This window comes from Roseibium sp. RKSG952 (genome assembly GCF_009711355.1).
In genome coordinates this window covers 17974-60419 of the sequence record NZ_SMMF01000919.1, presented here as the reverse complement: position 1 = coordinate 60419, position 42446 = coordinate 17974, and the positions used below count along the sequence as shown (strand labels likewise).

The window sequence follows — 42446 nt, the reverse complement described above, 5'->3', positions numbered from 1 at the left end:
ACACCCTGCAAGGCCACAACACCTGCACCTGCCAGAATGGCGAGGCCAAGCGCTACAATCTTTTCAACACCAAAACGCGCGATTAGGTGCCCGGTGAAGAAGCTTGGTACATACATTGCCAGAACATGACTTGTGACAACATCGGCGGCGTCATTCGCAGTATAGCCACACCCGACAACAGCCAGCGGCGTCGAAGTCATGACAAGGTTCATCAAAGCGTAAGAGACCATTGCGCAGATGATGGCAACAGCGATGCGTGGTGTTTTCAGCAGTTCCAACCGTGTTCGCCCTTTGGGCGTATCCGCTGTTGGGCGGGGTGGCGTTGGAATATCCAGGAAAAAGAATAGCGCCGATCCAATAACGTTAACGGCGATAACGGCGATATAGGTGCCGAGAAACGGAATGACATAGGACTCAGCGGTCAGTTTGACGATCTGCGGACCGATGATTGCCGCTGCCAATCCACCCGCCATGACATACGAAATCGCTTTAGGCCGGAACTCGTCCGAAGCGGTGTCGGCGGCCGCAAAACGATAGAAGCCATGGGCGCTCATGTAAATGCCGGTCAGAAGGCTTCCCAACAGGAATATCGGAAATGATCCGAGGTACAGGCCATAAGCACCTACGACACCACCACAGGCACCAGCGGTCGCACCAACTAGAAATCCGACGCGGCGACCCCAACGTTGCATGATCGCCGAAATCGGCGTCGCTGCCAGCATCGACCCAAGAACAATCAGCGAAATCGGCAGGGTTGCAAGGCAGGGGTTTGACGCCAGAGACTGCCCTGCCAGTCCACCCACGATGAAGATCATCGGCATCTGAGCGCCGAGGATAGATTGCGCAGCTACCAAAACGGCGACGTTGCGTTTGGCCTGTCTGTTGTTGGGCGGAGTGGTGGCGGTCATTGTCATGGGCATATGCGTATCGGCGAAAGCCGTTACTTACAAGCGGGTTGCATATGCGGCAAAGCCGCCTAACGTGCGGCGTGTATCTAAGATGGAGAGCTCATGGCCGTCGGTCGCATTATAGAAACGCCAGAATGCGTGGAAGAGGGGGCTGAGTGGCTGGCAACGGCCTGTCCGCGTATGGCTTATGCGATGCAAAAAACGGGGCCGTTGCCTCTGCGGCGTCGGCCAGACGGATTCTCTCAGTTACTGAGTGCGATAGTCAGTCAGCAGGTCAGTGTTGCCTCGGCCAATGCCATCTGGAAACGCCTTAAGGACGCAAAGCTGACGGGTCCGCGCAAGATCATGTGGTCAACCGATGATGATTTGCGGGCCGTGGGTTTGAGCAGGCAGAAAATCCGGTATGCCCGTGCGTTGGCCGAAGCCCGTATTGACTACACAGCGTTGAGGGATGCGTCCGATGAGGAAGTCGTTGCAGTCCTGACCGAAGTGCCCGGCATCGGTGTTTGGACCGCCGAGATTTACGCCATGTTCTCTCTGGGGCGTGCGGACGTGATCGCGCCGGGTGATTTGGCCCTGCAGGAAGCTGCACGCATCCTCTATGACCTGCAGAAACGTCCGACGGATAAGGAGTTGCGGTTGATGGCCGAAGCCTGGTCACCCTGGCGTTCGGTTGCGGCGCGGGTTTTGTGGGCCTATTACCGGGTGGCTAAAGAACGAGAAGGGATCAGATGACACGGGTTTTGAATGCGCTCCGAAAAGAGCCGGTTTCGGGCGACACACGCTCGGTCGTGGTGTTCGTACACGGCTATGGTGCCAACGGGGCCGACTTACTGGGTCTGGCCGATCCGCTGGGCGAGCATCTGCCGGACACATTGTTCGTGGCACCAGATGCCCCTGAACAAATCCCCGGTATGCCCAATGGGTACCAGTGGTTTCCGATCCCCTGGATCGATGGTTCGTCCGAGGAAGAAGCGCGCCGTGGCATGGAAATGGCGGTTGAGGATTTCAACGCTTTCCTCGATGCCTTGATGGTGGACGAGGATGTGTTGCCAGAGCAGGTGGTTCTGTTCGGATTCTCACAAGGCTCAATGATGAGCCTGCATGTTGCTCCTCGCCGGGAAGATCCGGTGGCTGGTATTGTCGCTTTCTCGGGCCGATTGCTGGAGCCCGACTTGCTGCCTGACGAGACTATCAGCCGGATGCCGGTTCTTCTGGTGCATGGTGACGCAGATGATGTTGTGCCGCCCCAGTCTTTGCCTGAAGCCGCTGAGGCATTGCAAAGCGCTGGGTTTCAGGAAGTTTACGCTCACGTCATGAAAGGCACAGGCCATGGGATTGCACCGGATGGTCTGAGCGTGGCGTTGGCCTTCATGCGCGACAAATTGAGCCTGTAACGATGATCGCCGTTCGCCCGATGATGCGAGAGGATGTGGCGGACGCCTGCCGCATTCTCAATCAGATCATCGCGATCGGCGGTACGACCGCGATTGAAATCCCATTTTCTGAGCCACTGTTCACGCAGAGCTATCTTGATGGAACAGATAAGATCTGTTGTCATGTTGCCCTTGATGATCAGGGTGAAGTTGCTGGTTTTCAATGGCTTGGGGCGAATGATGCGCTGCCTGATGACTGCGCGGATATAGCAACCTTCACGCGACGCGATCCGGTTCTGAAAGGCGCGGGTCGCGCATTGTTTTCCGAGACCTCAAAAGTGGCTTCAGCGCTAGGAATTTCCGCGATCAATGCCACTATCCGGGCCGATAATGTATCGGGCTTAAGCTACTACGATAAGATGGGTTTTCAGGATTACTCGGTCGCGTATGGTGTGCAGCTGCGCGACGGAACGCCGGTAAACCGGATTTCCAAGCGTTTCACCTTGCGTTAGTCCCAGAGATGACCTTCGGCAAACTCGACTGAATTCCCTGCAGGGTCACGAATATAAAGTGATTTCGCTCCGCCGGGCCACTCGAACTCTGCATCGACCGGGATGTTCCAGTTGAGCAGATGCTTACGCATTGCAGCAATCTCATCCCTAGTCAGAACCAGACAAACATGCCCGGCTCCACGCGCACCATGCGGAGGAACAGGCAGATCTGGGTTGCTTGGCGGTTGCTCGGTTTGCTCCGGATTGAACAATAAGAGGACAGCGCCACCGACACGGTAAAAGACGTGACGATCCTCAACACGCTGAATGCGTGTTAGCCCCAGTATCTCACCATAAAATCGTTCAGCTGCATCCAGATCATCGACATACAACGCAGCCTCCAGAATGGCGGAGGGGGTAGGTATCTCCGGCGTCACTTTCATAAAATTAGTTTAGCGGAAATAAGGGCTTCTGTCACCGGCGAGGGCGGCGATCCCTTTTGCGCTGCGGTGCCGAGTTCAATGTGGGCATGGGCAGGCTGTCCCATTGGCCGGGTTCCAACCCCTCCAAAGTCCAATCGCCGATGCGGGCACGGATCAAACGCAAGGTAGGGTGTCCAACCGCTGCCGTCATTCGACGAACCTGACGGTTTCGACCTTCGCGCAACGTCAGTTCAATCCAGCTATCCGCAACAGTCTTTCGCTCACGAATTGGCGGGGTGCGTGGCCACAGATCTTCAGGTTCATCTATCGCACGTGCCCGGGCAGGGCGTGTTGGACCTTCCTTGAGTTCAACACCGTCTCGCAACGCCTTGAGGGCGGCAGCATCTGGAACACCTTCGACCTGAACCCAATAGGTCTTGGCCATCTTGTGTTTTGGGTCTGATATCTGGGCCTGCAGACGGCCATGGTCTGTCAGCAGCATCAGACCTTCGCTATCCCGATCCAATCGACCAGCCGGATAGACGCCGGGCAGGTCGATAAAATCCGATAATGTGCTACGCGGCGATTCCGAGTTCGCACGGTCCGTGAACTGCGGCAGCACATCAAAGGGTTTGTTGAATCGGATGAACCAGGACATGCCCCGCCATAGCCCGAGCGACACACAGTGCGCAACCTGTGGATAACTGTCATGTCACTGTTACGGATTCGGCTTACCCAATCTTCGACATATTGTGGAAACTCAGGGCTTGTCAGAGTTTTAACACGATATATAGTCATAGTAAGACCGGGGCGGGTGCTCCCCGCTCTGGTGTCACAAACGGGCAGCTGAGAGCGAGGAGCGATTCTGTGATGGACGGAGACTTCAGGACCGAATTTGTCAGGGAACCCGGTGCACTAAAGCATCATCCGGCATTGGTTTTGAACGCCGATTACCGCCCCTTGTCATACTATCCGCTTTCGTTGTGGCCGTGGCAGGAGGCGATCAAAGCGGCTTGGTTGGACAGGGTTGATATCGTCGCCGAATATGACGAAGTTGTCCGCAGTCCCAGCACCGAAATACGAATACCTTCGGTCGTTGTCCTTAAAGACTATGTAAAACCCAGAAAGCGCGTGGCCTTCACGCGCTTTAATTTATTTTTGAGGGATGAATTCCGTTGCCAATACTGTGGCAGCCGTGGGGATCTGACCTTTGACCACGTTGTACCGCGTGCCGCGGGCGGGGTAACAAGCTGGCAGAATGTTGTGGCTGCGTGCAGCCCCTGCAATTTGCGCAAAGGCTCAAAATCGCTCCGGCAGGCGGGTATGACATTGCGCAAACCGCCTCGGCAACCGGATGCCGAGGCTTTACGCAATATCGGCCGTAAGTTTCCGCCAAACCACCTGCACGACAGTTGGATCGACTTCCTGTATTGGGATGCGGAACTGGACGAAATCTAAGAGTTACCGGCTACGCCACGCGGCAATCCAGACCAGTACCAGGCACGCTGATAGTACTGCGTTCCACCCGGCCATCGACAGGCCAAACAACTCCCATGGGATGTCGTCACAGCGAACCAGCGGTGCCGACATGATCTGCTCCATCAGCTCTTCCGCGGACAACCCTCCAATATCGCCCGAAGTGCAGCTTGTCGGACCTTCCCACAATCCTCGCTCGACACCTGCATGATACACCCCAATCCCGGCAGTGATCGATGCAGCGAGCGCACCCAGCAGGGGCAGGAAGCGCTGTCCGGGAAGGGCCAGCGCCACAACACCAATCAGAACGGCTGCGCCATGCGGATAGCGTTGCCAGATGCACATTTTGCATGGCGCCATGCCACCAAGATGTTGAAATCCCCACGCTGCAAGCAACAGAGCGGCTGATCCGCCGGCTGCGAGGAATATGAGTGCGCGTTGTTTCGTCATATGTATTTCACCAACAGGAATCCTCCGATCAAGAGGAAGATGAAGAGTGTAAAGACCAGCCCCAGACGTTTCTCAATGAAATCCCGGATAGGTTCGCCGAACCCCCACAGCAGACCGGCGACGATATAGAATCGCAACGCACGTGCCAGAATCGAGGTTGCGATGAAAGTCCCAAGCGGCATTCCGGTCCAGCCGGACATGATAGTGATGACCTTGTAGGGGAACGGGGTGATTCCGGCGGTCAGCACTGCCCAGAACCCGAAATCATTGAATCGCTGGTTGAATTCTTCCATGGCATGACCTTTGCCCATCGCCTCAAGGATCGGCTGGCCAAGACTCTCATAGAAGAATGCCCCGATCGCATATCCAAGCATGCCGCCAAGTACGGAAGCCACCAATGCAACGGTGGCGATCAACCAGGCGCGCGATGGGCGCGCAAGAATCATGGGAATCATCAGAACGTCGGGTGGAATCGGAAAGAACGAACTTTCGACAAATGCTACGATTGCCAGCGCCCAGAGGGCATGAGGGTGATCCGCCAGACGAATTGTCCAGTCATAAAGCGATCGCAACATTATATACTATGGTCCCAAGATCAGTTGGGGTTAGGCAAACCACGCACCTGCCAATGCGTCAACCGCTCTTGGTTGAACGAACGGGAAATTGGATGGTTTTTGCCTCTGGACCTTCCCGTTTGAGGACGCTAATCCATTGCACGTGGCCCAAGTGGCGGAATGGTAGACGCAGGGGATTCAAAATCCCCCGCCTTCACGGGCGTGAGAGTTCGAGTCTCTCCTTGGGCACCACAACCCTTACATCGATGTAGAACCAATTGTGTAAGCGTAGCAGCAGGTCTCTCCTTTGCGCTGCTCGCGACCACATGCATGCGCTTGGATATGAACAACCTATAAGTGTTACGAGATTTGCGGAGGAGTTCGTCAGGCGGGGAAACTCTCGCAAATATCGTCATATCTGAGGCTTTGCGGCCTTGATCCGGGCGCTGGCCTTGACATTCGATGTGTCTGAATGAAACGTCGAATATGTTGGGAGAGTTTGGAAAATTCAGTGAGTTGTACCCGTTGCAAGACGGGCAAGTTTGACTTATCGGCACGGTCCCCGGACGGGGGCAATGCGCCTTTTCCGTCTGCCAAACATAAAAATTGGGAGTTCATAAATGAAAAACAGCAGCAAGCTCAGCCTCGGCGCGGTCATCACCGCTGCCTTCATGGCTCCGGCCGCTTATGCCGAAGAGTTCATCACCATTGGTACTGGTGGTGTAACGGGCGTTTACTACCCGACCGGTGGCGCGATCTGCCGTCTGGTGAACAAAGGACGTAAAGAGCATGGCGTGCGCTGCTCGGTCGAATCGACCGGTGGTTCCGTCTACAACATCAACACCATCCGTGAAGGCGAGCTGGAGTTTGGTGTTGCTCAGTCCGACTGGCAGTACCATGCGTATAACGGCAGCTCGAAATTCGAAGAGGCTGGCCCCTTCGAAAACCTGCGCGCCGTATTCTCAGTACACCCTGAGCCGTTCACCGTTGTGGCCCGTGCCGATTCCGGCATCACCAACTTCGAAGACTTGAAGGGCAAGCGAGTCAACATCGGTAACCCCGGTTCTGGTCAGCGCGGCACCATGGAAGTCCTGTTGGGCGAAATGGGCTGGACCACTGACGATTTCGAACTGGCGACCGAGCTGAAAGCGGCTGAACAGTCGGCGGCTCTGTGCGACAACCAGATCGACGCAATGGTTTACACCGTTGGTCACCCATCGGGTTCGATCCAGGAAGCCACGACCGCGTGTGACTCGGTTCTGGTGAACGTAAGCGGCGACGCTGTCGACAAGCTGGTCAACGACAACTCGTTCTACCGTACCGCAACCATCCCCGGTGGCATGTATCGTGGTTCGGACGGCGACACCTCGACCTTTGGTGTTGGCGCGACTTTCGTAACCTCGGCAGACGTGTCGGATGACGCGGTTTACGCAGTTGTAAGCTCGGTCTTCGAAAACTTCGATGACTTCAAAAAGCTGCACCCCGCGTTTGCGAACCTGAAGCCCGAAGAAATGATCGCAGACGGCCTGTCGGCTCCGCTGCATCCGGGTGCTGAGAAGTACTACAAAGAAAAAGGCTGGATTCAGTAATCCACCAGTGACTTTGGAACGAGGCGCAGTTTTGCGCCTCGTTTTTACCGGCAGAACACCGGAACAAAAAAACCGCGCCGGAAACCGGCCGCAGGACGGGGAGAGATTTGATGAGCGCTGATCAACAGGGCAATCGTCCGTTATCCGAAGAAGAACTGCAGGAACTGGTCGCATCCTCGGATGCGGGTGCACGTGATCCTGCTGGAAACGTGGGTCTGTTTCTGGCAATTGTTGCCGCAATCTGGTCTATTTTTCAGGTGGTTCTGGCGTCGCCTTTATCCAATTACCTGTTGCCCGGAAGTGTCGTCAACAACGCCCGTCAGTTTCACCTTGCTTTTGCATTGTTCCTGGCTTTCGCGGCCTATCCTGCGCTGAAGTCCAGCCCGCGTAATTATATCCCGGTTCAGGATTGGATCATGGGAATCATGGGTGCGGCAATCGCGCTGTATGGATATTTCTTCTACGATAAGATCGTGAATGCGGGCGGTCTTGCGGATGATACCGACAAATGGGTCGCTCTGGCTGGATTGCTATTGCTGTTCGAGGCCGCGCGTCGCGCGCTTGGCCCGGCAATGGCGATCATCGCGACGATCTTCCTGGCTTACGTATTCTTCGGGTCTTCTGAATGGGTCCCCGAGGTTATCCGATGGAAAGGTGCAAGCCTTAAAAAGGCGATGAGCCACATGTGGATCACGTCCGAGGGCGTATTTGGCATCGCCTTGGGTGTTTCCACCAAGTTCGTCTTCCTGTTCGTCCTGTTCGGAGCTTTGCTGGATAAAGCCGGGGCAGGGAATTACTTCATCAAGATGGCGTTTGGTGCGCTAGGCCACCTGCGCGGTGGACCGGCCAAAGCGGCCGTTGTTGGTTCTGCTGCGACTGGCCTGATCTCGGGCTCTTCGATCGCCAACGTTGTGACCACTGGTACGTTTACCATTCCGCTGATGAAGCGCGTTGGCTTCTCGAGCGAACAGGCGGGATCGGTCGAGGTTGCCTCGTCGGTCAACGGTCAGATCATGCCACCGGTTATGGGGGCTGCAGCCTTCCTGATGGTCGAATATGTCGGTATTTCTTATGTCGAGGTAATTACGCACGCCTTCTTGCCTGCGGCGATTTCGTACATCGCCCTAGTCTATATCGTTCACCTCGAGGCGGTTAAGCGGAACATGCCGACACTTGGTGATCGCGATGTGCATCTGGCGCGGACGGTTGTTGGCATGTTGTCGTTCTTCCTGATCTTTGCAGGCCTTTGCTATGGCTCGCAATTCCCGGTCGATGCGGTAACGGCATGGGTGCCAACCATGGCCGGCTTGGTGCTTAGCCTTATTGTCTGCGCCGTCTATGTGGTCCTTCTGTATTTCGCAGCTCAGGTTCCGGATCTGGAGCCTGATGATCCGAACGCCAAAGAAGTCACGCTTCCGGTGATCAGTGAAATCTACAAAGCGGGTCTGCACTATCTGCTGCCGATCATCGTGCTGGTGTACTTCCTGATGATCGAGCAGAAATCACCTGGCTTGTCAGCTTTCTGGGCGACGGCATTGCTGTTCGTGATCCTGCTGACGCAAAAGCCGCTCAAGGCGATCTTCCGTGGTGAAAGCAACCTGCCGGCGTTCTTTGTCGATGGTGTCGCCGATCTGTGGCAGGGCCTGATCGACGGTGCGCGTAACATGATCGGTATCGCGCTGGCAACGGCCACAGCGGGTGTTATCGTGGGTACCGTGACGCTGACAGGTGTCGGACAGGTGATGGCTGATCTGGTGGAGTTCCTGTCGGGCGGTAACCTGATCCTGATGCTCGTGATGGTCGGCCTTCTCAGCCTGATCCTTGGCATGGGTCTGCCCACCACCGCGAACTACATTGTTGTTAGCTCACTCATGGCTGGCGTGGTTGTGGAACTGGGGGCGCAGAGCGGACTGATTGTACCGTTGATCGCGGTACACCTGTTTGTCTTCTACTTTGGCATCATGGCAGACGTCACGCCCCCGGTGGGTCTTGCAAGCTTTGCTGCAGCAGCCGTTTCAGGTGGTGATGCGATCAAGACAGGCTTCACGGCTTTCTTCTATTCGCTTCGTACCGTTGCACTGCCATTTGTGTTCATCTTCAACACGGACCTGCTGCTTATCGATGTAACATGGGTCGAAGGGATTATAGTGGCGATATTCGCGACGATAGCGATCCTGGTCTTCACAGCGGGCACCATGGGTTACTTCCTGACCCATAGCCGTATCTATGAAAGCATCGCGCTGATCTTCGTGGCGTTTGCCCTGTTCAGACCAGATTTCTTCATGGATCGCATCGCGCCTCCATTCACTTCGGTTGAGCCTGCTGCATTCGTTGAGACGATGGGTCAGACACCACCCGGAACAGATGTTCGGATGGTTATCAGTGGGCCTGATTTTGACACCGGCAAGATGGTGGACACCACGGTTGTCGTGCCAGTTGGTTCTGAAGAGGGCGGTGAAGCGCGCGTCGACGCGATGGGGCTGCTGCTGTTCGAAGAAGATGGCCTTGTCAAACTTGAGGAACCGATGTTCGGATCACCAGTTGCCGATGATCTGGCCAACTTTGACTACTACGGTGACGAGGCCGTACGCCTGAGCTCGGTCAGTCTGCCGTCCAGCCAGCCTCCGAAACAGCTGATCTATATCCCTGCGATGATCCTTCTTGGGCTGATCGCTTTCCTTCAACGCGGTCGTGCCGCAAGACAAGAGGTGCCAGCATGACAAACTCTGTTTTGTGTGCCGTCGATATCAGTAACGGCGATCTTGACGCTCAGGTTCTGAAACAAGCAGCCGAGTTGGCGGGGCATGAAGGGGCGCAGCTTGATGTCGTGACTGTGCTGCCAGACTATGGTGAGTCCTTCGTGAGCAGTTTTTTCGAGCCGCATCATCACGAGCAGGCGCTTGCGGATGCTCATGAAAAACTGACCCATCTCTGTGTTTCGGCCTTGGGCGAAGAGCGTAATGCTTCTATCCGCCATGTGGTCGCCACAGGGACAGCCTATCAGGAGATCCTGAAGACGGCAGAGAGTGCGGGCTCGGATTTGATTGTGATCGGGGCACACAAGCCTGATTTCAAAGACTATCTGCTTGGGCCGAATGCCGCGCGCGTGGTGCGGCACTCGACCGTTTCTGTCTACGTGGTCAGATAGGTCAGTTCTGGGCCTTGCTATTCAGCCAAGCCCAGAGCAAGCAAATGTTCAAAACCCGACATCACGTCGTTGCTGTCTCGCAGTTCCAGCACCAGCCGGGCCTGTGATGCGGCTTCGGCAATTGCCTCAAAGGCAGCCTGCCAGTTTATGCTTCCTTGACCCGGCGCCCAATGCCGGTCTGCATAACCGTCGGCATCTTGCAGGTGGATATGCGCCAGCCGGTCTCCTGCAGCACGGACATAGTAGTCGACCGGCGGTGCGCCCGTAGCGCCATGTGCGTAGTGCGCATGTCCAGTATCGAGGGACACGCGTACGAAGTCGGAATTGAAACTATTGGCTAGGATCACCCGATCAAAAGGGTTCTTATCCTCGATGTTCTCGATCACCAGTACGACACCGTATTCCTCAGCCCTTGCAACAACCGGTGAAAGGGTTTCGTGAACGCGCGAAATCTTCGCTTCTCGGGAAGTCAGGTCGCTGTCTAGGTTGTGGTAGTCCCACGTTGAATAAGGCGAGTGCAGGACCATTTGCGTTGCACCAAGTTTAGCTGCGATATCCAGCGCCTGTTGCATACGTTTCTGAACAATGATGCGCATTTCGGGATCATGGCAATCCAGCGGCAGATCATAGAACGGGCCATGAATACCCAATCGCCCCGAATACCCTTGCAAAGTGTTCTTAGCGGCGGTGATCAAGTCTCCAGCAGCATCGCCCAAATTGTTTGGAGAAAAGAAATCCTGAATTTCCAGATCACGCTGTCCATCTACAAGCCAATCACGATGGGTTTTGAGATCGGCCACCATCAGCGCGGCGCCCACTTTGAGTTTTGTCATTTCCAGTCCCTTTATATTTGGGACCGTCATAAAAGGCAGCTGTGACAGTCTGGCGACATTTGGGTCAGTACCCTGTCATTTCCAGATAGCCCTGACCGCTGTGACTTCCTGAAACAAAAACCGGGCCTTCCCAATAGGCAAAGCGCGTTCCCATCCAGGATTTGGGTGTAAGGGCAGACACTTCCACATCCAACTCGCGATCCGGCAGGACCACGCGCCAGTGTACCGGGACATTTCTGTCGGCAACGGTTTGGGTTTCCATAGGTGTGAATGAGACAGCGCCATCCGGCAAAGCAGTTCCAACACCGTATGCATCAATCCATGTGGCCGAGGTGTAGTCTCCGCGATCACCACGCAGGCGAAAGGCCATTAGTTTTTGTCCGTCATCAAAGCTCAGCGAAAACCAGTCCCAACCGCTTTGATCTGCCGCCAATGGTTGAGATGACCATTCCCGATCCAGCCAGCCCTGGCCTGTGACTGCGACATCTCCCTGAGGCAGGTGCAGAACACCTTCGACCTGGTAGCCGGGTTGCGAGTAGTAGTAGCTTGCCTGACCGTCGGCAGACTTGACCGAATACCCATCTTCTCCGTGAAATACCAATGGTCCTGTGGCATCCAGAGACAGGTCATAGCTGAAGTCAGCTCCATTGGCCGTCAGGCGCAGCGCATTGATGTCGGGATCAGCTTTCATCTGCCATTCGTCGATCCATGCTTCGAAAGGTTGCGCAGTCACGCCTGCCTGACCAATCCCTCCGCGCGACAGGCGTTCAACAAAGTAGTGAGCATCAGGCGTAGTGACCGCTGCATGACCCAGCCATAATTGCGGGCTTTGCCAACCATCCTCTTCTGATGGTTTCAAGGCCGAGCGAAACAGTGTCCATTGGATGCCGTAGTCTCGTCCATCCTCACCTTTGAGATTTGCGGTTAGGTACCACCATTCAATCCGATAGTCGGGATGCGGGCCGTGATCCTGTGGAAACTGAAACTGATATCCGGGCGTTGGGGCAGTGAAACCATCAGCGTTACCTCCCAAACCGGCGTAACCTTGTGCCAGTGCGGCCAAAGGGAACAGCAGGAACATCAAAAGCGCTCTAACGTTCATTGGCAAATACCCTGAGAAGATCGGCGGGTGGGATGCGCCGAAGGCGCCATGCGGGCAGGGCGGCTGCTACTGCTGCGGCCAGTAGGGTCAGCAGAAACAGCCGAATCCAATCTGCTGGAAACAGATGCATCGGCAATTGCCATCCAAAGGCCTGAACATTGATCACTGACAAGAGTATCCACGCCAAGACTAGCCCCAATGGCAACGCCAAACAGGCAGTCAGTGCCGCCAGAAGTATGCTCCGCAGCAGCTCCAACTGAGCCAATCGCGATCTGGTCATGCCGAGAGACCAGACCGGCGCAATCTGTGGCAGTCGCTGGGTCCAGAGGGTCAGCAGACTGGTGAGAATGGCGAAGCCCGCGACCCCAAGCGTCAGCACATTCAGGGCCGACGTGACAACGAATGTCTTCTCAAAGATCGCCAGAGACTGCTTTTTCATGGCGGCCTGATGCACCACGCTGGAATTTGGAAGATCAAAACGATCCCGTAAGGTCTGGGCCATTTCAGTTGCACGATCAGGGGATAGGCGAATGCCAAAGCGACGCGAAGCAGCGCCCGGGGCTATGAGATCCAGCATTGCCATAGAAACAATCGCCTGACCGGTTGGATTCCCATAATCAGAATAGACACCAGCGATTTCGAGGGTGTGACGCGGGGCAAGCATCAGAGTGTCACCCGGCCACAGGTTTTCCCGGCGCGCCAACTGTTCATTAATGAGGACAGCACCGCCATTCAGAACACTATCCCAAACATTCGGACTTGAAGCGATAAGGGGCCAATTCTGACGATAGGTATCGTCATCGATTATACCATACAGAAACAGCGGGCCTGTCTCATGAGCAAGTTCAATACTTCGAATTGGCAACACGGCGTCAACTTGGGGCGCAAGCCAGTCGATGATCTGATCCGCCTGTTCGTTATCTGAGGCGGTGACATACAATTCGGAAGTCAGGCGTTGATCAAGCCAACCGATGAACGTCAGCCTGAAGCTGGAAACCATCGTTCCAACACCGATATTGGCCGCAAGAGCCAATAGCAGGGCCATCAGTGCAAGTGACAGTCCGGGAAGCTGCGCGCGCATATCGGCCCAAACCCACTGCGTAACTGGCCCTTTTGCACGCCGCGCAAACTTCGCCAATAGCACGGATAGAATGGCAGGCAGCAACAAGGCGGTTCCGGTTAGAATGCCCGCCAGCATCACAAAACCAGCGATCAGCCCTTTGGCACTGAAGAATACAATCATGCCACCTATGATAAGTGCCAGACCCGACATCGCGCTAAGTCTTCGAGCGTTTGTTTGGCCGCCCCATGCCTGCAGACCGGGGTTCGCGAGCAAGGGCATCCGGGACAGCCGCCAAAGCGCATGGCCGCTGGCGAGCAACGTGCCGCCGATTGCCATTGCCAGCCCCGATACGATCCAAAGTGGTCTGAGAGCGAGTTGCCCGTCGACAGGGGCGCCGTACAACCCTCTCAAGGTTACGGCGACATCAGGAAGCAAAGCCGCCGCAATCAGATGGCCAATCACCAAGCCCAGAATACCTCCGATCAGGGCGAACATGATCAACTCGGCCAACGTGATCCAAACGAGCCGCCGCATCGAAACACCCAGCGCTCGCAAGGTGCGGATCATTCCACGTCGCTGGGCAAAGGCCAATCCGACCGTCCCATGCACGATGAAAAGACCAACGGCAAATGACAAAAGGCCGAATGCTGACAGGTTAAGATGAAAGCTGTCGGTCAGTTGTGCCGTATCGATTTGTGAGGTCGGGCTTTGTCTTTCCAGTTCAGGGGCGATTTCCGATAGCGGTGGCAATGACCCGGGTTGGTCAGGTAACACGACCAGTCTTGAAATTTGTCCGGACCGGTTCAGGAGCCTTTCGGCGACACCGATATCAGTCAGAATAAACTCCGGGGGCAGGGCGCTGCTGACAAGGATAGGTGGCAGATCATCGCGCCCATCGAACAGATCAATGAGATCGGGTGAAATCAACAACCGTCCCGGAGCAGTCAGTATTTCAGAGGGGTCTGGCGGCGTATCGCTCTGTTCCAACTGTGTCATGGCGGGCAGAGCGGGGTAGGCAACCATATCCACCCCCATCAAGCGAAGCGTGCGATCACCGATGCGGACTGGTCCCTCGAGCACCGCCGCTACCTGCCAGCCCGAGCGCCGCAGATCAACGTAGCGCGATAGTGGTATGTAGCCTGTTGGGTCGCGTATCTCATCCAACTGTCCAACCGAAAGCTGGGCATTGGCCCGGGCATAGCTGGAACGCGCCTCGGAATTGATAGCCTGAACCGCTGACCAAAGGCCGGTCGCCAGTGCAATGCCGATCAGCAGTGTGGCCAATTGCAGCCAGTGCCTGCGCCAGTGGGACAGCAATGCCTGAACCACTGGACCTGTCATGTGATACGACCGTTTGCCAGATGCGCGCGGCGATCCAGTCTGGCAGCGATATCCTGAGAATGTGTGACCAATAGCAACGCGGCGCCCGTATCGGCGACCAGAGATAACATCAGGTCCAGTACCACCGAACTGGCGGTTTCATCCAGGTTTCCGGTGGGTTCGTCCGCCAATAGCAGCTTTGGCTTTGCCGCCATCGCTCGACCAATCGCAACCCTTTGCTGCTGACCGCCAGACAGGCTCTCTGGATAGCGCTCCAGCAGGTCCCCAAGACCCAACCTTTGCGCCAGATGTGAAATCCACTCAGAGTCGCAATTGCCTGCCAACCGCGCATGGAATGAGAGGTTCTGGTCCACGGTTAGGGATGGGATCAGGTTAAATTGCTGAAAAACCAAGGACACTTTCTGGCGCCGTAGTTCGGCGCGTCCGGGATCATTCAGTGACGATAAGGCTTTACCATCAAGCGTAATCTCACCACCATCGAACCCATCCAGCGCAGCTGCCAAATTCAGGAGTGTGCTTTTGCCGCTGCCACTTTCTCCGGTTAGTGCAAGCGTTTCACCCATGTCGAGCGACATAGAAACGTCTTGAAGCACAGGGCGTCCTCCGGGATAGGCTTTTTGAACGCGATCTATAGTCAGCAGCATGTCATCTCACTTTCTGTAAGCCACAATGTGCAACCGTATCCCCGACTGTCCATAGCGTAGACTGTTCGGGTTCCATTCGCCGCACCCACGGACAAAGGATGGCGGGGTTGCTCATACCCGAATGAGAGGTCATTCTGAGGTCGCACTCGCGATCACAAAAAAGCAGGACCATTTCATGACGTTGTCGCAACAGATCCTTTGGGGCAGCATGTATCTTGGTCTTTGCTTCCTGGTCGAAATCGTGCTGCTGACATGGTGCACACTGGTTATTCGCCGGATTGTCGAAAAATGGGAAAGCCAGGGCAAGATATTGGCAACTGCTGGTCCAATCACCATCGCGCTGGCGTTTATTATTGCCACCCATACAATTCAGGTTTGGATATGGGCCATCATCTGGGTTTTGGGTGATGTTCTGCCTGATTGGAACTCTGCGCTCTATTTTTCGCTAGTTACATTTACCACGCTGGGCTACGGCGACATTGTGCTTGGAGAAGGCCTGAGAATTTTTGGTGCTTTCGCATCTGTCACCGGCCTGTTGGCCTTTGGATTGTCGACCGCGTACATGGTGGCTCTCATGAACCAGGTTTTTCAGGAACGTTTCCCCGACTGACTAAAGAATAGGGGCAAATAACCTCGCGATCGGTGCGCCAAAACGGATATGAGTGGGCTGTTGCGACAAAGTGCGGGTCAGCTCATAGCTGGTTTCAAAGTCCTTGCGCAGCATGTTGTCTACGGCCTCGGCTGCGCGACTGTCGAAAAACAGTGCCATTGCTTCAAAATTCAAACGGAATGACCGGTTGTCGAGATTGGTGGTGCCGACGGCAGCCAGAGTATCATCCACTACGAACGCCTTTTGATGCATGAAGCCATCGGTGTAGCGGAATACACGCACCCCGCATTTTCGGATCTCATCAAAGAACGCGAATGCGGCAAGCCACGGAAGGCGGTGATCAATGACATCCGGAAGAAGGATACGAACATCAACGCCGCGCAAAGCGGCATGCTGCAACGCAGTCATAATGTCGATGTCAGGCACAAAATAGGGTGATGCAATCCAAAGCCGTTCTTTTGCCTCTGCGATCGCGGAAAAGAACATCATCGCGCCTGTTTCGGTTTCATCTCCGGGACCGGTCGCGACGAGCAAGGCGTTCATATCCTGATCGGATTCATTGCCGGCCCAGTCGAGTTCATCGATCAGATCCTCATTCCGGGCCCAATGCCAGTCTTCCGTAAAGATTAGCTGCAACTGCCTAACGATATGGCCCTGCATTTTGATATGGGTGTCACGCCAGTGACCAAATTTCGGATCCTGACCCAGATACTCGACACCAACATTGTGACCGCCAATAAATCCGACCTCACCATCGATAATTACTGTTTTCCGATGATTGCGGTAATTGAGTTGGAAGCGAAAGTTAGGTCCGCGTTGCTCGCGCGGGTCTGCCACGTCGACCCCGGCTTTGCGCAATGTCTCAAGGTAATCCGACGCTAGCCCGTAACTGCCAACGGCGTCGGTCATGAAACGGACGTGTACTCCCCTTTGAGCCGCTGAGATGAGTTTATCCTGAAGCTCCATACCCAGTTCATCGTGCCGCACGATGTAGAATTGCACGAGGACGTAATTCTTCGCAGAATCAATTGCTTCAAAGATAGATTTGAAAGTGCTGTCGCCATCAATCAATAGCTGAGCGCCATTGCCGCGCGAGACGGGTAGATGCGCCAGAGCCTCAAATGGTCTCGGGTTGATCTTCATTTTTTCCGGGTCGGGTTTGGAATAGTCCGCAAAGGTCTTGATGCCCTCAACGACTCTTTCGCTTTCTCGGCGTGCCACGCGATATCCCCGAAAACGGTGGTGCCCGAGAAACAGATAAAGAGGAACCGCCAGCATCGGGGCTGAAAGCAGGAATACCACCCAACCCACTGCGCCCTGTGGGGTACGCGCGGTTTGGGCCGCGCGCACCGAGAAAACCACGGCTACGCAAAAGAGGGCAAATAGAAACAGGGAAACGAGCACTGTCCACATGAATTTTTGGCGTCCTGACTATTCAGTTTTTGCCAGTGTAGATGCGTGACCAATCATTCGCCATATCAACAATCACCCATCCCAAATCCGGGCCTTTGTCCAACCCATCAACCAAACGGCCGATATGACTGTCTCTGTCATACGCCCATTCCCGTTCACCATCTGTATGATGGATTAACAGACCCATCCGCGGACCAGTTCCGGCAGTCGTCCATTCCAGCATCGCAAAGTCGCCATCTGAGTTGCCAGCTGCGAAGATCGGGCGCTTTCCGATCGTGCGATCAATATTGATGGGTTTGCCTTCCTTGTCGTCGATAAAGGCTAAGCCGGGTGCTTTTACGATGGTCGGTGTGCCATCGACGATTTCGTAGGTGCTGTCGTTGTAGGTTCCAAGGATTTGCTCGGGCGGAATCCCATAAGCTTTTTCAGCGAAAACGCGCATGAAATGAATGCCGCCGCCTGAGACGATATATGTCGTGAACCCCTCGTCGCGTAGATATCTGAGAAGCTCGACCATCGGCTGGTAAGTCATTTGATCATATGGCAAATTCGTCTTTGGATGCCGCGCCGTATCCAGCCATTCAGCGACCGATGTCTGAAAGTCAGCGACACTGAGGCCGGAATGTGAGGCGTTCACGACCTCGATCAGGGCTTCTTTGCCGCCTGCGGCAATTCCTTCGACATCCCCTTTGGCTGCGGCTTCCAGTGTGGGGCTGGACAGAATGGATGGATCGCTTTCAGCCAGTTCAGCCAGTTTGTCCATGGCGAAGATCAGTTGAAAATAGACCGGTTGCTCGGCCCAGAGCGTGCCGTCATTGTCGAACACTGCAATACGATCTGCGGGCGTGACGTAATCATCGCTGTCAGGATCCGTGACTCCATCAACGAAAGCGACGATCCGGTTTCTGGCCTCGGTATCGGTCCAACTTGGTAGCGGGTCGGCAGACAGTGTGAAAGGAATGAGAGTGGCAACAACGATAGGAATGAGACGCCGCATGAGAATACCCTTTTGATTCAATCGGGAAGGGCCGCCTGTTTATTGGCAGCCCTTCGACCATTCTTAATGAACTTCGACTTAGTTGTTCGTCGGAGTGGTTAGCTTGTCCATCACCTGATCCAGGTTGAAGCTGGCAGCTTTCTGTCGCGGTGGGAATTCCTGGAAGGTCGCGAGGAAATTACCAACGTACTGCTGTGCGGGAACAAGGAAGTACGCCCGGTCCAGCAGCCAGTCATAGTAGGTGTTGGATGTGCGATAAGCCCGTTCATATGGATCGCGCCGCAGGTTGATGATCAGCGGAATCCGCAACTCGGTCCAGGGTTCGATCCACGCGCGCAGCGTTGCCCATGCCTTCTGCTCAAGGAAGATCAGCTTCCAATCGTCAAAGCGAAGGGCGGTCAGGTCACCATCGTCCGAGAAATAGAAGATCTCCCTGCGAGGGCTTTCCGCAGTTTCACCTGTCAGCAGTGGCAGGATGTTGTAGCCATCCAGATGCACTTTGTAGTCGCGGCCCATGCCCGATGACGAATATCCTTCCTTCAGCTTCTCTTTGATCTCGGGATCACCCGCAACTGCCAGATATGTCGGCAGCCAGTCCATATGGTGCACGATCTCGTTCGTGACAGAACCCGCTTCGATTTGACCCGGCCAGCGAACCATTGAAGGCACACGCCATCCGCCTTCCCAATTGGTGTTTTTCTCACCCCAGAAAGGAGTAGCGGCAGCATCAGGCCAGGTGTTGTAGTGCGGACCGTTGTCTGTTGAATAGTGCACGATGGTGTTGTCGGCGATGCCGAGTTCATCCAGCAGATCAAGCAGTTGACCAACGTGCATGTCGTGTTCGATCATGCCAGCAGTGTACTCATCAGCCACGCCACCAACGATTTCATTGGCTTGTGCACGCATGTCGTCTTTGACGTGCGTCCGGAAGTGCATGCGCGTACCGTTCCACCAGACGTAGAAGGGCTGACCTTGCTCGTGCGCGCGCTTGATGAAGTCGATTGCCGCCGCAACGGTTTCCTCATCAACGGTTTCCATACGCTTTTTGGTCAGCGGGCCGGTATCTTCTATTGTGCCATCCGCTTTCGACTTGATCACACCGCGTGGACCGTAAGCCTCGCGGAATGTGCGACCATCTGCTAGCACCGCGTCACCGGGATAGTCTTCGTTTTCCGGCTCTTCCTCAGCATTCAGGTGATAGAGGTTTCCGAAAAACTCATCAAATCCGTGGTTTGTAGGCAAATGCTCATCTTTGTCACCAAGGTGGTTTTTGCCAAATTGACCCGTCACATAACCGTGGTCTTTCAACAGGCCCGCAATGGTGGGGTCTTCGACCTGCATGCCGAGATCAGCGCCGGGCAGCCCCACTTTCGACAAACCGGTACGGAAAACCGATTGGCCCATGATGTAGGATGACCGGCCAGCAGTGCACGATTGCTCACCATAATAATCGGTGAAAATCATGCCTTCATTCGCAACACGGTCGATGTTTGGCGTTCGGTATCCCATCAAACCCATCGTATAAGCGGATATGTTTGACTGTCCGATGTCATCGCCCCAGATAACCAAGATGTTGGGCTTTTGATCCTGTGCCCAGGCTGGAACGGCCAGTGCGACAGCGATAGATGCCACAGCGAACCGGCGCAGCCTGCTGCGCCAAATATCTGCAAAAGAACGGGGTGGTGACATGATTTACTCCTGCAATGGGGGGCCAAATCGACCCGGAAGTTATAGAGTATTGGCGACGACACGTTGTGGTCTAAGGGTCATCTGCTACATCGAATTCCCTGCCTAACTAATTGAATGGGCTTTGGAATCGGACACGCTTATTCTAATCGAGCAAACGCTCTTGAAATCTATCATATGATGAGATTGAAACATACTAATGTTTGATAAATTCACTTACATGCATCTGTTTCAAAAAGACGGCTGGTTCGCAGAGCGCAGCACGTCTTTTCAGAGCGATCTGCTTGGGTGTGCAATATCGAAGACCTTCGGCGTCGGAGAAACACTTTACCATCATGGTGATCCCGCCAACGGCATCTACGCCGTTTTGAAAGGAGGCATTCAGATCACTGCGCCATCTGATGATGGGCGGGATTTTGTGGTGCATCGTGAAGGCGCAGGTTACTGGATCGGTGATCTGGCCTTGTTTTCCGGTTCGCTCAGATTGGTGAGCGTGGTGACGACGCAGGAAACGCAAACCTTGTTCTTTCCCAGTTCACGTGTCGAAAGATTGGTTTACCGCAACCCTGAGTACATCCGTGATTTCTATGCCCTGACGCATGAAAATATGCAGACTGCACTGCGTATCATGGCGAATTTAGCCGTGACCGGAACAGAAAAGAGGCTGGTGCTCAGGTTGCTGCATCTCGACGAAGGTGCATCTGAGCCCGACGGCTGGATCATCGTTTCTCAGGAAGATCTGGCTGAGATGGTCGCCGTGTCGCAACCAACGCTGCATCGTAACCTGCACCGACTGGCTGATTTGGATCTGATCGAGCTTGGTTACGGTCGTGTGCGGCTTAAGGACAGGCGCGCCCTGATCGAGAGCTGCGTGAGTTAAGATCAGGGGTTAAGCGGAGGTAACACTGCCAGAGTTCTTGGCCTTCGCGTCTTGATCGCCTTGAATGCGAGCAGAGCTTTTGTCCAATCCGCATGAGTTTTTTGACTGTCAGGCGCATATCGGCTCGCCCCGATCTGCGTCAGCGTAGCCTCCAGATCAACCAAGTCTTTTGGTTTCTGGCCTCGCGTCTTACACATCTCAAGAGCTGTGTAAGATCCTGACAAATCGTGATTTTTTAGCGATTCATGTAGTTGGTTCAATGCAAATTCATATGATGTAAGATATCTTGTCCGGCGATCGTTTCTCCAAGCCCGATAGCGAGGCCGTGTCAGATGAACCGCCCCCCAAGACAGGACTGAAAATGCACCAAGCAAAAAGACCGCGTATATAAGTGTTTCGGGTGTCGGTGGTTTCCACTTCGGCGCTGCAAGTGTCAGTTGCACAGCATCCAGCTCGGCGGTCTCTATCTCACCAGATTTCAGGTTAAACCAGTTGATCGAGATCGCGGGCAGCTGAGTTTGTCCACCTTCACGCGCCACATAAACAGTTTCGTCCACACGCTGGCCTGACAGAATGCCCCGGTCCTCGGTTTCCGTGAAGCGAGGTTCTTTCGGATAGGGTTGGAGGAGTAGGTCCGACGCCTCAGGCAACAATGCGGGGATCATGATGGGTGACGTTCCGGTTATCTTTGCAGTCAAACGGCGTGTGATCGCATCACCTGCATTCATATCGGTCTCACCCTCGATTTCTTGCGTCAGTTCAAACCCATTCGCAATGATCAGAGGATCGACACCTCGCGCTGCGTCCGGAACCGTCGCAGTCAGCGTCGTAGCAGGAAGAGGGACTGATACCTGCTTGGGTTCATTCGTTTTAGGGTCTGCATATGTGACCAGCACTTCCTGAGGACCAAAGTCGAATACACCCGACGCCAAAGGGTACAGTCGATAACTGCGCTGGACGCCTGACCACGTTTCGCCATTCACAGATTCACTGATCGGACCAGAGGCACGTTCAGGCAGACGAACCAGCAGGTTTTCCTGCTCAAGTGAAGGAAAAACAGGTGGTGAAGGCATAAAGGTTGGGACCAGTACCTTGATTCTGACAATCGCGGCTTGCCCCACAGTGGTATCATCTTCGGGGGCTTCGATTGTGACCTGCGGGGCCATCGAGTTTTCAACTTGTGCATCTTGAGCCCAAGACCAGACAGGCAGCATGATGAAGATAAGAAGCGAGAGGTACCTCATTGGTTTCGCTCCTGATTTTCCAGAACGAACCGGCTGCGGAGGAAATCCTGCATATCGGTATCTATCGCGCTAATCCATTGATCGGCGGACAATGGTGTCGCCTCACCGGTTTGGTCCTGAACGGTTGTGTTCTCACCTCGGCCAGACTCGTTATCGAAAACCACGTCATCAGCCCCGATACCCGCTTCTTCACCTGTGTCAGATTGTTCTCGTGTCGATTCAACTTCTTCTAAGATGGCGCGCGACACTTCCAGATTGTGCTGGGCTTCGGGCCAGTCAGGCCTGCGCTCCAACGCCGTTTCAAAGGCGGTAATTGCCGGGCGGTATTCCCGATTGCGAATTCGGGCCATACCTTCGGCAAAAGCAGCCTCGGGTGTGTCCAGAGCGGTGAAGATTTCTGCAGCTTCCGGGTATTGGCCTGCCTTCAGCATTGCATAACCCTTGTGATACGGATCTTCGAACAGTGTACCAGCCTCGGCAAAGTTCTTTTGGTTCATGGCAATCTGACCTTGCTGATCCGGCGTCAGGAACCAGTCCTTCCAACCTTCGGCCTGTGCTGGCCCTGCAGCGGGAAAGAGGAGGAACGCCAGAACTGCCCAGCGGATAACCCAACCCTGCCGGAACCACAGAAGGCACAGCAACGCGGCAGGCCAAGCCAGCAACCAGCCCCGATCCTGCCAGTCCAGTCGGTCATCATCGTCAAGCGCTTCGCTGTATGCAGATTGGATCTGGCGCTCCAAACGTGACACGTCCTGATCGCTGCCAGTGAAAGGAACAATCGTGGCGCTTCTTAAACCGTCCAGCTGTGGAATACTCTGACCCTCTGGTAACATAGTCAGGAAGAAGACTGGCGCTGTTGTATCTTCAAACGCGGGCAGCTGCGATGGATTGATATCATCCAGAACAAAGAGGATCGCTCCGGTTATTTCCGACCCATCCAGAATGCTCTCGGCCAGCTGCAATGCATCACCTGCCGCATCACCTTGTTCCGGCATGACTGCCGGCGTCAGACCTTCAAGCAAGGGTCGGAGAATATTAGAATCTTCGGTGAGCGGAGCCACGCGATGTGGCGTGCCCGCATAAGCAACCAAGGCTGTTGGAGCGCCTGCGCGCGCATTGATCAGGTCTGTAATCTTGAACTTCGCCCGATCAAGGCGTGAGGGGGCAAGGTCCGTCTCCTCCATACTGTCAGTGACCTTCAAAGCGATCACAAGTGGCGCTGTATCCGAAATCAGTGGATTGGGTGCCCTTGACCACGTTGGCCCGGCAACCGCGAAAGTCACAAGCATCGCTGCGATCATCAGGATGTCTATGGGGTAGAACCGGCGTTTATCCTCGTCACCCAATTGCAAGGCTTTGGCGAGATGCGGCGCTATGCCCGAGGGGAGGTTTCCATCAACCTTCGGCTTTGGTCGGATTACCCACCAGAGTGCGGCGATTGGAATGAGAAGAGCCAGCCAACCTACTCGGATAAAATGAAATTCCGACAGAGCATCAAGCATCAGGCAAGCCTCCGCCGTTGGTGAATGTGAAAACCTGCAGAGCTCAAGAGGATCAGTATGAGTGCGGCAGCAAGCGGGTAATGAGCTAGGCTTTCGCGGGGTCGGTAGCTTTGTGTCTCAACTACGCGGGGGTTTTGTTCATCGATGCTTTGATAGACATCGGTCAATGCCGTTTCGTCATCTGCAAAGAAGTATTCTCCACCAGTTCGGTCTGCGATGTCACGGAGCGCCTCCAGGTCAACCCGATCTTCGCCAGACGCATTGGGATCGCCAACACCGATGGTGTAGATGACAACGCCTTTGTCGGCCGCAATGGCCGATGCATTGACGGGTGTCATTCGGCTGGAGGTATCGGCACCGTCGCTGAGAACGATCATCAAACGCTGTTCGACCTGGCTGGATTCAAAGGTGCGAATACCCAGTCCGATGGCGTCCCCCAAAGCCGTGTTTGGTCCAGCCATGCCCACCGCAGTCTGATCGAGGAAACCATTGAGACTCTGCAGGTCTTCAGTAAAAGAGGCCTGCACGAAAGCGCGCGTTCCGAAAATGATCAATGCCATTCGGTCTCCATCGCGCTCGGCAATGAAACTGCGCAAGACGTCCTTCACGGCTTCAAGCCTCTGCTTTGGTGCGCCGTCGGCAGTCTTGAAATCGCGCTGATCCATGGAACCTGATATATCCAATGCCAACACCACATCTCGCGCTGATTTCTCTGTCACAATGGGTTCACCCAGCCGTTCGGGCCGGGCCATGGCGAATACCAACAGTATCCAGACGATGATGACGATGAATGTTTGTAGACGTGTGCGCGTCTGAGTTACCGATCCCGATCTTGGTTCTGCACCAACCGCTTTTGCAACGTGCCGAAAAAAGGGAATGCGGATTGAGCTGACCTTTTCGCGATGGGGCGGCACGAAGAAGTAAACCAGTATGGGCAGTGGCAAAATCAGAAAGACCCAAGGCGCGGCAAAGGAGAACATCAGCGATCCTTTCCGACTTTGTGTGTCAGAATCCAGTTTCTGGCCAGTTCCGTGACACTTGGGTTCGAGATACTTGTGCGATAAGGAGCTTGAATAAGCGCGTGGCCAGTTTCGACTGGAATTGGTTTATTATCAGATGTTTGTTGTAAGAAATTCAGCCAATTCTTGCCGCACAGCCCGGCAACTTCTGAACGCGGGAATGCCACCAGAGCGGTGCGTTTAAGGATCTCCGCCACTTTGGCACAATCATCGTCGCATTGCCGAAGCTCGGCCAGGGCCAGACGACGGTATGCGTTCGCCTTCCGATGTCGCCAGAACAGGTAAAGGCTGATCGCGATTAAAACTGCGACCAACATGGCAATGGCGAGCCAACCCCATGTTTGAGGCATCATTGAAATCGGAACTGGTTCCGGGGCGGGCTCTAGCATGTCCAGCAGTTCGACCAGAGATTTGCCTTCGGTATCCACACTCATCGATGGCCACCGCGATGGCCGAATAACCGAAGTAACTGGTCAAGCGCAGGTTTTTCGGTGGTCATCGGGACGACGGGAAAACCATATCGACGAGACCAGATCTGTAGCGGCTCAAGCCGCTGGTCCAGGGCATCTTTGATGCGATCAGATAGATCAGGGCTCGTACTGTCGATTTCGATCTGCTTCTCACCATCCGAAACTGCAAGCTTGATTTTGGGTAGTATGCCATGTGAACTTGGGTCGGATATATTGAATAAAATCAGATCATTGGAGCATGAAAGTCGTCGTAGAATGGTCTCTGAATCTTCATCCAACCCATCAAAGTCTGAAAAGACGCAGACCAGTGCGTTGGTATGAGCTATCTGCGCTGCCTGTTTCAGGATCTGGTTCATGGCAACGGTGGGTTCTGGCCTCAATTCCGCATGAAGGCTGCAGTTCAAGGCGCCGACGGATGACAAAAACCGGGTAAGAGCTGCAGCACGACGCTGAGGGCGATGTTCGGCGACATCTGTATCACCGAACACAATTCCACCAACCCTGTCGCCTTGTGCAAGAACGCGATGGGCAGCAATTGCTGCTGCTTCGGCGGCAATGACCGATTTCATGTAGACCTTGGTGCCAAAAAACATCGAAATGCGCTGATCAACCAGCAATAGTGCAGGGCGGTCACGCTCTTCGGTATAGACCCGGACATGGGGTTCACCGGTACGCGCCGTAACTTTCCAGTCGATGCTCCGGATGTCGTCGCCCGGCAGGTAATCACGCAGTTCTTCGAAATTCAGTCCTCGTCCACGCAGACGCGATGCGTGGCGGCCGTTCAGGATCGATCGGGCGGGCTGCCGCGGCAACAGGCTGAGCGCACGGGATTGTCTACCGAGGCCAAGCAGGTGTTTCGCGTCGGTGTGTATGCGTGGGTCGCTGGGATATGCGGCGGTCTTTGACACGCGGCTTTCCTTTGTTGCGATCAGGGCAGGGCGACGAGTTTCAGGATTTCAGTTACCACGTCGTCTGCTGTTTTTGCATTTCCTTCTGCCTCAAAGCTCAGCGTGATGCGGTGACGAAACACGTCGTGAGCGATGGCCCGAACGTCAGCCGGATCAACATAGTCACGACCATTCATCCAGGCATGTGCGCGTCCGCATTTGTCCAGCGCGAGCGAGGCACGCGGGCTTGCACCGATTTCTACCCAACTGGCCAGTTCTTCGCTTAGCGCCCCGGGTGTGCGAGTCGCTTGCACCAAGTCTGCCATATATCGGTCCATGGCGTCTGAAACGTGTATCTGTCCGATTTCAGATCGTGCTGTGAATATCGCATCCTGTGGGATGGGTTCTGGTCTTTCCTTGGCTGTGTTTCCGCCTGATGCAATCTCTTCCCCTCTCACCAAACGGATAACCTCCACTTCGTCTTCGACAGGTGGGTAGGTGATCTGAACATGCATCAGAAACCTGTCCATCTGAGCTTCGGGCAAAGGATAGGTGCCTTCCTGCTCGATCGGGTTCTGCGTCGCCATCACTATGAACAACTGCTCCATCTTATGAGTTGTACCCGAGATCGTTACCTGCCGTTCTTCCATGGCCTCCAATAGTGCAGCTTGGACCTTCGCTGGTGCTCGGTTTATTTCGTCGGCCAGAACGATGTTGGCAAAGATCGGTCCAGGTTCAAAGCGGAACTCACCACCCTTTTCGGTTTGCTGATACACCTCAGTTCCTGTCACGTCAGAAGGCAAAAGATCAGGCGTGAACTGGATGCGGCTAAAGTCCGCATCAAGGTTGCGCGCCATTGCCTTGACGGCTCTTGTCTTTGCAAGCCCGGGCAGGCCTTCGATTAGCAGATTGCCATTGGCCAACAGGCCTATAAGCAAGCGATCAATGACCTGGGTCTGCCCGATAATGGCTTGTCCCATACGTTTTTTCAGGTCGTTTATCTGGTCTATTGCCGCCATCTATTCGGTCCAATCGAGGTCAATGGTTCAAATCTTCCGGTGGGGCCTCGGTATGAGTGCAACCGGGTTTTTCCAGTAATGATGGAAGGTTAGCAGCGTTGTTGTATTTGATCCACCACCAAAACACGATCTTGGAATGCTTGGGTGCTGCTGGTTGCAAAGCCATTTATCGATTTAGGTTGTTTTTGTGCTGCGACTGTCATCTTCGCCCAGTCGGCCATCAAGAGACATCAGGATGGCAACTGGCCGCAGAGCCGGAATGTGGCTGAAAATGATCAGGATACAGACGGTGAGCGGGACGCTAAGAAATGCTCCGATTAGCCCCCAGACCGTAGTCCAGAATGTCAGCGCCAGAATGACCAGAAATGTCGACATGTTCAGCGAACGACCCAGCATTGCGGGATCCAGAAAGTTCCCGATCAGGAACTGTATCGTGCCGCATCCGAATACGATGATCAGAAAGGGGCCAACGCTGTCGAACTGAACCAAAGCGATCATGGCAGGAAAGACAACCGCGATAATGGAGCCGATCGAGGGGATAAAGTTCAGGGCAAAAGTTAATACGGCCCAGGTCTCGGCATATTCCAGACCGAGAGCCCGAAACACAGAATAGCTGATCCCGGCAGTGATCAGGCTGATGAATGTTTTGACGCCGACATAACGCTGCAGACTGTATGAGATCGCATCCAATACCGTAGCCAGCTCAGCACCTGTAAGTGGGTTTCCAGCTGCCAGTTGGATTTTTTTTCGAAATGCTAGGCGTTCGGCCATTAGAAAGGCGACGTAAAGGCTGATCAGAAAGAACTGGTTCAAAAGCGAGGTTGCGCTGCCCAGCAAGATCCGCGCGACGTAGGACATGTCGATACTGACCAGATTGTCCCGAATGAAACTGGTCACGTCGTTTCCGACCAAACCTGTTATGCGGTTAACGGCACCATCGAACTGATTTTCATAGGTTCCGATTGAACGGGCGAACTGTGTTGCCTGGCTTCCCAGCACGTACATAATCATGAACAAGCCGGCCAAAACCACTGTGACAGCGGCAATATTTGCCAACCATACAGGCGCATGGGTCAGGGAAATTACCCTGTCGCTTAGGGCGATAATCAGGACGTTGACCAGCAAAGCCATTGTTAGCGGGATCAGAAAGCTGGCCCCGGCGTAAAGACCCAGAACCACCAACGTGGCAACAATTGAGATATCCCGAACGACCGTCAGTTTCAGACGTGGGCGGGGATTTGTTTCTGGTGCGTCAGAGGTCATGCGCTGGCCCTAGGCATCGGAGCCGTGACTGGAAAATATCTAAGCTCAGTTGATGTTGCGCAGTGATCCTGCACTGGTAGGTTGGTTTATGCAATCCAGTCAGGCAGTTATGAGCGAAAATTCGACCTGACGAAGACTTTGCCGGGTTATGCGATCAGGCAAGTCAGGCTAGGCTCCGGTTATGACTCGTCCAATGATTCCTATTTTCGGCCGCTTTGTTCAAGCGCTTTGGCTGGCGATTTGCCGGTTCAACGACAAGAATGGGTTTGTCATGAGCAGCCATGTGGCGATGTCACTGATGATGGCCCTGTTTCCGTTTGTTTTGTTCACCGTGGCGTTGGCTGGCGCTCTGTCGCAAGGCTATGTGACCGAAGAACTGATAGAATTGATCTTTGGCGCTTGGCCAAAGGACGTTGCAGATCCGATCATTTCCGAATTGAGGGCTGTCTTGGAAGGTGCCGGGTCGGGGGTGATTACGTTAGGGGGCTTACTGGCGATCTACTTCTCGTCAAACGGAGTGGCGGCTGTGCGCTTTGCCATGAACCAAGCCTATCACGACAAGGATAGTTGGCCGTTCTGGAAAACCCGTTTGCTGTGTTTTGTCTTAGTCATCTTGGGCGGGGCAGCAATTTTGGCAATCGCCGCGATCGAAGTTGTTTTACCAGTTTACACGCGTTTGGTGTCGGAAAAGACAACCGTCGATGTGTCAGATTGGTTTTCCGTTGATCGGTTGCGTTGGACCTTTACCGTGGCTGTTCCGGCAGGAACCGTGTTGTTGGCGCATTTGATCCTTCCTACACGACGGCACAGCCTTTTGCAGATTTTGCCCGGGGTAATCTTAACGCTCGCCCTCTGGACTGCTGGGGGCTGGGGTTTTTCAATCTATATCGCTCAATTCGCAACCTACAGTGCAACCTACGCCGGACTTGCAGGCGCCATGGCAGCTTTGATCTTTCTCTATCTTTGCTCGGCCATGCTCATTTTGGGGGCCGAGTATAATGGCGCCCTGATGGACCTGCAAAAAGGTGGCAATGATGGTGCCATTGAATGAGGTCATTTTTGAACAAGGTCGCATGTTCCCGTTTGGGTGACATCTTCGGCTCGGCAGTTTTTCTATTTGCCGCCGGCACATTTACAGTTGCAGCTCAGGAATATGTCGGCTCGGACACTTGCATCGAATGTCATGATGAACAGGTCCAATCCTGGTCAGGGTCACACCATGCGAAGGCGTGGACCGAAACATCAGAGAATTCTGTTCGTGCCGACTTTGACGAAACTTCATTTACCCATGATGGGATGACGGTCACATTCACAAGGCCTGAGGGTGAGTATGTAGCCAACGTCACCGAAAAAGACGGCAATACAACAGGTTACGCTGTGCACTCAGTGGTCGGGATTGAGCCGCTACAGCAGTATTTGTTTGAAACCGAGCCGGGACGTCTCCAGAGCTTTGACGTGGTATGGGATACTGAAGAGAAGAGGTGGCTGCATCTCTATCCCGATCAGGATCTTCCTCCTGACGATGGGCTGCACTGGACTGGTCCCTATAAGAACTGGAACGCCCGCTGTGCGGAATGCCATGCGACTGGTTTTGAAAAGAACTATGATCCGGTTGAACGCCAATATACATCACGCCAGTCCGAGATTGGGGTGGGGTGCGAGGCCTGTCATGGCCCGGCGTCTCAGCATCTGGACTGGGTCACAGGACAAGCACCGACAGATGGGTTGGATGAGTTCGGGTTCGCGATGAGTTGGGGCAAGGGCAATGTCGAAGCTGAGATACAGCAATGTGCCGGCTGTCACTCCCGGCGAGAAGCGTTGGAGGATGGTAATCCACTGCCAGGAACGCCTTACCATGATGCCTACAATTTAGCTCTGATGAGGCCGGGTTTGTATCATCCTGACGGGCAGATACTGGACGAAGTCTATGTCTATGGCTCGTTCCTGCAGTCCAAGATGTATGATCGCGGCGTCAGTTGCATGAACTGTCACAATCCACACAGTGGTGAGCTGATTGCCGAAGGGAACGGGATTTGTACCCAATGTCATTCTTTGGCTGGAAACTCGGAGTTTCCAACCTTGAAAAAGGCCGAATATGACAGCGTTGAGCATCACCATCACCCGGTTGGTAGCGATGGGGCTCAGTGTAAGAGCTGTCATATGATTGAGCGGGTCTACATGGGCGTCGATGGTCGGCGGGATCATAGCTTCCGTGTGCCGCGACCAGATTTGGCGCTTGGCGTTGATGCCTGCACGGATTGTCATGAGGACCGGGATCAGGATTGGGCTGCATTGCAAATCGAAGAGTGGTTTCCTGACTCGACGCATCGCAGTGCGCACTACGGAACAAGCTTTAGTGCTGCATTGAACGGTCAGCCTGACAGCGCGCCAGACTTGCTTGAGATCGCCCTGAATAAGTCGCAGGCAGGTATCGTTCGTGCCACAGCCCTGTATTTGTTGCAGCCTTTTGCCAATCCTACGATTGCTGATGAAACCGCGCTACTTTTGTCTGATGCCGATCCTCTGGTCCGGGCCAACGCAGCCGCGTTGCAGCGAACCGCAACACTTCCTGACAGGATCATCCGGCTTGAGCCGCTACTGTCTGATCCGCTGCGGAATGTCCGCATCTCAGCCGCCAAGGAGTTCCTGACCATTCCGGGACAAGCTTTGACGGACGATCAGCGTGCGCTTGCGGGGCAGGGTATGGCCGAGTGGCAGCAGACCATGTCAAACCGCCTCGATTTCCCTGAAACGCATCTGGTTCTAGGTGGAATGGCGCTGAACTTGCGCAATGCCCCTGCTGCAGAGCGGGCTTTTCGCGAGGTGGTGACGCTTGATCCGCAACGGGCAGAAGCTTGGCCTATGCTGGTTCAGTTGGCGCAGATCAATCGTGGCCCGCAAGAGGCGCGGCGTGTGCTGCAGGAAGGATTGAGTATCCTGCCGGATGATCCGGCATTGCAGCAGCTCGCTCTACAGCTTAGCCCCTGAAACGGCACCGAACTGGCCGGATTGCGCCACTTTACCGGCCAAGTTCAGAGTTATGGATCAGATCACGGGGAGAACCCCGCGGTGCCAGAGGTGATCCATGTCAGATATATCGGATACGAAGGTAAAGCAGCCCTTACACGCGAAACCGGTTGGAAAACCACCGCTTGACCGGCGGATTGCAGAGCTTCGAGACCGTGCTCCGGTCTACATCAGCCATGGCGATGCCTTGTTGCTGATCGGAAATGCATCTGCGTCGCTGCGCGAGCAACGCCTGACGGATCAACAGATAGAGCTGGACTGATTTAGCCTCGAAAACCTGTTGCCACCACGAATTTCTCGGAACTGTCCGAGCGGGAGGCTGGGGGTTTTACGTTGGCTACCTTATCAAATTTCTGTTTGAGCAACTTTTGCAGATCGCCTTCGGCGCCACCAGCCAGAACCTTGGCAACAAAGGTACCGCCTTCTTCAAGAACATCAAATGCAAAATAGGCAGCTGTTTCGCACAGTGCGATAATGCGCAAATGGTCGGTTTGTTTGTGACCTGATGAAGCTGCGGCCATATCCGACATCACAACATCAGCTTTGCCGCCAAGCCAGTCTTTAACCTTTACGTCGGCATCATCTTCCATGAAATCCAACTGATGCACCTCGGCACCGGCGACGGGTTCAACCTCTTGCAGATCGACGCCCAGAACCGTTCCGATCCGCTTGCCGCTTTTTTCGCCCAGGGCATTGACCCGCTTAACGGCCACTTGCAGCCAGCCACCAGGGGCACAGCCCAGGTCCACGACCCGCGCGCCGGGAACAAGAAAACGAAACTTTTCGTCCAATTCCAGTATCTTGAACGCTGCGCGTCCGCGATAGCCTTCGACTTGTGCCCGCTTTACATATGGGTCATTCAGCTGCCTCTCGAGCCAACGGGTCGAGCTGAGCTTACGCCCGCGCGCAGTCTTGACCTTTACTTTCAGGTCGCGCTGCCCACGGCCTGAGGTGTTTTTTCCGCTCGGCGTCTTTGCCATGCGATTGATCTCCTGAAAGTTGACCGGTCCATACCTCCTTATTGGAGGAGCAACAAGGAGGGTCTAATCCCTTATTATCAGGTCTGGCCACGGAGAAGAAACGCCAAACGCCAACCAGCCCGCACCATTCAGGATCTGCGATACACAAGTGGACCGGTCCTGAGACGTGGATTCGAAGCTGAGCAACAACTCACGCGCGTCCGAAACCTGTGAAGTCGGAACAGCGATATGAATACCACCAATAGCCAATGCCCAGTGTGGGACCATATTGACCAGGTTAAATCCTGGGCAAAAAACATCATATCCTGCGGCTTCGAGGAAGCAGATCGTGGTGGCAGCTGTGCTGGTTCGATAGGCGATTGCTACTATTGTGAAGTCAGCTCTCGGCAATCAGAACGGTCCATCTTCCAGCACACCATCTGCGCTCATCTGTGCATAGAGCAGACCTTCGCGCAGGCCCCGGTCCGCTACAGAGAGACGGTCGGTGGGCCAACAGCGCAACAAGGCCTGTAGAATGGCAGAGCCGGACATGATCAGGGCCTGCCTGTCGTCACCGATACGCGGATCACGACGCCGACCCTGAGGGCCGAGTTCCAGATACCCTCGTATGACTTTGTCGATCTGATCACTGGTCATGCGCAGACCGTCCACTTTGGTGCGGTCGTAGCGTTTTAGGCCGAGATGTGAGGCTGCAACAGTGGTCACGGTGCCGCTGGTTCCGACAATCTGAAACCCTTCGCGGGCCTGTTCGTCCTTGTAAGGCGCAAAATCCGCGAGGTTTTCCTCAAAGAACCAGCTCATCAGGGCAAAACGCGCTGAGTCGTCTTCGACGTCATTGAACTGGTCGCGCAGTGTTGCCACGCCCAAGGGGACGCTGATCCAATCGACAACCTTTGCCGCAGGGAAAGGACTGTCTGCAGTATGAAACCCGTTATGCAGGCGCATGATCGCCGGTGGACGATCCCGGCGCGGTACCGACGAGATATCGATCCAGACCAATTCGGTTGAACCACCACCGATATCAACGACCAGAAGCTGCTCGGTTTTGGTGGAAACCAGCGGCGCGCAGGAAATCACTGCCAGACGGGCTTCTTCTTCGGGTTGGATAATCTCTAAAGTCAGACCGGTTTCGCGTTTGACCTGCCGGATAAAGTCGCGAGAATTCTTGGCGCGGCGGCATGCTTCGGTTGCGACCAGTCGCATGCGTCTGACTTTATTCCGCTTGAGCTTTTGCTGGCAGATTCGTAGCGCCTGAATGGTGCGCGACATCGATGACCGTGACAATCGTCCGGTCCTCTCCAGGCCAGCGCCCAATTGCACGGACTTGGAAAAACTATCTACCACATGGAACCCGCTGCCCTTGGGCTGGGCTATCAACATGCGGCAGCTATTTGTCCCCAGATCCAGTGCCGCATATAATGCATCCGGATCGGGTCTTGCCGGCGCGGGGCTTTCGACCGCCTTCGGGAACGCGCCCGCACCTTTGGGACGCTTGGGCGCCATCTTCAACGCCCTCCGATTTTCGAGTTACCCTGACCATAGGTCGCGCATTTCGATCACGCAAGACGCTCATTAAAGTCATGAGGATTTTGATGTGCGCTTTTGTAAAGCAGTCAGGTAAAAGCTCGGTATCCCGTCGTGGGCTAAAAACGTCGCTGTGAATATGTCGGGTGTCGAAATTCGACCGACTGAAGCCCACATAGAAGTTTAGAACCGGCTCATCTGGCTAGGAGGAATCAAACAGGATGCCTGACGTCACAATCGTATATTGGCGCGACATTCCCGCTCAGGTCATCGTCGGCAAAGGCCGGCGCGGGGCCAAGCGGCAATTGGAGGAACGGTTCGAGCAAGCGATCGACCGGGCTGCCATGAAGGTGAATGCCAAGGACAGTGATGCCTACCTGGCCGAATGGCGCAAGGCCGAGCCCTTTGTGGTCGATGGCGACCCGGCAGAGATTGCCGAGGCAGAAGCGGTGCGTTTGGAAACGGAGTATGATCAGGAACGTGTCAAAACCCTGATCGCCAACGACGGTTGGGCATGAGCCCAAGATCTATATGGGAGGCCGCAATGGCTTTGCTGAACTTCAAGAAACGTGATGCCGTTGAAAACGGCCCTGTGAATCCGACCGTCGAAGCCTTTTTGCAGGGCTACTCGATTGAGGTGATGCCACGCACCGTCGAAAAGGTCGAAGACTTCCGCGCGCTGCTGCCCGAAGGAACCCGCGTCTACATCGCCCATATCGAAGGCACGCCCATCGAGGACATGGTCAAGACCGCCAAGCGGATCGCGGATGAAGGTTATCCGGTCATGCCGCACTTCCCGGCGCGGATCATCAAGGACGCTGCGACCCTGGAAAACTGGATTTCCATGTATCAGGGCGAAGCGGGCGTAGATCAGGCTCTGCTGCTGGCTGGTGGCGTTGCCAAGCCGCATGGCGAGTTCGACAGCTCGATGCAGTTGCTGGAAAGTGGCCTGTTCGATAAGGCAGGATTCAAGCGTCTGCACGTAGCGGGTCACCCCGAGGGCAACAAAGACATTGACCCAGACGGCTCGACCAAGAACGTCGACGAAGCGCTGCGCTGGAAGCAGAAGTTCAACGAGACTACCGATGCGGAGATGGCTCTGGCGACTCAGTTCGCTTTCGATGCCAAACCGATCATCGAATGGGCTGATAGTCTGAAAGAAGCGGGCATCGATATTCCGGTGCATATCGGCATCGCGGGTCCGGCCAAGCTGCAGACTCTGATCAAGTTCGCCATTGCTTGCGGTGTTGGTCCGTCGCTGAAGGTTCTGCAGAAGCGCGCAATGGATGTCTCCAAGCTGTTGCTGCCGTATGAGCCGACCGACGTGATTACCGAACTGGCCAACCACAAAGCGGCCAATCCGGACTTCAACATCACCAATGTACACTTCTTCCCGCTTGGCGGCATCAAGACCAATGCCAACTGGGCAATCAACAACGGCGGCGCCTCGGCAAAGCCTGTAAACTCCTAAGGAACGGACATGACCCGTACAGTCGTAGAATCAAAAACAAAAACCGCCGTTCTGGGCTTTGATGAGCCGTTTTGCGTAATCGGTGAGCGGATCAACCCCACCGGCCGTAAAAAGCTGGCTGCAGAGCTGGAAGCGGGCGATTTCTCGACCGTTGAGAAAGACGCGCTGGCTCAGGTAGCCGCAGGCGCGACCGTTCTGGATATCAACGCAGGGGTAGTTTACAACTCGAACCCCAACCCGAACGAGACCGAGCCACCGCTGATGACCAAGATCGTCGAGCTGGTTCAGGGTCTTGTCGATGTGCCGCTGTGCATCGACTCGTCGGTTCCGGGTGCGCTGGAGGCCGGTCTGGCTGCTGCAGAGGGCCGTCCGCTGCTGAACTCGGTCACCGGTGAAGAAGAACGCCTTGAGATGGTTCTTCCACTGGTCAAGAAATACAACGTACCGGTTGTGGCGATCTCGAACGACGACACCGGCATCTCGGAAGACCCGGATGTGCGTTTTGCAGTTGCGAAAACTATCGTTGAGCGTGCCGCTGATTACGGTATTCCGGCCCATGACATCGTGGTTGACCCGTTGGTCATGCCAATCGGCGCAATGGCAACTGCTGGCCAGCAGGTGTTTGCGCTGGTCCGTCGTCTGCGGGAAGAGCTGGGTGTAAACACCACTTGTGGTGCCTCCAACATCTCGTTCGGTCTGCCCAACCGTCATGGCATCAACAACGCCTTCCTGCCGATGGCAATGGGCGCTGGCATGACGTCTGCGATCATGAACCCGGTCGCATTGCCGACCACTCAGAAGAAGATCGCCGAGAAGAAAGAGGCCGTTGCTGCAGCGGGTATCATCCTGCCCGAAGGCATGGACGACGAAACCTTCGTTCAGATGTTTGGCCTGGGTTCAACCAAGCCGCGTGCGGGTAAGGAAATGGAGGCCATTCGCGCCGCCAACCTGCTGACCAACAACGACCCGCATGGCGGTGAGTGGATCCGGTTCAACAAAGCGCCTGAAGCGGCTGGTGCCGAAGGTGAGGGTGCACGTGGACGCCGTGGTGGCGGACGTCGCCGTCGCGCCTGATAATTTTGAACTAAATCACACAAAAGGCCGGATCAATGATCCGGCCTTTTTTTGTTTCCATGGGTGGGTCACAAAGTTTGAAAGCTCTTGCTCACGTTCTGAGAGTGATGATATTCAGTCCGGCGCGGCGGGTATGATGTAATGGTAGCCTGTCAGCTTCCCAAGCTGAACGCGCGGGTTCGATTCCCGCTACCCGCTCCAACTTGACCAGGTTGATCTGCGCGCCTGAAACAAGTTGATCACAGCAGGTATTTTCAGATCCTGCCCATTTTCAAAGGAACTGAACGCGTCTGCAACGCCTTCCTGAATGGCATGCACATCTGCTGACGTTCCATCAAAGTGCGAGATAACCCGCGCTGCGGGACCAACGCGTGTACAAAGAATGGCCGAATCCCGAACCGAGCCAATGCCCCTCAATCCAAGTGGCACGGCGTCTGCCTGAACATCGGAAAGTCCAGCTTCGGTCATCATGCCCGTTACGTGATCGATATCGTGAAACGCCAGAGGGCCGGGGGCAAAACGGTCAACTTTAGGCGGGTGTCCGAGGCGAGAGGTTGCCGCGATATGTGGAATCTTGAACCACGGATTGTCTGCCAGGGGTCCCCAAGCCGCGAATGTCATCTGGCCACCGGGCTTCAACGCGCGGGCCATGTTTGAAAAGGCGGCTACGGAGTCTTCAAAGAACATGACACCAAAGCGTGAAATTGCAGCATCCCGATTGCCTTCAGCAAAATCATGCGTTTGCGCATCAGCATACTGGAATGTGATATTGTTCAATTCCTGATCTGACGCACGGGTTCGGGCGCGATCAAGAAATGGCTCGGATATATCTGCGGCCAGCACATGTCCGCTTTCGCCGACCTGTTTTGCTGCAGCAATCGAGCTAACGCCAGTACCGCAGCCGACATCGAGCACACGCATGCCCGTTTGCAGACCGGCACGATCAAGCACCAGTTCAAGTACGGGGGACATCAGGTGATCAAGCTGATCTTCGTAGGTCAGCCATTTTGCGCCTGATGCCGACTTGCCCCAGTATTCGGCTTGTTCTTCGTTCACTGTCTGCATACGGGCCTCCTGTGGTTGGCCCGACTATGACCTTCTGCGACGGCGACGGCCAGAATTTTCCTGATCTCCGCCCGTGTTAAAGCTCGGATTTGGCAAAGTAACCACCTGCGCCAGTTCCGGAAACGGATCGGTTTTGTGCGGGATAGCGTTGGCGGCCACGAAATGATCCTGGAACTTAGGCTCGATTGCGGTTTCAACTTTGGTGATTTCCCGAACGACACGCTCGATTTCAGCGCGAGCTGAGATGTTGCAGAGCGCGATCCGCGCACCCGTTCCCGCCGCATTCCCTGCGCTGGAAACCTTGTCCAATGGGGCGTCTGGGATCATTCCCAACACCATCGCATGTTTGGTCGAGATGTGGGCACCGAAAGCACCCGCCAGTACCACGCGGTCCACCTTGTCCACTTCCATCTCATCCATCAGCAGCCGTGCACCGGCATAAAGCGCTGATTTCGCGAGCTGAATTGCACGAATGTCACCTTGAGTGACGGTAATGCGCGGACCACCTTCGGCGCTTGCGTCGTGGATCAGGTAGGAATGGGTGCGCCCTTCGGGAACTGAGCGAGACGTACCGGTTTGCTCGGCCGATCCGATCAGCCCACTTTCGTCCAACAGGCCTGCGATACGCATTTCGGCGACGGCTTCGATGATGCCCGATCCACAAATGCCAGTGATACCGGTTGTCGCGACATCCTGATCGAATCCTACTTCGTCCGACCATCTTTCCGAGCCGATAATCCGGAACCGCGGCTCTTTAGTTACCGGATCGATTTCGATCCGCTCAATCGCCCCGGGGGCGGCGCGTTGACCCGAACTGATCTGGGCACCTTCGAACGCAGGGCCTGTGGGTGAAGAGCAGGCCAGAACACGGCTGGTGTTGCCAAGCAGAATTTCAGCGTTTGTGCCCACATCTACGATCAAGACAAGATCTTCGGATTTGCCGGGTTCCTCGGACAACGCAACCGCGGCACAGTCAGCTCCTACATGACCCGCGATACAGGGCAGGATGTAGACCTGCGCGCGCGGGTTCATGTTGGTCAGGTCCATCTCGCGCGCGGGCAGGGACATGCTTTCCGACGTCGCCAGAGCAAACGGCGCCTGACCCAATTCTACCGGGTCCAGGCCCAGCAGGAGGTGGTGCATGACCGGGTTACAGACGAAAACCGTTTCGACGATCAGTTCCGCATCAATCTCCGCCTCGTCTGCGATCGAAGTCGTCAGGTCGTTGATGGCCTCGCGGACGGCCTTCGTCATCTCTTGGTCGCCGCCGGGGTTCATCATCGAGTACGAAACGCGGCTCATGAGGTCTTCGCCAAAGCGGATCTGCGGGTTCATCAGACCGGAGGATGCCTTAACCTCTCCGGTTTCCAGATCAGTCAGGTGAGCAGCGATGGTGGTCGAGCCCAGGTCGATGGCCAGACCGTAGAGCCCATGTTCATGAAGGCCGGGCCAGATTTCGACGACCTTGGCCACTTCGTCCTTGTGGCCCTTGTGGACTGCGACGGTGACTTCCCATTTGCCTTTACGCAGAACGGGCTGCAGCTTTGACATCAGTGAAAGGTCAGCGGTTACGGCCTCGATCTTCCACTGCTCGCGCAGGGCACGCTCCAGACGCTCCAGATCGCCAGTGGGAGAGTGCATGTCGGGCTCTTCCACTACGACAAAATACAGACGGGTTGCCGGGTCCATGGTGATCGCGCGCGCCGCTGCTGCCTTGCGGACGACCTGACGATGCACCTGGCTTTCGGGCGGAACATCGATGACGACATCACCCTGAACTGTCGCCTGACAGCCAAGCCGACGCCCAGGTTTCAGGCCGCGCTTGTCATCATATCGCTGCTCGACAGCGTTCCACTCACTCAGGGCATCTTCGGCGACGGTGACACCATGTTTGGGGAATTCACCAAAGCTGGGCGTGATCTGGCATTTCGAGCAAATGCCGCGTCCGCCACAAACCGAATCCAGATCAACGCCCAATTGACGGGCCGCAGTCAGAATCGGTGTGCCGACGGGGAAGTGCCCGCGTTTGCCCGAGGGAGTAAAGACGACAAGGGGGTCGGTGGTCATGATCGGCCTGCCTTTTGTATTCGCGCGTATGCCGCGCAAGATATGGGTTTGTGCGCAAAGGGAAAGGGCATTCAGCGGCACGTTTTAGGCAGCTTGCGTCGTTTTCCGCCGTGGCATCAGCGCGCAGCCCGAAACAACTTGGGTTCAGGGGCTTTTCCTTCGGCTGAATCCATGTAATAGGGTCACCGCCAAACGGGCTTTTGCATGGGGTAATCAGATGCAGATTCGTGAGGCACTCACCTTTGACGACGTTCTATTGGTTCCGGCGGCTTCGTCGGTGCTGCCGACGACGGCGGATACCGCAACGCGCGTGACGCGTGAAATCACCATGAATATCCCTTTGCTCAGCTCGGCAATGGATACGGTGACCGAGGCGAGAATGGCGATTGCCATGGCGCAGGCTGGCGGTATCGGGGTCATCCACAAGAACCTGTCCGCTGAAGAGCAATCGCGCGAAGTACGGCGTGTCAAACGCTTTGAATCCGGCATCGTTTACAACCCCGTCACACTGCGGGCGGATCAGACGTTGGCTGACGCCAAGGCGTTGGTTCAGCGCTACAATTTCACGGGTTTCCCAGTCGTTGAAGACGATGGTCGGGTTCTGGGCATCGTCACAAACCGTGACATGCGGTTCGCGACATCTGATGACACTCCGATCAAAGCCATGATGACGACTGACAATCTGGCGATGCTGCGTGAACCTGCGGATCTTGAAGAAGCCAAGAGCCTGATGAAGGCCCGCCGTATTGAAAAGCTGCTGGTGGTCGACGCCGAAGGCAAGTTGACCGGTCTTCTGACCTTGAAAGACACCGAACAGGCTGTTCTGAACCCAACTGCTTGCAAAGACCGTTTGGGTCGTCTGCGGGTCGCAGCTGCAACTTCGGTAGGTGATGCCGGATTTGAACGTTCGGAACTGCTGGTAGACTCGGGCGCTGACATCATTGTCGTCGATACGGCTCATGGACATTCGCAGGGTGTTCTGGATGCGGTGAAACGAGTGAAAACGCTTTCGAACGAAGTGCAGATCATTGCTGGCAACGTTGCAACCGGAGATGCTGCGAAAGCGCTTATCGATGCAGGCGCGGATGCGATCAAAGTGGGTATTGGTCCTGGCTCGATCTGCACAACCCGAATGGTTGCCGGTGTCGGTGTGCCTCAGTTAACCGCGATTATGGACTGTGCGGCAGCCGCGGGTGATGTGCCGGTCATCGCTGATGGCGGCATCAAGTTCTCGGGCGATTTCGCCAAGGCCATCGCTGCGGGCGCTTCCTGTGCCATGGTGGGTTCGATGATTGCAGGAACGGATGAAAGCCCGGGGGAGGTGATCCTGTATCAAGGCCGTTCGTTCAAATCCTATCGCGGTATGGGCAGCCTTGGAGCAATGGCTCGGGGGTCTGCGGATCGTTATTTCCAAAAGGATGCGGCCAACGACAAACTGGTTCCTGAAGGTATCGAGGGGCAGGTGCCTTATAAAGGTTCAGCCAGTGCAGTTATTCATCAGCTCGTTGGTGGATTGCGTGCTGCAATGGGATACACCGGATGTGCAACAGTGGACGAAATGCGCCGCAACTGTAACTTTGTCAAAATCACTGGCGCTGGCTTGAAAGAAAGCCACGTGCATGACGTTCAGATCACGCGTGAAAGCCCGAACTATCGGGTAATGTGAGCCATGTGAAAGTAAATGCGGCGCTCCAACCGGGGCGCCGTTTTGCGTTATGAATGTCGGATCCATCCGGTTCAGGATTAATTCAAACTAGGGAATTGCAATGACCCCTGCCGCGCGTGTTCAGGCCTCGATCGAAATTCTTGACGATATTCTTGCCGGAGCGCCGGTAGAGAAGGCGTTGACAGGTTGGGCACGTCGCAGCCGGTTTGCTGGGTCCAAGGATCGGGCGGCCATCCGTGATCATGTTTTTGATGCACTACGGCACAAGCGATCCTTCGCCGCGCAGGGTGGAGCAGGGACTGGCCGAGGGCTCATGCTTGGCTCGGTACGTGCTGCAGGGACCGACCCGAGTGTCTTGTTCTCGGGGGAACGGTACGCGCCGGAGCCAGTTGATGGTACCGAGAATGCGCGTGAGTTCATCAGCGATGCAGAGCGCTATGACATCCCTGACTGGCTCTGGCCGGAATTCAAGCAGTCGCTTGGGGAAGAGGCGGAGGCAGCCGCAATGGCACTGCAGAACAGAGCGCCTGTTCACTTGCGTGTAAATGTTGCCAAAACGGATGTAGCGGAAGCAATAGATTTGCTTGAGGCCGATGGCATTACCGCTGTTGAACACCCAGCGTGCGATACCGCGCTTGAGGTGACAGTGGGCACACGAAAAATCTCACAATGCCGTGCCTATACACAAGGGTTGGTTGAACTGCAGGACGCGGCCAGTCAGGCGGTCGTTGCCGCATTGCCCTTGCAACCTGGCATGCGTGTCTTGGACTACTGCGCGGGTGGTGGTGGTAAAGCGCTGGCATTGGCCGCACATAAGGGCGTTCAGGTTTATGCCCATGATGCCAATCCAGGGCGTATGCGCGATCTGCCTGCGCGCGCCCAGCGCGCGGGGGCAAACATCTCCGTGTTGACCAGTGATGACGTTGAAAAGAAAGCTCCCTTCGATCTTGTGCTTACAGACGTGCCGTGTTCCGGAAGCGGGTCGTGGCGTCGCGCACCTGCGGGCAAGTGGTCTTTGACTGCGGAGCAACTGAAGGAGTTGTTTTCAATCCAAATAAGGATCCTTGAGACAGCTTCTGTTTTGCTGAAGCGGGATGGAACACTGGCCTATGCAACCTGTTCAATGCTGAATGCTGAAAACGAGGCTGTCATGGCGACGTTTTTGAAGGAAAACTCTGATTGGAG

The 42446-nt window shown here is 55.1% G+C and carries 40 protein-coding genes and 2 tRNA genes; 19 read left to right on the top strand and 23 right to left on the bottom strand.

The genetic code is table 11. The features are described from left to right. Positions 1 to 914, bottom strand: a 914-nt coding sequence (locus E1297_RS21070; protein ID WP_155141947.1) for an MFS transporter, incomplete at its 3' end; no start/stop codon positions are given. A 96-nt stretch (positions 915 to 1010) separates the two neighbouring features. On the opposite strand from E1297_RS21070, the gene E1297_RS21065 reads away from it, so the two are divergent. Genes E1297_RS21065 through E1297_RS21055 form a run of 3 tightly spaced genes read left to right on the top strand, consistent with a single transcriptional unit; the run spans position 1011 to position 2796 of the window. Beyond that, complete coding sequence (locus tag E1297_RS21065) at positions 1011 to 1643, top strand: DNA-3-methyladenine glycosylase (protein ID WP_155141944.1); 633 nt, start codon at positions 1011 to 1013, stop codon at positions 1641 to 1643. Then, entirely contained in the window at positions 1640 to 2305 is a 666-nt protein-coding gene (locus tag E1297_RS21060; protein WP_155141942.1) for an alpha/beta hydrolase, read from the top strand. Before E1297_RS21065 ends, E1297_RS21060 begins: the two co-directional genes overlap by 4 nt. Positions 2306 to 2307: 2 nt before the next feature. Beyond that, positions 2308 to 2796 carry a GNAT family N-acetyltransferase gene (locus tag E1297_RS21055; protein ID WP_155141941.1) on the top strand — a complete coding sequence of 163 codons (489 nt, stop codon included), beginning with the start codon at positions 2308 to 2310 and terminating at the stop codon, positions 2794 to 2796. Here the strand turns inward: E1297_RS21055 and E1297_RS21050 are convergent. Then, on the bottom strand, positions 2793 to 3218 hold the full coding sequence (locus tag E1297_RS21050) for a VOC family protein (protein WP_155141940.1): 426 nt from the start codon (positions 3216 to 3218) through the stop codon (positions 2793 to 2795). The two genes, E1297_RS21055 and E1297_RS21050, sit on opposite strands and share 4 nt — an antisense overlap. A 31-nt stretch (positions 3219 to 3249) precedes the next feature. After that, positions 3250 to 3855: a pseudouridine synthase gene (locus E1297_RS21045; protein ID WP_155141938.1), complete on the bottom strand. Its 606-nt coding sequence runs from the start codon at positions 3853 to 3855 to the stop codon at positions 3250 to 3252. Between the two features lie 212 nt (positions 3856 to 4067). On the opposite strand from E1297_RS21045, the gene E1297_RS21040 reads away from it, so the two are divergent. Next, positions 4068 to 4655 carry an HNH endonuclease gene (locus E1297_RS21040; RefSeq protein ID WP_155141950.1) on the top strand — a complete coding sequence of 196 codons (588 nt, stop codon included), beginning with the start codon at positions 4068 to 4070 and terminating at the stop codon, positions 4653 to 4655. Positions 4656 to 4658: 3 nt separating this feature from the next. Here E1297_RS21040 and E1297_RS21035 read toward each other — a convergent pair whose 3' ends face one another. Further along, positions 4659 to 5123 (bottom strand): disulfide bond formation protein B, encoded by a 465-nt coding sequence (locus tag E1297_RS21035; protein ID WP_155141936.1) that lies wholly within the window; start codon positions 5121 to 5123, stop codon positions 4659 to 4661. Next, positions 5120 to 5698 (bottom strand): YqaA family protein, encoded by a 579-nt coding sequence (locus E1297_RS21030; RefSeq protein ID WP_155141934.1) that lies wholly within the window; start codon positions 5696 to 5698, stop codon positions 5120 to 5122. The genes E1297_RS21035 and E1297_RS21030 overlap by 4 nt, the downstream gene beginning before the upstream one ends. Before the next feature lie 145 nt (positions 5699 to 5843). On the opposite strand from E1297_RS21030, the gene E1297_RS21025 reads away from it, so the two are divergent. The 4 genes from E1297_RS21025 (at position 5844) to E1297_RS21010 (ending at position 10414) form a co-directional block, all read left to right on the top strand. After that, positions 5844 to 5929, top strand: a tRNA-Leu gene (locus tag E1297_RS21025). Between the two features lie 368 nt (positions 5930 to 6297). Beyond that, on the top strand, positions 6298 to 7266 hold the full coding sequence (locus tag E1297_RS21020; protein ID WP_155141932.1) for a TAXI family TRAP transporter solute-binding subunit: 969 nt from the start codon (positions 6298 to 6300) through the stop codon (positions 7264 to 7266). 110 nt (positions 7267 to 7376) lie between these two features. Further along, positions 7377 to 9986 (top strand): TRAP transporter permease, encoded by a 2610-nt coding sequence (locus tag E1297_RS21015; RefSeq protein WP_155141931.1) that lies wholly within the window; start codon positions 7377 to 7379, stop codon positions 9984 to 9986. Continuing rightward, positions 9983 to 10414 carry a universal stress protein gene (locus E1297_RS21010; protein WP_155141929.1) on the top strand — a complete coding sequence of 144 codons (432 nt, stop codon included), beginning with the start codon at positions 9983 to 9985 and terminating at the stop codon, positions 10412 to 10414. The genes E1297_RS21015 and E1297_RS21010 overlap by 4 nt, the downstream gene beginning before the upstream one ends. 17 nt (positions 10415 to 10431) lie before the next feature. Here the strand turns inward: E1297_RS21010 and E1297_RS21005 are convergent, their stop codons facing one another. From E1297_RS21005 to E1297_RS20990, 4 genes are all read right to left on the bottom strand, one after another. After that, a complete protein-coding gene (locus E1297_RS21005) occupies positions 10432 to 11247 on the bottom strand; it encodes a sugar phosphate isomerase/epimerase (RefSeq protein WP_155141927.1) in 816 nt (271 codons plus the stop codon). Between the two features lie 64 nt (positions 11248 to 11311). Next, on the bottom strand, positions 11312 to 12349 hold the full coding sequence (locus tag E1297_RS21000) for a lipocalin-like domain-containing protein (protein WP_155141925.1): 1038 nt from the start codon (positions 12347 to 12349) through the stop codon (positions 11312 to 11314). Next, a complete protein-coding gene (locus E1297_RS20995) occupies positions 12339 to 14753 on the bottom strand; it encodes an ABC transporter permease (protein ID WP_155141923.1) in 2415 nt (804 codons plus the stop codon). The genes E1297_RS21000 and E1297_RS20995 overlap by 11 nt, the downstream gene beginning before the upstream one ends. Beyond that, complete coding sequence (locus tag E1297_RS20990; protein ID WP_155141921.1) at positions 14750 to 15397, bottom strand: ABC transporter ATP-binding protein; 648 nt, start codon at positions 15395 to 15397, stop codon at positions 14750 to 14752. Before E1297_RS20990 ends, E1297_RS20995 begins: the two co-directional genes overlap by 4 nt. A 175-nt stretch (positions 15398 to 15572) precedes the next feature. Here E1297_RS20990 and E1297_RS20985 point away from each other — a divergent pair, with 175 nt between their 5' ends. Then, the gene (locus tag E1297_RS20985) at positions 15573 to 16007 is read left to right on the top strand and encodes a potassium channel family protein (protein WP_155141919.1); all 435 of its coding nucleotides are present in this window, start codon (positions 15573 to 15575) and stop codon (positions 16005 to 16007) included. Here the strand turns inward: E1297_RS20985 and cls are convergent, their stop codons facing one another. The 3 genes from cls to E1297_RS20970 all read right to left on the bottom strand — a co-directional run bounded on the left by cls (position 16008) and on the right by E1297_RS20970 (position 20106). After that, on the bottom strand, positions 16008 to 17420 hold the full coding sequence (cls, locus tag E1297_RS20980) for a cardiolipin synthase (protein ID WP_155141918.1): 1413 nt from the start codon (positions 17418 to 17420) through the stop codon (positions 16008 to 16010). It lies immediately after the preceding gene. A 22-nt stretch (positions 17421 to 17442) separates the two neighbouring features. Further along, entirely contained in the window at positions 17443 to 18417 is a 975-nt protein-coding gene (locus E1297_RS20975; protein ID WP_155141916.1) for an HAD family phosphatase, read from the bottom strand. Between the two features lie 78 nt (positions 18418 to 18495). After that, positions 18496 to 20106: an arylsulfatase gene (locus E1297_RS20970; protein ID WP_155141913.1), complete on the bottom strand. Its 1611-nt coding sequence runs from the start codon at positions 20104 to 20106 to the stop codon at positions 18496 to 18498. Positions 20107 to 20302: 196 nt separating this feature from the next. On the opposite strand from E1297_RS20970, the gene E1297_RS20965 reads away from it, so the two are divergent. Further along, on the top strand, positions 20303 to 20983 hold the full coding sequence (locus E1297_RS20965) for a Crp/Fnr family transcriptional regulator (RefSeq protein WP_155141911.1): 681 nt from the start codon (positions 20303 to 20305) through the stop codon (positions 20981 to 20983). A gap of 2 nt (positions 20984 to 20985) precedes the next feature. Here the strand turns inward: E1297_RS20965 and E1297_RS20960 are convergent, their stop codons facing one another. From E1297_RS20960 to E1297_RS20930, 7 genes are all read right to left on the bottom strand, one after another. After that, positions 20986 to 22227, bottom strand: coding sequence for a BatD family protein (locus E1297_RS20960; RefSeq protein WP_155141909.1), 1242 nt, complete (start codon positions 22225 to 22227; stop codon positions 20986 to 20988). Beyond that, positions 22224 to 23729 carry a VWA domain-containing protein gene (locus tag E1297_RS20955; protein ID WP_155141907.1) on the bottom strand — a complete coding sequence of 502 codons (1506 nt, stop codon included), beginning with the start codon at positions 23727 to 23729 and terminating at the stop codon, positions 22224 to 22226. Before E1297_RS20955 ends, E1297_RS20960 begins: the two co-directional genes overlap by 4 nt. Continuing rightward, positions 23729 to 24709 carry a VWA domain-containing protein gene (locus E1297_RS20950; RefSeq protein ID WP_155141905.1) on the bottom strand — a complete coding sequence of 327 codons (981 nt, stop codon included), beginning with the start codon at positions 24707 to 24709 and terminating at the stop codon, positions 23729 to 23731. Before E1297_RS20950 ends, E1297_RS20955 begins: the two co-directional genes overlap by 1 nt. Then, positions 24709 to 25182, bottom strand: a complete 474-nt coding sequence (locus E1297_RS20945; RefSeq protein WP_155141903.1) for a DUF4381 domain-containing protein — start codon at positions 25180 to 25182, stop codon at positions 24709 to 24711. Before E1297_RS20945 ends, E1297_RS20950 begins: the two co-directional genes overlap by 1 nt. Beyond that, the gene (locus tag E1297_RS20940; RefSeq protein ID WP_209015902.1) at positions 25179 to 26126 is read right to left on the bottom strand and encodes a DUF58 domain-containing protein; all 948 of its coding nucleotides are present in this window, start codon (positions 26124 to 26126) and stop codon (positions 25179 to 25181) included. Before E1297_RS20940 ends, E1297_RS20945 begins: the two co-directional genes overlap by 4 nt. Positions 26127 to 26146: 20 nt before the next feature. After that, on the bottom strand, positions 26147 to 27124 hold the full coding sequence (locus E1297_RS20935) for a MoxR family ATPase (RefSeq protein WP_155141899.1): 978 nt from the start codon (positions 27122 to 27124) through the stop codon (positions 26147 to 26149). Between the two features lie 174 nt (positions 27125 to 27298). Beyond that, positions 27299 to 28387 (bottom strand): AI-2E family transporter, encoded by a 1089-nt coding sequence (locus E1297_RS20930; protein ID WP_155141897.1) that lies wholly within the window; start codon positions 28385 to 28387, stop codon positions 27299 to 27301. A 193-nt stretch (positions 28388 to 28580) separates the two neighbouring features. On the opposite strand from E1297_RS20930, the gene E1297_RS20925 reads away from it, so the two are divergent. The 3 genes from E1297_RS20925 to E1297_RS20915 all read left to right on the top strand — a co-directional run bounded on the left by E1297_RS20925 (position 28581) and on the right by E1297_RS20915 (position 31676). After that, positions 28581 to 29438, top strand: a complete 858-nt coding sequence (locus tag E1297_RS20925) for a YihY/virulence factor BrkB family protein (protein ID WP_209015901.1) — start codon at positions 28581 to 28583, stop codon at positions 29436 to 29438. Further along, positions 29435 to 31375, top strand: coding sequence for a multiheme c-type cytochrome (locus E1297_RS20920; RefSeq protein WP_155141893.1), 1941 nt, complete (start codon positions 29435 to 29437; stop codon positions 31373 to 31375). Before E1297_RS20925 ends, E1297_RS20920 begins: the two co-directional genes overlap by 4 nt. 97 nt (positions 31376 to 31472) lie before the next feature. Further along, a complete protein-coding gene (locus E1297_RS20915) occupies positions 31473 to 31676 on the top strand; it encodes a hypothetical protein (protein ID WP_155141891.1) in 204 nt (67 codons plus the stop codon). A 1-nt stretch (position 31677) separates the two neighbouring features. Here the strand turns inward: E1297_RS20915 and E1297_RS20910 are convergent, their stop codons facing one another. Together E1297_RS20910 and E1297_RS20905 are read right to left on the bottom strand one after the other, a co-directional pair. Beyond that, on the bottom strand, positions 31678 to 32394 hold the full coding sequence (locus tag E1297_RS20910; protein ID WP_155141889.1) for an RlmE family RNA methyltransferase: 717 nt from the start codon (positions 32392 to 32394) through the stop codon (positions 31678 to 31680). A 390-nt stretch (positions 32395 to 32784) separates the two neighbouring features. Continuing rightward, positions 32785 to 33897: a Ppx/GppA phosphatase family protein gene (locus tag E1297_RS20905; protein WP_155141887.1), complete on the bottom strand. Its 1113-nt coding sequence runs from the start codon at positions 33895 to 33897 to the stop codon at positions 32785 to 32787. Positions 33898 to 34139: 242 nt separating this feature from the next. Between E1297_RS20905 and E1297_RS20900 the strand changes: the two genes are divergently transcribed. The 4 genes from E1297_RS20900 to E1297_RS20885 all read left to right on the top strand — a co-directional run bounded on the left by E1297_RS20900 (position 34140) and on the right by E1297_RS20885 (position 36664). Then, complete coding sequence (locus E1297_RS20900) at positions 34140 to 34436, top strand: virulence factor (RefSeq protein WP_155141885.1); 297 nt, start codon at positions 34140 to 34142, stop codon at positions 34434 to 34436. Between the two features lie 26 nt (positions 34437 to 34462). Beyond that, complete coding sequence (locus tag E1297_RS20895) at positions 34463 to 35389, top strand: methylenetetrahydrofolate reductase (RefSeq protein ID WP_155141883.1); 927 nt, start codon at positions 34463 to 34465, stop codon at positions 35387 to 35389. Positions 35390 to 35398: 9 nt separating this feature from the next. Beyond that, on the top strand, positions 35399 to 36463 hold the full coding sequence (locus E1297_RS20890; protein ID WP_155141881.1) for a methyltetrahydrofolate cobalamin methyltransferase: 1065 nt from the start codon (positions 35399 to 35401) through the stop codon (positions 36461 to 36463). 127 nt (positions 36464 to 36590) lie between these two features. Continuing rightward, positions 36591 to 36664 (top strand) — tRNA-Gly (locus tag E1297_RS20885). Here E1297_RS20885 and E1297_RS20880 read toward each other — a convergent pair. Beyond that, positions 36653 to 37528: a class I SAM-dependent methyltransferase gene (locus tag E1297_RS20880; RefSeq protein ID WP_155141879.1), complete on the bottom strand. Its 876-nt coding sequence runs from the start codon at positions 37526 to 37528 to the stop codon at positions 36653 to 36655. The genes E1297_RS20885 and E1297_RS20880 overlap by 12 nt on opposite strands. Positions 37529 to 37552: 24 nt before the next feature. Then, positions 37553 to 39595, bottom strand: coding sequence for an ASKHA domain-containing protein (locus tag E1297_RS20875; RefSeq protein WP_155141877.1), 2043 nt, complete (start codon positions 39593 to 39595; stop codon positions 37553 to 37555). 217 nt (positions 39596 to 39812) lie between these two features. Between E1297_RS20875 and guaB the strand changes: the two genes are divergently transcribed. Further along, the gene (guaB, locus tag E1297_RS20870) at positions 39813 to 41261 is read left to right on the top strand and encodes an IMP dehydrogenase (protein ID WP_155141875.1); all 1449 of its coding nucleotides are present in this window, start codon (positions 39813 to 39815) and stop codon (positions 41259 to 41261) included. 100 nt (positions 41262 to 41361) lie between these two features. Beyond that, a partial coding sequence (locus tag E1297_RS20865; protein WP_155141948.1) for an RsmB/NOP family class I SAM-dependent RNA methyltransferase occupies positions 41362 to 42446 on the top strand: 1085 nt, incomplete at its 3' end.

Coding starts and splice junctions, on each gene's coding strand:
- E1297_RS21050 (WP_155141940.1), bottom strand. CDS start 3,218: ATGAAAGTGACGCCGGAGATACCTACCCCCTCCGCCATTCTGGAGGCT.
- E1297_RS20905 (WP_155141887.1), bottom strand. CDS start 33,897: ATGGCGCCCAAGCGTCCCAAAGGTGCGGGCGCGTTCCCGAAGGCGGTC.
- E1297_RS21000 (WP_155141925.1), bottom strand. CDS start 12,349: ATGAACGTTAGAGCGCTTTTGATGTTCCTGCTGTTCCCTTTGGCCGCA.
- E1297_RS20920 (WP_155141893.1), top strand. CDS start 29,435: ATGAGGTCATTTTTGAACAAGGTCGCATGTTCCCGTTTGGGTGACATC.
- E1297_RS20900 (WP_155141885.1), top strand. CDS start 34,140: ATGCCTGACGTCACAATCGTATATTGGCGCGACATTCCCGCTCAGGTC.
- E1297_RS21040 (WP_155141950.1), top strand. CDS start 4,068: ATGGACGGAGACTTCAGGACCGAATTTGTCAGGGAACCCGGTGCACTA.
- E1297_RS20910 (WP_155141889.1), bottom strand. CDS start 32,394: ATGGCAAAGACGCCGAGCGGAAAAAACACCTCAGGCCGTGGGCAGCGC.
- E1297_RS21035 (WP_155141936.1), bottom strand. CDS start 5,123: ATGACGAAACAACGCGCACTCATATTCCTCGCAGCCGGCGGATCAGCC.
- E1297_RS21060 (WP_155141942.1), top strand. CDS start 1,640: ATGACACGGGTTTTGAATGCGCTCCGAAAAGAGCCGGTTTCGGGCGAC.
- E1297_RS20925 (WP_209015901.1), top strand. CDS start 28,581: ATGATTCCTATTTTCGGCCGCTTTGTTCAAGCGCTTTGGCTGGCGATT.
- E1297_RS21065 (WP_155141944.1), top strand. CDS start 1,011: ATGGCCGTCGGTCGCATTATAGAAACGCCAGAATGCGTGGAAGAGGGG.
- E1297_RS20985 (WP_155141919.1), top strand. CDS start 15,573: ATGACGTTGTCGCAACAGATCCTTTGGGGCAGCATGTATCTTGGTCTT.
- E1297_RS20970 (WP_155141913.1), bottom strand. CDS start 20,106: ATGTCACCACCCCGTTCTTTTGCAGATATTTGGCGCAGCAGGCTGCGC.
- E1297_RS20995 (WP_155141923.1), bottom strand. CDS start 14,753: ATGACAGGTCCAGTGGTTCAGGCATTGCTGTCCCACTGGCGCAGGCAC.
- E1297_RS21030 (WP_155141934.1), bottom strand. CDS start 5,698: ATGTTGCGATCGCTTTATGACTGGACAATTCGTCTGGCGGATCACCCT.
- E1297_RS21045 (WP_155141938.1), bottom strand. CDS start 3,855: ATGTCCTGGTTCATCCGATTCAACAAACCCTTTGATGTGCTGCCGCAG.
- E1297_RS20875 (WP_155141877.1), bottom strand. CDS start 39,595: ATGACCACCGACCCCCTTGTCGTCTTTACTCCCTCGGGCAAACGCGGG.
- E1297_RS21010 (WP_155141929.1), top strand. CDS start 9,983: ATGACAAACTCTGTTTTGTGTGCCGTCGATATCAGTAACGGCGATCTT.
- E1297_RS20930 (WP_155141897.1), bottom strand. CDS start 28,387: ATGACCTCTGACGCACCAGAAACAAATCCCCGCCCACGTCTGAAACTG.
- guaB (WP_155141875.1), top strand. CDS start 39,813: ATGCAGATTCGTGAGGCACTCACCTTTGACGACGTTCTATTGGTTCCG.
- E1297_RS20890 (WP_155141881.1), top strand. CDS start 35,399: ATGACCCGTACAGTCGTAGAATCAAAAACAAAAACCGCCGTTCTGGGC.
- E1297_RS20990 (WP_155141921.1), bottom strand. CDS start 15,397: ATGCTGCTGACTATAGATCGCGTTCAAAAAGCCTATCCCGGAGGACGC.
- E1297_RS20935 (WP_155141899.1), bottom strand. CDS start 27,124: ATGGCGGCAATAGACCAGATAAACGACCTGAAAAAACGTATGGGACAA.
- E1297_RS21020 (WP_155141932.1), top strand. CDS start 6,298: ATGAAAAACAGCAGCAAGCTCAGCCTCGGCGCGGTCATCACCGCTGCC.
- E1297_RS20955 (WP_155141907.1), bottom strand. CDS start 23,729: ATGCTTGATGCTCTGTCGGAATTTCATTTTATCCGAGTAGGTTGGCTG.
- E1297_RS21015 (WP_155141931.1), top strand. CDS start 7,377: ATGAGCGCTGATCAACAGGGCAATCGTCCGTTATCCGAAGAAGAACTG.
- E1297_RS20960 (WP_155141909.1), bottom strand. CDS start 22,227: ATGAGGTACCTCTCGCTTCTTATCTTCATCATGCTGCCTGTCTGGTCT.
- E1297_RS20880 (WP_155141879.1), bottom strand. CDS start 37,528: ATGCAGACAGTGAACGAAGAACAAGCCGAATACTGGGGCAAGTCGGCA.
- E1297_RS20945 (WP_155141903.1), bottom strand. CDS start 25,182: ATGAGTGTGGATACCGAAGGCAAATCTCTGGTCGAACTGCTGGACATG.
- E1297_RS20950 (WP_155141905.1), bottom strand. CDS start 24,709: ATGTTCTCCTTTGCCGCGCCTTGGGTCTTTCTGATTTTGCCACTGCCC.
- E1297_RS21055 (WP_155141941.1), top strand. CDS start 2,308: ATGATCGCCGTTCGCCCGATGATGCGAGAGGATGTGGCGGACGCCTGC.
- E1297_RS20895 (WP_155141883.1), top strand. CDS start 34,463: ATGGCTTTGCTGAACTTCAAGAAACGTGATGCCGTTGAAAACGGCCCT.
- E1297_RS20915 (WP_155141891.1), top strand. CDS start 31,473: ATGTCAGATATATCGGATACGAAGGTAAAGCAGCCCTTACACGCGAAA.
- E1297_RS21005 (WP_155141927.1), bottom strand. CDS start 11,247: ATGACAAAACTCAAAGTGGGCGCCGCGCTGATGGTGGCCGATCTCAAA.
- E1297_RS20965 (WP_155141911.1), top strand. CDS start 20,303: ATGTTTGATAAATTCACTTACATGCATCTGTTTCAAAAAGACGGCTGG.
- cls (WP_155141918.1), bottom strand. CDS start 17,420: ATGTGGACAGTGCTCGTTTCCCTGTTTCTATTTGCCCTCTTTTGCGTA.
- E1297_RS20975 (WP_155141916.1), bottom strand. CDS start 18,417: ATGCGGCGTCTCATTCCTATCGTTGTTGCCACTCTCATTCCTTTCACA.